The sequence below is a fragment of the Halomonas borealis genome, from assembly GCF_004798905.1.
GTDB lineage: Bacteria > Pseudomonadota > Gammaproteobacteria > Pseudomonadales > Halomonadaceae > Halomonas > Halomonas borealis.
Window position 1 is genome coordinate 56666 of record NZ_SDMO01000001.1, and the last position, 56040, is coordinate 112705.

Below are 56040 nucleotides of genomic sequence, written 5' to 3' on the forward strand. Positions count from 1 at the left end.
CCCCAGGCACACCTGGCCCGGGGCGTCGCGATGGATACGCTGATGGAAGGCCTGGAGCGCGCCCGGCGCCGCGCGGCCAGTGAGTTGGACCTGTCCACGGCGCTGATCCTCGCCTTCTTGCGCGACCGGCCTGCCGAGGAGGCGCTGGAGGCGTTGGAGCAGGCCGTGCCCCATCTCGAGCGGCTGGATGCCGTGGGGCTCGACAGTGCCGAGGTCGGCCATCCGCCCGGCAAGTTCGCCGTGGTGTTCCGCCGCGCGGCGGAGCTGGGGCTGGCGCGGGTCGCCCACGCCGGCGAGGAGGGGCCGCCGGCCTACATCCGCGAGGCGCTGGACAGGCTCGACGTCTGCCGCGTCGATCATGGCGTGCGTTGCCTGGAAGACGAGGCGCTGGTCGAGCGGTTGCGTGCCGAGGCCAGGGTGTTGACCGTCTGCCCGCTGTCTAACCTGCGCCTCAAGGTGGTCGAGCGCCTCGAGGCGCATCCGCTGCCGGCGATGCTCGAGGCCGGGCTCACGCTGACCCTCAATTCCGATGACCCCGCCTACTTCGGCGGCGGTATGCTGGACAACTTCCTGGCCTGCGAGCGTGCCTTCGGCTGGTCCCGCGAGACGTTCACCCGGCTTGCCGGTAACGCCATCGAGGCCGGTTTCATGAGCGAGACGCGGCGTGATGCCTTGCGCGAGAGGCTGGCGGCGATGCAAGTGCCTCCCGGTGGCTAGAGCTCCCGCATCCAGTGCCGAATACGATGGCGATGACGCCGGCTGGTGAGGCGCTGGGTGTCGAGCCCGTCCGGGGTGAGCAGGCAGTCGTGACCGTCGTCGGTGAGGCAGAAGCGCCGTCGTGCCCCGATGGGGGCGTCTTCAGAGCCGTAGATGGCGATCACGCGGATCTCGATCGCGCGAGGCGTCGCGTTCTGCCCCCAGTCCTGGCCGGGCCGATGGTCCGGCGGCATGACGCCATGATGATGGGCCACTCGATCGAGGATGCCGCGAAAGGCGCCAACATGCAGGTAGGCGCCGGAGGGGAGTGGGCCCTGGTAGGTGCGAGTGCTGCGGTCTTCTTCCCCGGGCTGCTGATAGTCGGTGATATCGAGCTGCCGCTCGCCCGAGTCGGTATCGAGAACGGCGATGATATGTTCCACGAAGATCGCCTCGGCGCTCATGTTGCTGATCAGGCACAGTGAGTCGAGGTCCTTGCCGTGACCCCGGTTGATGATGATGCGTGGGCGGCGTTGCCGAATATAGCCGTTGTACAGTAGCTGGGCATAGAACAGCCAGATCAGCAGGGTCAGGGTGCTGGTGATCGCGCCGATCGCGCTGGCGTTCTGGTTGAGCCACTGCATGAAGTCGAACCCTGCTTTGCGTTTCCGCCACGCTAGGGCAGGGTGGCGAGGCGCGCAACCTCCGGCCGGTTCGGCGGCGACGTGCCCGGTGGATCATGCCGGGCCTCGATCACCATCGGGAAGGGCTCGCCGGACCGGCGAGCCCACACGCACGGCGGGTCGAGTGCCCTGGGCTGTCAGGCCTCGGGCCGTAGCGCTGCCTGGGCATCGCGGTGGTGCACGCACCGGCCGTTGGCCCAGGTGGCATGAACCGCACGATCGTCGCCCAGCATCATCAGCGCGAACAGCGTCTCGGCGAGCGTGCGGCAGCGTGCGGTGCGCCGGGCCAGCAGCGGCGTGGCCTGGGGGTCGAGGACCACGAGGTCGGCTTCGCCGCCTTCCCGCAGGCGACCGATGCGGTCGTCCAGGTGCAGGGCCCGGGCGTTGCCCAGCGTCAGCCGGTAGAAGCCCTGCCAGGCGGTGAGCGGCTGGCCGAGCAACTGGCCGACCTGGTAGGCGGCCTTGAGGGTCGCTAGCCCCGAGAGGTCGGTGCCGGCGCCCACGTCGCTGGCCAGGCTGGTGGCGAGCCCCGCCTCGCGGCAGGCCTGGCGGTCGAACAGCCCGCTGCCGAGGAACAGGTTGGAGGTAGGGCAGAAGGCGACGCTGGCGCCGGCCTCGGCCAGCCGATGGCGCATGCCCTGATCCAGATGAATGCCGTGGGCGAAGGTGCTGCGTGGCCCGACCAGCCCGAAGCGCTCGTAGACCCCCAGGTAGTCCCGGCATTCCGGGAACAGTTCAGCGACCCAGGTGATCTCGCCCTCGTTCTCCGAGAGGTGAGTCTGCAGGTGCAGGTCCGGCGCATTGCGCAGCACCGCGCCGGTGGCCTCGAGCTGCTCGCGGCTCGAGGTGGGCGCGAAGCGCGGTGTCAGGCTGTAGCCGAGCCGATCCCGGCCGTGCCAGTCGCCGATCAGTCGTTCGCTGTCGGCAAGCCCGCCGAACGGATCGTCGACCAGGGCGTCCGGGGCGTGGCGATCCATCAGCACCTTGCCGGCCAGCATGCGCAGGCCCCGCGCCTTGGCGGCACTGAAAAACGCGTCTACCGAGCCGGGGTGAGAGGTGCAGAAGACCTGGGCGGTGGTGGTGCCGGCGCGCAGGGTCTCGTCGAGGAAGGCCTCGGCCACGGTCTCGGCGTGGGCGCGCTGGGCGAAGCGGCACTCCTCGGGGAAGGTGTAGTCGTTCAGCCAGTCGAGCAGCTGGCGGCCATAGGAGGCCATGATGTCGAGCTGGGCGTAGTGGACGTGGCTATCGATGAAGCCCGGCATCATCAGCTTGCCGCTGTAGTCCACCACCTCGATGTCCGGCGGCAGGTGCGGGGCCAGCTCGGCGTAGTCGGCCACGGCGTGGAGGTGGCCGTCGACCAGCCACACGGCGCCGTCTTCCAGGTGGCGCACGCTGCCAGGCGCCGGGGCGTCTCCGTCACCCGGGTCGGCATCGAAGCTCAGCAGCGGGCCGCGCAGCACGCGCATGGGGGGGCGGGGGTCGTTCATGAATCTCTCCATTGAACACCGGTCGCGACCGGTGCTTGAGACAATACGGGCTGGGTCTGTTTATCGTTATCTGACAGACGATGAGCGTTTCCGTCGACAAGCCTCCGCGAGGCCCTGTAAACCCGTCCGTGGTCGCTACTTTTGCCCTGCTGCGGTGCTAATGCATCCTGCGCCGCTGGCAGGGCCTGGGCTGGCCATCCATGGTCAACCCGCTCGGCGGGAAGAACATTCACGGGATGTGCTTCTCGTTCCGCCTCGCCCCTGGGCCAAAAACCCTCGCTTCGCTTGTATCGCTGGCGCTCATTCGTGGAGCGCTCAGCGGTGTGACGGGAAGGCCTCGCGCAGGCTCTCCGGGGCGACGCCTCGCCGGTCGTCGCGCGTGGCCTCGGGTTTGAGCGTCAGTAGTTCGGCGGCCACCGCCAGGGCGATCTCGTAGGGCCGCTTGCCGTGGGCGCCGGGCACGCCGATCGGGCAGCGCACCGTGTCGAGCGCCGCCGCGTCATGGCCGGCGTCACCCAGTCGGCTCTGGAAGCTCGCCCACTTGCTGTGCGATCCGATCAGCCCGATCGAGGCGCAGTCGCCGCGCCGCAGCAGGGCATCTACCAGGGCGCGGTCTTCGGCGTGGTCATGGGTCATCACCAGCGCGTGGCAGCCGGCGGGCAGCGAGGCCACGGCGCCTGCCGTGTCCACGCCGTCGGCGCCGGTCGCCAGGCGATGATGGTGCAGGCGATCGCCATCGGCAATGTTCTCGGGGAAGGCGTGCTCGCGGCTGTCGAACCACCACACCCGCCAGGGCAGCGGGGCCAGCACCTCGACCAGGGCCTGGCCGACGTGTCCGGCGCCGAACAGCGCCACACCCATCTCGGCGTCGGCGAACGGTTCGATCAGCACATGGACGTAACCGCCGCAGCACTGCCCGGAGCGACCGCCCAGCGCGAAGGCTTCCAGCCGGGCGTCGGTGTGGCCGTCGGCCAGCGCCTCGCGGGCGGCCTCGATCACCTGTTGCTCGAAGGTGCCGCCGCCCAGGGTGTCATGGGTGGTATCTGCGGCGATCACCATCTTGGCGCCGGGCTCGCGCGGGGTGGAGCCGGCCACGCCCACCACGCTGGCCAAGGCGTGAGGGCGCGCCTGTCGCTGTAGGCGTTCGAGCGCCGCGTACCAGGGCTCAGGCCGGTGCATGGTCGGGGCTCTCGTCATGCTCGGCATCGGCGGTGGTCCTTTCCCGACGCAGCGCCTCGGCGGCCATCAGTACCCGCTCCGGGGTGGCCGGCGTGTCGAGCGCCGGGCTGACGCGGTAGTCGGTGAGGCTCGCCAGGGCGTCGCGCAGCGCCGACCACACCGAGATGGCCAGCATGAAGGGCGGCTCGCCCACGGCCTTGGAACGGTAGATGCTGGCCTGGGAGTTGGGGTGGCCCTGCAGCAGCTCGACGTTGAAGGTCTCGGGCAGGTCGCCGAAGGCCGGGATCTTGTAGGTGGCCGGGCCGTCGGAGACCAGCCGGCCGGCCTCGTTCCAGACCAGCTCCTCGCTGGTCAGCCAGCCCATGCCCTGGATGAAGCCGCCCTCGATCTGGCCGATGTCGATGGCCGGGTTCAGCGAGTCGCCGACATCGTGGAGGATATCGGCGCGGCTGACGCGATACTCGCCGGACAGGGTGTCGACCTCCACCTCGCTGACGGCGGCGCCGAAGGCGTAGTAATAGAAAGGCCGTCCACGGCCGGTGGCACGGTCGTAGTGGATCAGCGGGGTGGCATAGAAGCCCTTCTCGGAGAGCGAGATTCGGCCGATATAGGCGGCCTGGACTAGCTCGCCCCAGGGCAGGCGCGTCTCGGCCTCGCCTAGGCCGGCGATCAGCTCACCGCCTTCCAGGCGCATGGTCTCGCGGTCGAGCCCGCCGGCATCGCGCTCGAAGTGCTCGGCGGCGAAGTCGAACAGCCGCTCGCGCAGCTTGCTCGCCGCGTCGCGGGCCGCCTGGCCGTTGAGATCGGCGCCGCTGGAGGCGGCGGTGGGGGAAGTATTGGGCACCTTGTCGGTGCGCGTGGCGCTGATGCGCACCCGCTCCAGGTCGAGCCCCAGCTCCCGGGCCACCACCTGGCAGACCTTGGTGTGCAGGCCCTGGCCCATCTCGGTGCCGCCGTGGTTGATCAGCACGCTGCCGTCGGTATAGACGTGCAGCAGCGCGCCGGCCTGGTTGAGATGCTGGGCGGTGAAGGAGATACCGAACTTCACCGGGGTCAGCGCCAGGCCTTTCTTGATGATCGGGCTCTGGGCATTGAACGCCGTGATCTCGCGACGGCGTGTCCAGTAGTCGCTGCTTTGCTCGAGCCGGGCGATCAGCTCATGGAGCAGGGTGAGCTGCTCGACGCGTTGGCCGTAGTGGGTGATATCGCGTGGCGCGGCGTCCGGGCGCTGGGCGCGATAGAGGTTACGTCGGCGAATGGTCAACGGGTCCTCGCCGAGATGACGGGCGATGTCATCCATGGCGCGTTCGATGATCATCATGCCCTGGGGGCCACCGAAGCCGCGAAAGGCGGTGTTAGAGGCGGTGTGGGTGCGGGCGCGTTGGCCGGTTACCCGGGCGTCGCCCAGGGAGTAGGCATTGTCGGCGTGGAACATGGCGCGGTCGACGATGGCCTCGGAGAGGTCCGGCGAGTAGCCGCAGTCGCCGATCAGCCTGATATCGCCGCCGGCCAGCACGCCTTGGTCGTCGAAGCCCAGGCGGTAGCGGTTATGGAAGGGATGGCGTTTGCCGGTGGCCCGCGAATCCTCGGCACGCGGCAGGCGGACCTTGGCGGCGCGGCCGGTGCGCCGGGCGATGAGCGCGGCGATGCACGCCCAGGGGGAGGCCTGGGTCTCCTTGCCGCCGAAGCCGCCACCCATGCGGCGCATCTCCATGGTCACCGCGTGGAAGGGGATGCCGAGCACCTCGGCGACCAGTTTCTGGGTCTCGCTGGGGTGCTGGTTGGAGGTGTAGACCATCACGCCTTCATCCTCGCTGGGCACCGCCAGGCAGGCCTGGCCTTCCAGGTAGAAGTGTTCCTGGCCGCCGACGAACTGGGTGCCCTCGAGCACGTGGGGGGCCGCCTCGAGGGCGCCTTGCCAGTCGCCGCGTTCGTGGACGTGGGTGGGGCGTACGAATTCCTCGCGCTCGGCGGCGGCCACCGGGTCCAGCGAGGCCGGCCGCTCGTCGATCTCGACCGTCGCCTGCTTGACCGCCAGGCGGGCGGCGCGGTGGCTCTCCGCCGCCACCGCGAACAGGCACTGGCCGAGATAGCTGATCGTCTCATCGACGAAGATCGGGTCGCCCGGGAACACCGGTCCGATGTCGGTGTGCCCCGGCACGTCGGCCAGGCAGATGACGTCGACCACGCCAGGGGCACGTCGCACCTCGTCCAGGTCCAGCCGGGTCAGCCGACCGTAGGCCACCGGCGACAGACCCACCGCCACGTGCACGACGCCGGTCGGGGGGGCGATATCGTCGATATAGGCGGCGCGGCCGGTCACATGTTTGGTGGCGCTCTCGTGGGCGCGGGCGTTGTTGGCGCCTCCTTGGGGAGCGACGGTCTCGCGGGCCAGCGGCGCGTCGCCCTGATTGCGCTGGTTGGGGCGCTGGTCGGCGGCGGACTCGCCGCCACGAGCGGTGTCGGGCGAGTGAGAAAGCCTAGTGAGCGTGCGCATCGAGGGTCACCTGGGTCGTGGAATGGACGGCGTCGGTGGTCGTCGCGTCGGCGGCGATCATCAGGCGCAGGCGTTCGAGCAGGTTGCCGGCGGCGATACGGCGGTATTCGGCGCTGCCGCGGACATCACCCATCGGGCTCAATTCCTCGGCCAGGGCGGTGCGGGCAGCGGCGAAGGCCTCGCCGTCCGGGGCATGGCCTTCCAGCGCAGCCTCGGCCCCCGGCGCGCGGCGGGGAATCGCCGCCATGCCACCGAAGGCCAGGCGGACATCGCGCAGCACGCCCTTGTCGAGCGTCCAGGCGAAGGCGCCGAGCACCGCGGAGATATCATCCTCGCGTCGTTTTGACAGTTTCCAGACCTTGAGATTCGCTCCGCTGGCAGGCCGCGGCAGGAAGATGGCGGCGATGAATTCGTCCTCGGCCAGCGCCGTCTTGCGGTAGTCCAGGAAGAAATCGGACAGCGCCAGCTCGCGGGCGCCACGCGGGCCATCCAGGCGCAGTCGGGCATCCAGGGCCAGCAGCACCGGCGGGGTGTCGCCGATCGGCGAGGCGTTGGCGATGTTGCCGCCCAGCGTCGCGCGGTGTCGGATCTGCGAGGAGGCGAAGCGATGCATCAGGTGCTCGAAGGCCGGGTAGGGCTCGGCGAGTAGCGGCGTCAGTCGGGCGAGCGTGACGGCGCCGCCGATCCACCAGCCGGCGTCGGTCTCCTCGATGACGTTCAACTCGGCGACCCGACGCACGTCGATGAGGTCGTCCAGCGCCTTGAGCTGCTGGGTGGTCTCGAGCCACAGGTCGGTGGCGCCCGCCACCAGCCGGGCTTGGGGGCGTTCGGCCTTGAGGGCGCGCAGGGCGGCGAGATGGCGGGGCACCGCGTAGTGGGCAGCCGTGGCATCGTCCGACGCGTCGTCGAGCACCACGTGCTCGCTCGGGATGGCCGCGACCGCGGGGTAATCGGCCATGCTCAGGGCGGCGTCGCGGATCGGCCGGTAGCCGGTGCAGCGACACAGGTTGCCACCCAACGCGCTCTCCAGGCGTTGCTGGGTCAACGGGGGCGCTTGATCACGGCGCTGCTGCTCGTAGAGGGTGAACAACGACATCACGATGCCCGGGGTGCAGAAGCCGCACTGGCTGGCATGGCAATCGACCATCGCCGCCTGGGCGGGGTGGAGCGTCTTGCCATCGGCCAGCCCCTCGACGGTGATCAGGTGGCAGCCGTCGAGCTGGTGGGCCGGGGTGAGGCAGGCGTTGACGTTGTGATAGTCGGGCCCGGCATCGTCGCCGGGCTCGCCGATCGCCACGGTGCAGGCGCCGCAGTCGCCGGAGGCGCAGCCTTCCTTGGTGCCGGTCTGGCCGAGCCGGTCGCGCAGCAGTTCGAGTACGCTGGTATCGGCGCTGACGTCGCCACAGCGCTGCCGCCTGCCGTTGAGAGAGAAATCGATCATGGTCGGCTCCGATTGTGGTTGTGTAGGCCGGTGATCAGGGGGTGTGTTAATACTTGACCATATGGTCAGTTATGGCAAGTTCCCGAAGGGATTTTTTTCGAGATCGGTGCGCCGAATTGCCTTGTCACCGGCCCGTCAGGCAATCTCTTCGCCCAAGATCGTCGTCGGGAGCAGCGAGGGCCCATGGCCAAGGCAAAGACGCAACACAGCGGTGAGCAAGAGGGAGGCGCCATTCGGCGCCGCAACGAGGAGGCGATCCTGGCGGCGGCGGAGCGGGTCTTCGCCCGCCATGGCTATCGCGGGGCCAGCGTGCAGGAGATCGCCGAGCAGGCGGGGCTGCCGAAGTCCAATGTCCTCTATTACATGGGCAGCAAGCGCAAGCTCTATGTGCGCCTGCTGGAACGGATGATGGCGCGCTGGAACGCCATGCTCGACGACATCTCGGCGGAAGACGACCCGGCCGAGGTATTGTCGGCCTTCATTCGCTCCAAGATGCTCATGTCGCGTCGCCACCCCGAGGGCTCGCGGCTGTTCGCCAGCGAGATCCTCGGCGGCGCGCCCTTCCTGCAGGAGTACCTGAGCGGCGAGTTGCGGGACTGGGTGCAGAGCCGCGCGGCGGTGTTCCGCGAGTGGGCCGAGCGCGGGCTGATGGACCCGGTCGACCCGGTATGGCTGATCTTTTTGATCTGGTCGTCCACCCAGCACTACGCCGACTTCGAGGCCCAGGTGCTGGGCATCACCGGGCGCGAGACGCTCAGCGACGAGGACCTGGAGCGGATCACCGAGTTCCTGACCCGGGTGGTGATCAAGGGCTGTGGCGTTCGTCATCCCACGAAGGCGGGGGCGACGAGCGTGGGTCATGACCCTGCATGATCCGATTCGGGCGGGAGCCAGGGCCGCGGGTGAAGCACCCCGCGGCGCCCCATGTCGTCGAGGTGGGCACGGCTCACTGCGCGGTGATCAGCAGTAGTACCGACAGCGCCGCGCTGACCCACATGGCCGGCTTGATCTCCGTGAGGCGGCCGGTGGCGAGCTTGATCAGCACGAAGCTCATGAAGCCGAAGGCGATGCCCAGGGTGATCGAGTAGGTCAGCGGCATCAGGATGATCGCCAGGAAGGCCGGGAAGGCTTGATCGAAGCGTTGCCAGTCGATCTTGCCGATCGGCGCCATCATGAACAGCCCGACCAGCACTAGCGCCGGGGCGGTGGCGATGCCGGGCACCAACGAGAGCAGCGGCGAGAGGAACAGGAAGGGCAGGAACAGCAGCGCGACGACCACCGCCACCAGACCGGTGCGGCCGCCTTGGGCGACGCCGGCGCCGGACTCGATGAAGGTCTGGGCCGCGCTGGTGCCGAGCGGCGCGGCGATCATCGAGGCGAAGGCATCCACGGTCATCGAACGCTTGAGGTTGCGTGGGTTGCCGTGTTCGTCCTTCAGATCGGCCGCCTCCGACAGCGCCATGAAGCAGGACAGGGCATCGAAGAAGTTGGTGAACAGCATCACGAAGATGAACGGCAGGTAGGCCACCTCGAGGGCGCCCAGGATGTCGACCCGCATGACGGCGCTGAAGTCCGGCCAGGCGGCCAGGCCGCTCCAGGCCACCATCACCTCGTCGCCCCACAGACGACCCATGGGGATCGCCAGCAGGGTGGTCAGGGCGATGCCCATGATCAGCGCGCCGTTGAAACGCAGGATCACGAATACCGCCGTGGCCACCAGGCCGAGGAAGAAGGTCGCCAGATGGGCATCCATGGTGCCCAGCGACACCAGGGTGGCGTCGCTTGCGACGATGAAGCCGGCGTTCTGCAACCCGATGAAGGTGATGAACAACCCGATGCCGCAGGTGATGGCGTAGCGCAGCGACGTCGGGATGGCATCGATGATGGCGCGGCGCACGTTGAACATCGCGAGCACCGCGAACATCACCCCCGACCAGAAGACGCAGCCCAGCGCCACCTCCCAGCTCAGACCCGCGCCGAGCACCAGGGTATAGGTGAACAACGCATTCATGCCCATGCCCGGGGCGACCAGGATCGGATTGCGGGCATAGAGGCCCATGGCCAGGCTGCTCATGAAACTGATCAGCACGGTGGCCGACAGCGCCGCGGAGAAGGGGATGCCGGCGTCGGAGAGCACCGCCGGATTGACCACGATGATGTACATGCCGGCCAGGAAGGTGGCGATCCCGGCGAGGGTTTCGGTCTTCAGCGTGGAGCCGCGGCGGGTGACGCCGAACCAGCGGTCGAGGCGCGGCGGTGCGGCCTGCCGGGGGGTGTCCGGTTGCGGTTGCCCGGCCAGGCGGGTGGAGGTCTGTGGCATGTCGATACCCGATTGTTGTTGTGGGTGACGGGACGCGTTTTTCCTAACCATATGGTCAAGATATCGAGGGTCAAGGCTAGCCGCCGGTGCGTGGTCGAGCAAGCTGGCCCCTGCATCGGCATTCAACGAAGTGATATGGTTCGGGCGCGACGATTTGAGGCGCCATGTCGGGGCCGGGAGAGACAACCAGCATGACATCAGGCGTTGATCGACTTGCCGAGGGCGAGCTGCCCATCGAGGCGCGACTGGCCGATATCCAGTCGACGCTGGCGACGGAGACACGCGCGCTGCTGGTGGCCGAGCCCGGCGCCGGCAAGACCACCCGGGTGCCGCTGGCACTGCTCGAGGCCGCCTGGTGCCGCGGGCAGCGGCTGCTGTTGCTCGAGCCACGCCGCGTGGCTGCCCGGCTGGCGGCGGGGCACATGGCCCAATCGCTGGGCGAGACGGTCGGGCAGAGCGTGGGTTACCGGATGCGCGGCGAATCGCGCAGCGGGCCCGAGACCCGCCTCGAGGTGGTCACCCAGGGCGTGCTCACGCGCATGCTGCAGGACGACCCGTTGCTCGAGGGCGTGGCCGGAGTGATCTTCGACGAGTTCCACGAGCGCAGCCTGGAGGCCGACCTCGGCCTGGCGCTGACCCTGGATGCGCAATCGGTGCGCGATGACCTTCGCCTGTTGGTGATGTCGGCGACCCTGGACGTGGCGGCCCTGACCGCGGTGCTCGGTGAAACGACCCCGGTGATCGCATGCGAGGGGCGCCAGTTCCCGGTCACGACCCGGCATCGTCCGCCCCGCAGCCGTGACGATCCCGCGCGCCATCGGGCGGCGGTGGTCGCCGAGGCCCTGGCGGCGGATGACGGCGATGCGTTGGTGATCCTGCCCGGGGTCGGCGAGATTCGTCGCCTGGGACGGGCGCTTGCCGAGCGACTGCCCGCGGTGGCCGTTCACGAGCTGCATGGCCGGCTGCCGCTGGAGGCCCAGCGCCAGGCGCTGACGCCCGACCCCGAGGGCCGGCGCCGGGTGGTGTTGGCCACCGCCATCGCCGAGTCCAGCGTCACCGTGCCGGGGGTGTGCATCGTGATCGATGCCGGCCAGGAACGGCTGCCGGTGTTCCAGCCGCGCACCGGGCTGACACGCCTCGAGACCCGACGGGTCAATCGGGCCAGCGCCGACCAGCGTCGCGGGCGTGCCGGCCGGCAGGGGCCGGGCGTCTGTTACCGGCTGTGGGCCGAGGAGCAGCCGCTGGTGCCGGACCGTGAACCGGAGATTCGCCAGGCCGACCTGACGCCGCTGGCCTTCGAGCTGGCGCGCTGGGGCATCACCGAGCCGCAGTCGCTGACCTGGATCACGTCGCCGCCGTCCGGGGCCTTCGCCGCCGGTCGAGAGCGGTTGCGTGTCCTCGGGGTACTGGATGACGCCCATCGACTCACCGCGTTGGGCCGCGCCTGCGCGCGCTGGCCGACCCATCCGCGCCTGGCGGTGATGCTGGAGCGTGCCGCCGAGTTTCGCGCCGAAAGCCTGGCCTGCGGGCTGGCGGCGCTGCTCGAGGGTCGCGACGGCGATGACGAACGCGACCTGGCCGCCGCGCTCGAGACGCGTTTCGCCGCCCCCGGTGAAGATCGTGCCTGGCGACGCGATGCCAAACGCCTGGCGAGCCTCATGGGCTGCCGGCTTTCGACACCGCGAATGGACGCGCTCGGCGAACTGCTGGCGCTGGCCTGGCCCGAGCGCATCGCCCAGCGCCTCGCGCCGGGGCGTTTCCGCCTGGCCGGCGGTGGGCAGGCCACGCTGCCCGAGTCGCATGCGCTGGCCCACACCGGGCTATTGGTGGCGGTGGCCCTGGACGGCGAGGCCGGCGGCGGGCGCATCTTTCGCGCCGCGGCCCTCGATGAGGCCGGGCTGATGGCGCTGTATCCGCAGGCCGGGGAATGGCGAGACCATCTGGAGTGGTCCGACGAACGGGGTCGCCTGATCGGCGAGCGGCGGCGCGGGTTCGGGGCCTTGATCCTCGAGCGTCGACCGCTGGAAACGCTGCCGCCGGAGGCGGTTCAGCGGGCGCTGCTCGAGGCCGTGCGCCGGCGCGGGCTGGCCTTCGATGAGGCCACGGAGCAGCTACGCGCCCGGGTCGCCTTGCTGCGCCGTGAGCTGGGCGATGCTTGGCCGGATTGGTCCGACGAGGCGCTGCTCGACGCTCTGGACGCCTGGCTCGGCCCCTACCTGGCGGGGCTTACCCGCCTCGATCAGGTCGAGGCGCTGCCGTTCGCGCGCATCCTTGAGGATGGCCTGGCCGGCGACCTGCGTGGCCGCCTCGATGCGCTGGCGCCGACCCACCTGACGGTGCCAAGCGGCTCCCGCGTGCGGCTGGACTATCGCGGAGAGACGCCGGTGCTGGCGGTCAAGCTCCAGGAAGTCTTCGGCTGGCAGGCCGCGCCGCGGCTGGTCGATGGGCGGGTCGCGCCGCTGCTGCATCTGCTTTCGCCGGCGCGGCGTCCGCTGCAGGTCACGGCGGACCTGACGAGTTTCTGGGCCAATGGCTACCCCGAGGTGCGCAAGGACATGCGCGGTCGCTACCCCCGGCACCCCTGGCCGGAAGACCCCTGGTCGGCCGAGGCCACGGCACGCACCAAGCGGCGCTAGTCCATGTCCAGAAGTGTCCGTGCTCGGCGATACGGTGTTGAACATCCGCTCGAAATACGCATTTACACCCCGGTAAACTGCGTACTCTCGCTGAGGCTTGCCTGGCGCCTCACAGGGCGATGGGAAGTGCGTCGGCTCGTAGGGAACGGGCCCGGATCTCGCCTTCGTTCGCCGACTGTTGGGACAAGGCCGGCAAGCCGACACGCAGGTTTCTTCAAGATGGATACGAGAGTTCGATGACGACGACACCCCCTTGCCCCTGTGGCAGCGGTCAGCCGCTCGCCGCGTGCTGCGGGCCTTACCACCGCGGCGAGCCGGCACCGACCCCCGAGGCGCTGATGCGCTCGCGCTTCAGCGCCTTCGCCCTGGGCCTGTCCGACTATCTGCGGGAAAGCTGGGCCGCCGAGACCCGGCCGGCGTCGCTGCCGGTCGATGACCCGACCCAGTGGGTGCGCCTCGAGATCCTCGACCATGGCGAGTCGGGCGAGAGAGGCACGGTGCATTTCCGCGCCACCTTCCGCGAGGGGCGCCGCTGGGGCGCGCTGGAGGAGCAGTCGCGCTTCCGCCGCGAGGCGGGGCGCTGGCTTTATGTGGACGGCGAGCCCACGGTCACGCGTCTCAAGCCGGGCCGTAACGCCCCCTGTCCGTGCGGCAGCGGCAGGAAGGGCAAGGCGTGTTGCCTGCGCCACTGAGGCCTTCATCGGCCCGACAGTGAAAAGCCCCGCCGGGGACGGCCGACGGGGCTTTTCGCATTGCGCCTCGGGGTGCCTGACTTACAGCGTCATGGCGGCGATCCAGCCGAAGGCGATCAGCGGGATGTTGTAGTGCAGGAAGGTGGGCACCACGCTGTCCCAGATATGGTCGTGCTGGCCGTCGGCGTTGAGGCCGGCGGTGGGGCCGAGGGTGGAGTCCGAGGCCGGTGAGCCGGCATCGCCCAACGCCGCCGCGGCGCCGACCAGGGCGATGGTGGCCATCGGCGAGAAGCCGAAGTTGATGGCCAGCGGCACGTAGAGCGAGGCGATGATCGGGATGGTCGAGAACGACGAGCCGATGCCCATGGTGATGAACAGGCCGACCAGCAGCATGATCAACGCCGCCAGGCCCTTGTTGTCGCCGATCAGTTCGGTGGAGCTGGTGACCAGGGTTTCGACCTGACCGCTTGCCTGCATGACGCTGGCGAAGCCGGCCGCGGCGATCATGATGAAGCCGACCAACGCCATCATGCGCATGCCCTCGGTGAAGATATCGTCCTGTTCGTGCCAGCGGAACACGCCGCTCACCGAGAGCACGGCGAAGCCGAACAGGCCGCCAAGCACCATGGAGCCGCTCATCAACTGGGCCACCACGGTGCCGACCAGGGCCAGGCCGAGCACGGCGATCTGCCAGGGCTTGAGGTGGCTGGCGGCCTCGGCGGGCGTCTCGTCGCCGTGGGCCAGGTCATGGTCCTGATACTCACGCTTGCGACGGTAGCTGAACAGGAGCGCGACCACGAGCCCGAGTGCCATGCCGCCGATCGGTACCATCATCGCCATGGGTACCATGGCGGCGGTGACATCCAGGCCGTTGTCATTGAGGTTGGTCAGCAGGATGTCGTGCAGGAAGATCGAACCGAAGCCCACCGGTAGCAGCATGTAGGGGGCGGTGATGCCGAAGGTGATCACGCAGGCCACCGCACGACGGTCGAGCTGAAGATGGTTCATCAGCTTGAGCAGGGGCGGCACCAGCACCGGGATGAAGGCGATATGCACCGGGATCAGGTTCTGGGAGCTGACCGAGAAGGCCAGCAGCACGCCGAGCAGTACATAGACGATGGTCCGGCGGCGGGGGATGCCCTGGTCGAGGTGAAGCCCGGCGATGGCCTTCCTGGAGAGCAGCTGGGTGATCCCCGAGCGTGACAGGGCGACGGCGAAGGCGCCGAGCACGGCATAGGAAATGGCCACGGTGGCGCCGTTACCCAGGCCGTCATTGAAGGCGTTCATGATCTCGCCGATCGGCATGCCGGCATAGAGGCCGCCGACCAGCGCGGCCGTGATCAGCGCGAAGACCACGGAGACCCGCATCAGGCTCAGGGTGACCATGACCAGGATGGCAAGCACGATGGCGTTCATGAGGTTTCCTTGCGGGGTGTCGAGGGAATGGGCGCAAAAGCGAAGCGCCCATTGTAGCCATCTCGGCCCATGATGCCAGGCAGGCCCGGGGGAAGAGGTGAGTCACGACGCCGCGAAGGCGGTATAGGCAGGAAGGTAAAGATTAAGGTCAAACCTTATAGCAGGCTAAAAGATTTGGTACCATCTCATCTTTTGCGTGCTGCCACCCTCTGGCGGCACCGAATGCCTGCGTCAGGAAAGCATCGATGTCTCCAGATCAGAGTTTTGCGCGCTGGGTTCGGGTCGCGTTGGCGGCCTTTGGCGTGCTGTTTGTCTATTTCGTGGTCGCCGATACCTATATGCCGATGACTCCCCAGGCCCGCGTGTTGCGGCCCGTGGTACGGGTGACGCCGGAGGTTTCCGGGCGTGTCGAGGCCGTCGCCGTGACCAACAATCAGCGGGTCGAGCGCGGCGATGCGTTGTTCTCGCTGGACCGCGACCCCTTCGAGCTGGCGCTGCATCAGGCGCGCCTGGCCCGGGAGGCCGTGGAGCGTGATAACGCCTTGCTCGAGGCCGACCTCGACGAGGCCCGGGCCGATCTCGACGCGGCGCGGGCCTCCGCCGATGAGCTGGCCGGCGAGCGCGATCGGGCCGAGACGCTGTTGGCCCGCCGCGGCATTGCCAAGCAACGGGTCGACAGCATCGTGGCCGAGGAGCGCCAAGCGCGGTCGTCGGTGGCGGCGGCACAGGCCCGCATTCGTCAGCTGGAGGTGAAGCTCGGCGAGCGTGGCGGCGGCAACTTGCAGCTTCGCCAGGCGGACAACGCCATCGATCAGGCCGAGCTCGACCTCGAGCATACCCTGGTGCGTGCCGATCGCGACGGCGTGGTGACCAACCTGCAGCTGCGCGAGGGAGACTATGTGTCCCGGGGGCAGGCGAGCCTGGCGGTGGTCGGCGACGGCCTCGACCTGATCGCCGACCTGCGCGAGAAGAGCCTGCGCCACGTGCGTGAGGGAGAGCCGGCCCGGGTGGTGTTCGACGCGCTGCCGGGCCGGGTATTCGAGGCGCGCGTCGCCTCGCGAGATGCCGGGGTGCGTGCCGGGCAACTACCGGCGAATGGCCAGCTGGCGAGCATTCCGACCACCGATCGCTGGGTGCGCGATGCCCAGCGCGTGCGCCTGCATCTGGTGGTGGAAGAGCCCCCCGAGGTGCTGCCCGTCAGCGGCGCGCGCGCCACGGTTCAGCTGTTGCCGGCGTCGAACCCGTTGGCGGCGTTGTTCGGTGGCATGCAGATCCGGCTGATGTCATGGCTTCACTATGTCTACTGAGCGTCTCCCCGAAGACGCCGAGCGACCGATTGAGGCGGGGGACGACAGCACCGAGCGGGCGCCGGCAGCAGGTTCGATGGCCGGCTTGCTGCATGGGTTGAGGCGGCTACTGCTGCGCTCGGTGGGGCAGGTGCTGCCGCACGGCGCCCAGGCCACGGAGGCGCGAGAGACCGGTGAGTCACGCTTCTCGATCAACGACATGCGCCAGTGCCTGCGCGTGGCCTTCGCCGGGGTGATCGGTTTTGCCATCAGCCATCTGATGGACTGGAACTATGGTGTCTTCTACACCGTCTATCCGATGTTCCTGCTGGGCATGGTGCCGGTCTTCACCCCGCATGTGGTGCGCCAGTTTCTGGGTAATGTCTGCCTCAACGTGGTCGAGGTGTCGCTGGTGGTCGGGCTCACCCAGCACATGCCGGTGGTGATGACGGGGCTTGCGTTTCTGCTGTTCTATTCGCGTTTCCGGTTGATGGCGAAGGGGCCGCTGTTCCTGTTCGGCGCCAATGGCGTGCTGACGCTGAGCGTGCTGCTGCACTTCGCCAGCTATCCGACCCGGGACCTGTTCGATCTGTTGACCAACAACGTGGTGGCCAGCGTGCTGGCGGTGTGTATCGCGGCGTTGATGCATCTGTTGTTTCCTGACGTCGAAGGCCGCCGGCCGCCGCCGGCCGCCGACAAGCCCGCCGCCTTGGTGCGTCATCAAACGCTGATCGGTGCGATCACCGCCACGCTTTCCTTCGCGGTGTTCCAGAGCCTGGATCTACAGGATTCCCTGTCGGCGCAGATGGCGACCATCCTGATTCTCTTCTCGCTGGGTTATCCCAATGCCAAGGTGTCGGCGGTCAAGCGGGCGATCGGCGCGCTGCTCGGCTGCAACCTGGCGATCCTGATGCAGTTGCTGTTATTCACCCAGAGCGATCACCTGCTGCTGGTGATGCTCAGCTACTGGATCGGCCTGATGCTCTTCGCGCGCATTCATCTGCTCGAGGGCGCGGGTTCGGGGGTCGGCTTCGGCGCCCTGACCACCCTCGGCATTCTCTACGGGCAGTACCTGGGGCCGAACCAGGATGTCGTCTATGCCGCCCTGTACCGGTTCAGCTCCATGAGCGTGGCCATGGTCGGCGCGCTGGTGGTGATGGCGGTGCTGCACCGCCTGCTCAATGCTTTCCCGATGACGCGTGACACCGCGCATTGAGTCTTGAAGCCCCCGGTGAGTCGGAACGCCATGGCGCCATCATCGGCGCCCCTCGCTCCTTCATGGTGCTCGCCCGAGGCCGATCATGACCGATGTTCGTCGGCACTGCCTCGCCGCGCCCTACAACCGCCAGTCGATGCTGGAGGTGCTGCCCGGGCGGGGAGGGGGCAGCCCAGCGACCCGAGCCAGCAGGCCAGGGCCTTTCCCACTACGCCAGGAAACCGGGGCTGCCGGTCTGTTGAGACCGGCAGCGGGGCTTACAGGGTCATGGCGGCGAGCCAGCCGAAGGCGATCAGCGGGATGTTGTAGTGCAGGAAGGTGGGCACCACGCTGTCCCAGATATGGTCGTGCTGGCCGTCGGCGTTGAGGCCGGCGGTGGGGCCGAGGGTGGAGTCCGAGGCCGGTGAGCCGGCATCGCCCAGCGCGGCGGCGGTGCCGACCAGGGCGATGGTGGCCATCGGCGAGAAGCCGAAGTTGAGCGCCAGCGGCACGTAGAGCGAGGCGATGATCGGGATGGTCGAGAACGATGAGCCGATGCCCATGGTGATGAACAGCCCGACCAGCAGCATGATCAGCGCGGCCAGACCCTTGTTGTCGCCGATCAGCTCGGTGGAGCTGGTGACCAGGGTCTCGACCTCACCGCTTGCCTGCATGACGCTGGCGAAGCCCGATGCCGAGATCATGATGAAGCCGACCAGCGCCATCATGCGCATGCCTTCGGTGAAGATGCCGTCCTGCTCGTGCCAGCGAAACACGCCGCTCACCGAGAGCACGGCGAAGCCGAAGATGCCGCCGAGTACCATGGAGCCGGTGACCAGCTGGGTGGCCACGGTGCCGCCCAGGGCGATGGCCAGCACGCCGAGCTGCCAGGGCTTGAGCCGGCCGGCGGCCTGGGCCTGGCTCGCGTCGCCGTGGGCCAGGTCGAGGTCCTGGTACTCGCGCTTGCCGCGATAGCTCAGTAGCACCGCGACCGCGAGGCCCAGCGCCATGCCGCCGATCGGCACGATCATCGCCGTGGGCACCATGCCCGGTGTCACCGACAGGCCCAGCGAGGCGCCGGCCTCGTTGAGGTTGGCCAGCAGGATGTCGTGGAGGAAGATCGAGCCGAAGCCCACCGGCAGCAGCATGTAGGGGGCGGTGATGCCGAAGGTGATCACGCAGGCCACCGCGCGGCGGTCGAGCTTGAGGTGATTCATCAGCTTGAGCAGCGGCGGCACCAGCACCGGGATGAAGGCGATGTGCACCGGGATCAGGTTCTGCGAGCTGATCGCGAAGGCCAGCAGCACCCCAAGCAGGGTGAGGGCGATGGTGCGGCGGTGGGGGATGCCCTCGTCGAGCTTGAGCCGGCCGATGGCCCGGGCGGAGAGCAGTTCGGTGACGCCGGAGCGTGACAGGGCGACGGCGAAGGCGCCGAGCACGGCGTAGGAGATGGCCACGGTGGCGCCGTTGCCGAGGCCGTCATTGAAGGCGTTCATGATCTCGCCGATCGGCATGCCGGCATAGAGACCGCCGGCCAGGGAGGCGGCGATCAACGCGAAGACCACGGAAACGCGGGCGAGACTGAGCACGACCATCACCAGGATGGCCAGGACGACTGCATTCATGGAGGGTCCTTGTGGAGCGGGATTGTTATTGGAGGAGTGACCCGCTCGTCTGCCCTCCGTGGTCGGGAAGACGAGCGGGCGAGAGCCACATCAGTGGCTGGGCAGCAGTTCGGCGGTCACCAGATGGCTCAGGGTGCGAGCCTTCAGCAGTTCGTTGGCGGCGTCGATATCCGGGGCGAAGAAGCGATCCTTATCGTAGTAGGCCACCCGCTCGCGCAGAGACTGGCGCGCCTGTTCCAGCGGTTCGGTGGTTTTTAGACCATGACGGAAGTCCAGCCCCTGGCAGGCGGCCAGCCATTCGATGGCGAGAATGCCGCGCACGTTATCGGCCATCTCCCACAGGCGCTTGCCGGCGGCCGGAGCCATGGAAACGTGGTCTTCCTGGTTGGCCGAGGTGGGCAGGCTGTCGACGCTGTGCGGATGGGCCAGCGCCTTGTTCTCGCTGGCCAGGGCAGCCGCCGTGACCTGCGCGATCATGAACCCTGAATTGACCCCGCCGTTCTCCACCAGGAAGGGCGGTAGCTGGGACATGTTCTTGTCCATCATCAGCGAGATGCGCCGCTCGGTCAGCGAGCCGATCTCGGCGATGGCCAGCGCCAGGTTGTCGGACGCCATGGCCACCGGCTCGGCATGGAAGTTGCCACCGGAGATGATATCGCCCTGCTCGGCGAACACCAGAGGATTGTCGGAGACCGCGTTGACCTCGACGGCCAGTACCTCGGCGGCCTGGCGAAGCTGCGTCAGGGCGGCGCCCATCACCTGGGGCTGGCAACGCAGCGAGTACGGATCCTGGACCTTGCCGCAGTCGGCATGGGAGTCGCTGAGCTGGCTGCGCTCGCCGAGCAGATGGCGATAACCGGCGGCGGCGTCGATCTGGCCGCGCTGGCCACGCACCTCGTGGACGCGGGCATCGAAGGGCGCGCGTGAGCTCAGGGTCGCCTCCACGGTGAGCGCGCCGCATACGGTGGCCGCCGCGAACAGGTCCTCGGCCTCGAACAGCCCCTTGAGAGCGTAGGCGGTGGAGACCTGGGTGCCGTTGAGCAAGGCCAGGCCCTCCTTGGGGGCCAGCGACAGCGGCTCCAGGCCGGCCTTGGCCAGGGCTTCCCGAGCCGGCAGCCATTCGCCGTGGTGGCGGGCCTGGCCCTCGCCGAGCAGCACCACGCTCATATGGGCCAGCGGGGCCAGGTCGCCGGAGGCGCCCACCGAGCCCTTGAGCGGGATATGCGGGTAGACCTCGGCGTTGATCAGCGCCACCAAGGCGTCGAGGACCTCACGGCGGATGCCGGAGAAACCGCGAGCCAGGCTATTGACCTTGAGCACCATGATCAGCCGCACCAGGGCATCATCCATGGCCTCGCCGACGCCGGTGGCATGGGACAGCACCAGCGAACGCTGCAGATCCCCGAGCTGGTCATTCTCGATGCGGGTCTGGGCCAGGAGCCCGAAGCCGGTGTTGATGCCGTAGACGGTGCGGTCCTCGGCGATCACGCGATTGACGCAGTCGACGGCGCGGCCGATGTCGGCGTCGGCGCTGGTGGGCAGCTCGATGGTCATCGGGGCCTGGAAGACCTGGCGAGCCTGGGCCAGGGTCATGTCGCCGGGGGAAATCACGAGATGGTTCATATGGGGTTCCTTGATGTCGCCTGGCCGGAACTCGGCCAGGGGCAGGCTCCTTGCGAAGGCGCTGCGCACCCTTCCCTGGGCGCTACCGATGCCTTCCCTGGCATCGGACCTTCGCTTCGACCTGCCCCCGGCAATCGTCGGCTGGCAGGATGCATGTCCGTGGGTAGAGAGGCGTCTTTACTGATCGAGCATCGGCAGGTCGAGGCCGTTGTCCCGGGCGCACCGCTGGGCGCTGTCGTAGCCGGCATCGGCGTGACGCATCACCCCGCTGGCCGGGTCGTTGCGCAGCACGCGGCCGAGGCGAGCGTGGGCGTCGTCGCTGCCGTCGGCGACGATGACGACGCCGGCGTGCTGGGAGAAGCCCATGCCCACGCCGCCACCGTGATGCAGCGACACCCAGGTGGCGCCGCCGGCGGTGTTGGCCAGGGCGTTGAGCAGCGGCCAGTCGGAGACGGCGTCGGAGCCGTCGAGCATCACCTCGGTCTCGCGGTTGGGGCTCGCCACCGAGCCGGAATCCAGGTGGTCGCGGCCGATCACCACCGGGGCCTTGAGTTCACCATTGGCGACCATCTCGTTGAAGGCCTGGCCGAGGCGCGCACGGTCCTTGAGGCCGACCCAGCAGATCCGCGCCGGCAGCCCCTGGAAGGCGATGCGCTCGCGGGCCATGTCGAGCCAGTTGTGCAGGTGCGGGTCGTCGGGGATCAGCTCCTTGACCTTGGCGTCGGTCTTGTAGATGTCCTCGGGGTCGCCGGACAGCGCCACCCAGCGGAACGGGCCGATGCCCTGGCAGAACAGCGGGCGAATATAGGCGGGCACGAAGCCGGGGAAGTCGAAGGCCTTCTCGACGCCTTCTTCCTGGGCCATCTGACGAATGTTGTTGCCGTAGTCGAAGGTCGGCGCGCCCATCTGCTGGAAGTCGAGCATGGCGCGCACGTGCACCGCCATGGACCGCTTGGCGGCCTTGACCACCGCCTCGGGCTCGGTCTTGCCGCGGGCCACGTACTCGTCCCAGGTCCAGCCGGCCGGCAGGTAGCCGTGCAGCGGGTCGTGGGCGCTGGTCTGGTCGGTGACCATGTCCGGCTTGACACCACGGCGGACCAGCTCGGGCAGCACGTCGGCGGCATTGGCGCACAGCGCGATGGAGATCGCCTGGCCTTCTCGGGTGTACTTCTCGATGCGCGCCAGGGCGTCGTCGAGATCCTCGGCCTGTTCGTCGACGTAGCGGGTCCGCAGGCGGAAGTCGATGCTCGTCTGCTGGCATTCGATGGTCAGCGAGCAGGCGCCGGCCAGGGTCGCCGCCAGCGGCTGGGCGCCGCCCATGCCGCCGAGGCCGGCGGTGAGCACCCAGCGGCCGCGAAGGTCGCCGTCGAAGTGCTGGCGGCCGGCCTCGACGAAGGTCTCGTAGGTGCCCTGGACGATGCCCTGGGAGCCGATGTAGATCCAGGACCCGGCGGTCATCTGGCCATACATCATCAGGCCTTTCCTATCGAGCTCGTTGAAGTGCTCCCAGTTGGCCCAGGCAGGCACCAGGTTGGAGTTGGCGATCAGCACCCGCGGGGCGTCCTTGTGGGTCGGGATCACCGCCACCGGCTTGCCGGACTGGACCAGCAGGGTCTGGTCGTCTTCCAGGCGCTTTAGCACCTCGACGATCTTGTCGAAGCACTGCCAGTCGCGGGCGGCGCGGCCGATGCCGCCGTAGACCACCAGGTCCTCGGGGCGCTCGGCGACGTCCGGGTGCAGGTTGTTCATCAGCATGCGCAGCGGCGCCTCGCTGAGCCAGCTCTTGCAGGAGAGCTCACTGCCGGTGGGGGCGGCGATCTGGCGGCTGGGGTCGTGGCGCTTATCGGTATTAGACATGCTTGGGTCCTCACGGAGAAAGGGGGCTGGCGGCCGAGATGCCGAATCAGCCGTTCAGGGTCAGCAGATGGACGAGCCGGGCCGCGGCGCGGGCGGTGCGTTGGTCGATATCGAGATCGGGGTTGAGCTCGGCGAGGTCGGCGAGGCGTAGCTTGCCGCTGTCGCGGATCGCCTCGATCAGTGGCTCGAGCAGGGCCAGCGGCACGCCGCGGGCGGCCGGGGCGCTGACGCCGGGCGCCTCCGCGGCCGGCAGCACGTCGAGGTCGATGGTCAGGTAGAGGTGGTCGCAGCGCACCATGAAGCGCTGCAGCTCTCGCAGTCGTTCCTCCAGGGTGGTGGCCAGGAAGTCACGATCCTCGCGGACCAGCACCTCGAGCTCGGCGGCGCGATCGAACAGCGCCCGCGTATTGGATGCCCGGCTGACGCCCAGGCAGGCGTAGCGGAACGGCCAGTCATGGGCGTGGCACTGCTCGGCGATCTGGGCGAAGGGTGTCCCCGAGGAATGTCCGTGCCCGGGGTCGCGCAGGTCGAAGTGGGCATCCAGGTTGATGATGCCGAGCCGCGGCGCCCGTTCGCCCTGGGCCTGGAAGTGGCGGGCGAGGCCCGACCAGCTGCCGAAGGCCACCTCGTGGCCGCCGCCTAGCACCACCGGCAGATGGCCGGCCGCCAGCAGGCCGGCGACGCGCTCGCCGAGGCGCTGCTGGGCATCCTCCAGGGCGTCGCCGTCGCACACCACATCGCCGGCGTCGAAGGTCGGGCCTTCGCGGTGCCAGGTCAGCGGTGCCAGGGCGCGGCGGATCGCCAGCGGGCCGGCGGCCGCGCCGGTGCGGCCCTGGTTGCGCGCCACGCCGGCGTCGCTGGCGAAGCCGAGCAGGGCGGTGCCAGGGTCGGCCTCGGCGGCGAGGGGGCGAATCATCTGGTGCCAGCGGGGGCTGTTCGGCTCGGGGTCGGTGCGGCCGCGCCACACCGTCATGTCGATGGCATCAGGCGTCATGGCTGGCCTCCGTGGTGACCTGGCCCTGGAAGATCCGCTGGCGCAGGCGGCCCGGCTGGACGGCGTAGGCCAGCTCCGCCGGTTGATCGATATGCCACAGGCAGACATCGGCGGGGGCGCCCTCGTAGAGGCGACCGCTCTCCTTGAGCCCCAGTGCCTGGGCGCCGTGGGCGGTCATGCCGGCCAGCGCCTCGCGGGGCGTCAGCCGGAACAGCGTGCAGGCGAGGTTCAGCATCAGCGTCGGCATGAACAGCGGCGAGCTGCCGGGATTGGCGTCGGTGGCCACGGCCATCGGTACCCCGGCCTCGCGCAGGGCGGCGATGGGCGGCGCTTGCGTCTCGCGCAGGGTGTGGAAGGCCCCCGGCAGGATCACCGCCACGCTGCCGGCCGCCTGCAGGGCCTCGACGCCGGCCTGGTCCAGGTACTCGATATGGTCGGCCGAGAGGGCGCCATGGCGGGCGGCCAGCGCGCTGCCACCGAGGTTGGAGAGCTGCTCGGCGTGGGCCTTGATCGGCAGGCCGTGCTTCTCGGCGGCCTGGAAGACGCGCTCGCACTGGTCGACGGAGAAGGCGATGGACTCGCAGAACACGTCGACGGCGTCGGCGAGGCCCTCGGCCACGGCGGCGGGGATCATCTCGTCGCAGATCAGGTCGATATAACCGTCGCTGTCGTCCTCGCTTCCTCCCTTGAACTCCGGCGGCAGGGCGTGGGCGCCGAGCAGGGTGGTGACCACGCGCACCGGCAGGTACTCGCCGAGGCGGCGCGCCACCCGCAGCATCTTCAGTTCGTCGGCGACGTTGAGGCCGTAGCCGGACTTGATCTCCACCGTGGTGACGCCGTCGTCGATCAGCGCCTGCAGGCGCGGCAGGGCGGCCTCGAAGAGGGCGTCTTCGCTTGCCTCGCGGGTGGCGCGCACGGTGCTGATGATGCCGCCGCCGGCCTCGGCGATCTCGGCGTAGCTGGCGCCCTCCAGGCGTTGTTCGAACTCGTCGGCGCGGCTGCCGCCGAACACCAGATGGGTATGGCAGTCGACCAGCCCAGGCGTCATCACGCCGCCCCGGGCCATCTCTCGGCATCCTGCGGCGTGGTCGTCATCGAAGTCCCGCATGGGCACCAGGGTGGTGATCCGCGCTTCCTCGACGATCACCGCCATCGGTTCGGGCAGCGTCTGGATGCCGTCGAAGACGGTCACGTGGCGCCATAGCAGGCGCTGCTGGGCGGTCGATGTCATCGTCGTGTTCCTCCCGGGTCGGGGTGTGGATCGGTTTTGTATATACATTTAGAGCAAGCCGGTTTCGGCGTCAAGCTCGGTCGCCTCTCCGGGGCTGGGCAGGCGACGCTGACGAGTGACGCCGAGGCGGGGTGGCTTGTTTTTAGATGTTTAATATCAACAAGATAATATTATTTCTATGGGGTGATAAAGGCCGCTTCCATGGCCCTTTCCGAGGGCATTTAGACTAAAGAACAAGTCCCTCAGAGGGGCATTGGATGGTGTGTGGCCTCTTTGTATTGTATATACATATTCAGCGTCATCGAACCGGCGAGACAACGACAACGGAGGACCCGCCCATGACACGGCCATCCCAGGCATCGGAGACCGTCCGACGCCCCTCGCTCACTACCGTCCTCAAGCTGTTCGTGCCCAGCCTGCTGGGCATCCTGATCTTCTTCGTGCCGATCACCCTGGGTGGCCGCTCCACCATCGCCCTGGACCACATGGTCGGCGGGGTGCGCGCCCTGCTGGGGGATGCCGACGGCCTCTATGCCGTGGCGATGATCGTCGCCGGGGCCGCCTACCCGCTGCTCACCGGGCGCTGGCGGCGTAGCGTCACCGAGCGAGTGTTCAGCGTGCTCAAGGTCGCCGGCGTGGTGGCGGCGTTGATGGCGCTCACCGGCTGGGGGCCGGCCTTCCTCCACGAGCCGGACATGCTGCCGTTCCTGTTCGACAAGCTGGTGATCCCGGTAGGGTTGATCGTGCCCATCGGCGCCATCTTCCTGGCGCTGCTGATCAGCTATGGCCTGCTGGAACTGATCGGGGTGCTGGTGCAGCCGGTCATGCGGCCGATCTGGAGGACGCCGGGTCGCTCGGCCATCGATGCCGTGGCCTCCTTCGTGGGCAGCTACTCGATCGGGCTGCTGATCACCAATCGGGTCTATCAGGCGGGGCAGTACTCGGCGCGGGAGGCGGCGATCATCGCCACCGGCTTCTCCACGGTGTCGGCGACCTTCATGATCATCGTCGCCAAGACCCTGGACCTGATGAGCGTCTGGAACCTGTATTTCTGGCTGACGTTGGCCATCACCTTCCTGGTCACCGCGATCACCGTGCGTCTGCCGCCGCTGTCACGCATGGACGACGGCAAGACCGACGGCGAGCCGGACTCGGTGCCCGGCAAGCGCCTGACCACCGCCTGGCATACCGGCCTCGACGTGGCCGCCAAGGCGCCGAGCCTGCCCCAGAGCGTGGCGCTGAACTTTCGCGAGGGTCTGGTGATGGCGATCAGCATCCTGCCGTCGATCATGTCGGTGGGGCTCGCCGGGCTGCTGATCGCCAAGTACACGCCGCTGTTCGAGTGGCTCGGCTGGGTGTTCTACCCGTTCACCGCGATCTGGGGGCTCGACGACGCCCTGGTGCTCTCCCAGGCGGCGGCTGCCGGGCTCGCCGAGATGTTCCTGCCGGCCCTGCTGATGGGCGATGCCGGTTTCGTGGCGCGTTTCGCCGCCGGGGTGGTTTCGGTGTCGGCGGTGCTGTTCTTCTCGGCCTCGATCCCTTGCATCCTGTCGACCAGCATCCCGTTGTCGGTGGGGCGGATCCTGGTGATTTGGCTGTTGCGCATGGCGCTGAGCCTGTTGCTGGCGGTGCCGGCGGGCTATCTGGCACAGGCGATCATGGGGGGGTGATTCCTCGCCCGCTCAGCTTTCGGCATACACACAGACCCTGACGGGGCCGGGCATTTGCCCGGCCCCGTCGTGTTTTATGAGAGTGAACGGTTGTTGCTGAATGGGCTGGCTCAGCGGGTAACATGCCGGGAGTACACCGTCAGCGGTCCGGGCCGGTCAGCGCCTTGTTCAGCGAGGAGCGCAGCTTGTAGCGATCGCCGGGGTGGGTCAGCCGGGCATAGCTGATCAGGTGATCGTCGGACCAGGTGCGGCGGGTCATGCTCAGGCAGGGGGTGGCGGTGTCGATCTCGAGCCAGGCCGCGACCTGGGGGGCGACCAGCACCGCCTCGACGATATGCTCGACGTCGGAGATCGGGCAGGCGGCCACCAGCACCTCGTTGGGGGTATGGTGGGAGAAGTCGGTACTCAGGTAGTCGGGGACCCAGCGCGGGATCACGTAACGATTCTCGAGCTGGATCGGCACCCCGTTCTCGCGGTGGACCAGCAGGGTATGGAAAACCCGGGTGCCGAGCCGCACGCCCATGCGCAGGGCGACCTCGTCGTCGGCCTCGATGGCCTCGCTGACCAGCAGGTCGTTGCGGTAGGCGTGGCCGCGGCTGACGACCTCGTCGGCGATGTTCTCCACGTCCAGTAGCGAGGACTCGGCCTTGCGGTCGGTGACGAAGGTGCCGAGCCCCGGCTGACGCACCAGGTAGCCTTGTTGCACCAGGTCGCGGATGGCCTTGTTGGCGGTCATGCGACTGACCCCGAAGTCTCGGGCCAGCTGCTCCTCCGGCGGAATTTGATGACGCGGTACCCACTCGCCACCGCGAATCTTCTCCAGTAGGTGCTGTTGGATTCTTAGGTAAAGTGGGAGAGAGCTGGCCATGTTAGCCTTGAATCCTTCACTGGTGAGTCGGTGGTGCGGGGTGCTGGCTGAGGCGTCGACCGACAGTCTACCCGTGTGCGCGCCCCGAGGCATCCGGAGCCTGGCGAAGGCGGCGGTTCGGGCACTATCATCGGTGGCCTTCGTTCCTTCATGTTTCTCGTCCGAGGCCGATCATGACCGATGCCCGACTGTACAGCCCCGCCACGGCCCGCAACCGCCAGCCGATTCTCGAGGTGCTCGATGAGGCGCTGCCCGGGCCCGCACGCGTCCTCGAGCTTGCCTCCGGCAGCGGCGAGCATGCCTGTCATTTCGCCGCCGCCCGGGCGGACTGGGACTGGCAGCCCAGCGATCCGAACCCGCAGGCCAGAGCCTCGATCACGGCCTGGCGCGAGGCGCAGGCATTGCCGAACCTGAGGACGCCGCTGGCGCTGGATGCCACGAGCGACTGGCCGGCGGAAAGCTTCGAGGCGATCGTTGCCATCAACCTGGTGCATATCTCGCCCTGGGCGGTGACCGAGGCCTTGATGGCGCGGGCAGGGGAGCGCCTCGCGCCGGGCGGAATGTTGCTGCTCTATGGTCCCTTCCTGTGCGAGACGCAACCCACGGCCCCCAGCAATCACGCCTTCGACGCCGACCTGCGTGCCCGGGATGCTCGCTGGGGCATTCGTGACCTGGCGGATGTGACGCGTGAGGCGCAACGCCACGGGCTGAGCCTTGAACGGCGGGTGGCAATGCCGGCCAATAACCTCTGCCTGATCTGGCGGCGAGGTGGCCACCTTCGGGGGTGAGGGAAGCGAGAGTACCCTGCAGGGCTGCGTTCAGGTGGAGGTGTCGGCTGGGCAGAACCGCAGTGAGCTCAGCTTCGGCTAAGCCCCGCGGGCGCCGAGAAAGGAGCCCATTGAGGCGCCTTTCTTGTGCGCCCAACCCTCGGGGAGAGACCTCACGTTTTGACAGAGTATTGATATTTTTTTCAGCGCAACGAAAAACGGCCACCGCTCTGATGAGCTAAGTGGCCGTTTCTCTTGATGTTCATGGTCGGAGCGACAGGATTCGAACCTGCGACCTTTGCAACCCCATTGCAACGCGCTACCAAGCTGCGCCACGCTCCGGCGTTCTCTTTCGGCTCATTCGCCGTGGGACGTGCCCCGAGAACGAGGCGTATATTATCGCGGAAGTGGGTAAATGAAAAGCTTCTTTTACGCTTTTTTTCAAAAGGTTGGCCACGAACAAGGAGGTCTGCCCAGCCGCCTCGCGCTTTGTCAGAATATACGGACATGAAGCTGGAGAACGACGATGTCGCTGATTTGGGGGATGAGCATGCTGTTGGCATGCCAGATGCTGGGGGAGTTGTTGGCCAGGGGGCTTGCGTTGCCGATTCCGGGGCCGGTGATCGGCATGGTGATCCTGCTGGTGGCCCTGCTGGTGCGTGGCAAGGTGCCGGATAGCCTGAGGGTCTCTGGTGAGGGCTTGCTGCGTTATCTCACGCTGCTGTTCGTGCCGGCCGGCGTCGGGGTGATGGTGCATGGTGCGCTGATCGGTCGCGATATCCTGCCGATCCTGGTGACGCTGGTCGTCTCCACGGGGCTGACGCTTGGCGTGACGGCTTGGGTGCTCTCGCGGCTTCAGGGCCGCCTTGGCAAGGGAGGGCACCAATGAACGTCGCGCGCCTGGATCAGCTATGGGTCTACCTGTCGGGCAACCCGTTGTTGTCGTTGCTGTTGACGCTGGTGGCCTTTGCGCTGTCGGTGCGGGTCAACAAGGCCCTGGGCGGTACGCCGCTGCTGCATCCGGTGATGCTGGCGATCGCCTTGCTGATCGGTTGTCTGGTGTTGCTCGATATGGATTACGCGACCTACTTCGAGGGCGCCCAGTTCATCCATTTCCTGCTGGGGCCTGCCACGGTAGCGCTGGCGATTCCGCTCTATGATCATCGCGAGCGGGTGCGCCGCTTGCTCGTGCCGCTGCTGTTGGCTTGCGTGACCGGCGTGGTGACCGCCGTGGCCAGCACCCTGGGGCTGGCGCTGTTGCTAGGGGCACGTCACGAGACCCTGATGTCGTTGGCGCCGCGTTCGGTGACGTCACCCATCGCCATGGGCATCGCCGAGCAGATCGGTGGAATCCCGTCCCTGGCGGCGGGGCTGGTTCTGCTGACCGGCGCCATCGGTTGCGCCCTGGGGCCGGCGATCTTCCGGCTGCTGGGTATCCGCGACCCGGCGGTTCAGGGCTTTGCCATGGGGCTTTCGGCACATGGTTTCGGTACCGCTCAAGCGTTTTCGCGGTTGGGGGCGGTGGCCGGCGCCTTCTCGGGGCTGGCCATGGGCATCACCGGGTTGCTGACGGCGTTCCTGCTGCCGCCGCTGGTTCATGTGCTCGGCCTGGGCTAACCGCCGAGGGCGTGTGTCCGCTTTACGATGATGGTCGCTTCGCCTCGGTTATGGCGGGCAGGGCAACATGCCCTGGGCTAAGGTCCAGGCGTGAGGCGGCCGAAAGGAGTATGCCCATGTGGCGGGTCATCGCGTCGGTATTGGCGGCCTTCTTCGGGGTCCAGAAGGAGTCGCGTCGCCGGGAGGACTTCTCCCGGCGCGGGGCGGGTGCCTTCATCGTGGTGGGCGTGTTGCTGGCGCTCGTGCTGGTCTGTCTGATCGCACTGGTGGCGACGCTGGCGGCTCGCTGAGGTGGCGACAGCGTTGAAGAATCCGTTGGGGGAGGCGTCCGACGCTCGCCGGTGATCCGGTCATGGCGTCCTATACTCGTGTCAGGCGTGATGGATGCACGTGGACGTTCAGGAGGGGGCGATGCGGATGCGCAAGCGGCTCGTTTGGACGGCGAGCGGCGTGGCCCTGGCCGGCTCGGCGGTGGCTCGGGCCAGCGGCTGGAACATGCCGGTCGGTGTCACCGATCTGAGCCAGGATATCTATGGCCTGCACATGACGATCTTCTGGATCTGTGTGGTCATCGGCATCGTCGTCTTCGGTGCCTTCTTCTTCTCTCTCTTTCGCTATCGCCGCTCGCGCGGTGCCAAGCCTTCGCGTTTCCACGAGCACACCACGACGGAGGTGCTCTGGACCCTCGTGCCGCTGCTGATCCTGGTGGTGATGGCGGTGCCTGCCACGGCGACGCTCAAGGCGATGTACGACACCTCCGAGGCCGACATGGAGGTGATGATCACCGGTCAGCAATGGCGCTGGCGCTACGAATATCGCGGCGAAGACGTGTCCTTCACATCCAACCTGGCCACGCCGCGTGAGCAGATTGATGGCCAGTCCGCCAAGGGCGAACATTACCTGCGCGAGGTCGATGAGCCGTTGGTGCTGCCGGTCGATCGTAAGGTGCGTCTGCTGATGACCTCCGATGACGTCATTCATTCCTGGTGGGTCCCGGAACTCGGCGTCAAGCAAGATACCATGCCGGGTTTCGTCAACGAGAATTGGGTGCGCATCAATGAGCCGGGCACCTACCGCGGGCAGTGTGCCGAGCTCTGCGGTCGTGACCATGCCTTCATGCCGATCGTCGTCGAGGCGGTAACGCCGGAGCGGTTCGCAAGCTGGCTGGATGAACGCAGGTCGGCCGCGGCCGAGGCCGCCATGGGGCTCGATCGTGAGTGGGGCATGGATGAGCTGATGGAACGGGGGCAGGAGGTCTACGCCACGAGCTGTGCTTCTTGTCACCAGCCCGATGGTAGCGGTAGTCCGCCGGCGTTCCCCGCCCTGGCAGGCAATCAGGCGCTGATGGATGACCGGGAGCGGCATGTCGAGACCGTGGTCAACGGCGTCGCGGGTTCCTCCATGGCGGCTTTCCGCAACATCCTCAATCCGGTGGATATCGCCGCCGTGATCACCTATGAGCGCAATGCCTGGGGCAGCGAGACCGGGGAGCGTGTCCAGCCTTCGGCGATCGCCGAACGGCTCGCCGACTAGGCTATTAGGCAACGACATCGCGCGTGAACGATACGCCAATCAAGGGGACGAACATGGCTTCGCACTTGCCGCCCAAGTCCACGACCCAGCATGAACAGCCGGCCTCCGCCGGCATGGCGGCCGAGCCGCATGCGCCGCCGCGGGGCCTCAAGCGCTGGTTGCTGACCACCAATCACAAGGAGATCGGCACCCTCTACCTACTGCTGTCGTTGACGATGTTCTTCGTGGGTGGGCTGTTCGCGATGGTCGTGCGTGCCGAGCTCTTCCAGCCGGGGCTGCAGCTGATCGAGCCCGAATTCTTCAACCAGATGACCACCATGCATGGCCTGATCATGATCTTCGGGGCGGTGATGCCGGCCTTCGTGGGGCTCGCCAACTGGATGGTTCCGTTACAGGTCGGGGCGCCGGACATGGCCTTGCCGCGGCTCAACAATTTCAGCTTCTGGCTGCTGCCGGTGGCCTTCACGCTGCTGCTGTCGACCTTCTTGATGCCGGGCGGGGCGCCTAACTTCGGCTGGACATCCTATGCACCGTTGTCCACCACCTACGCGCCGCCTTCCACGACCTTCTTCATCCTCTCGTTGCACCTGGCCGGCATCAGCTCGATTCTCGGCGCCATCAATATCATCGCGACCATCCTCAACCTGCGGGCGCCGGGCATGCGGCTGATGGACATGTCGCTGTTCGTCTGGACCTGGCTGATCACCGCCTTCCTGCTGATCGCGGTGATGCCGGTGCTCGCCGGAGTGATCACCATGATGTTGATGGACATCAACTTCGGCACCAGTTTCTTCAATGCCGCCGGCGGCGGGGACCCGGTGATGTTCCAGCACCTGTTCTGGTTCTTCGGCCATCCGGAGGTCTACATCATGATCCTTCCGGCCTTCGGTATCGTGTCGGTGATCATCCCGACCTTCGCGCGCAAGCCGCTGTTCGGTTATGCCTCCATGGTTTATGCCACGGCCTCCATCGCCCTCCTGTCGTTTCTGGTCTGGGCGCATCACATGTTCACGGTGGGACTGCCGCTGGTGGCCGAGCTGTTCTTCATGTACAGCACCATGCTGATCGCGGTGCCGACGGGGGTCAAAGTCTTCAATTGGGTGACCACGCTGTTCCGTGGCTCGATCACCTTCGAGCCACCGATGCTGTTCGCCCTGGCCTTCGTGGTGCTGTTCACCATCGGCGGTTTCTCGGGGCTGATGCTGGCCATCGCCCCGGCCGACTTCCAGTATCACGATACCTACTTCGTGGTCGCCCACTTCCACTATGTGCTGGTGCCCGGCGCGGTGTTCGCCATCATGGCGGGCGTCTACTACTGGCTGCCCAAGTGGACCGGTCATTACCCGCATCCACAGCTCTCTCGCTGGCACTTCTGGCTGTCGGTGATCGGCGCCAACCTGACCTTCTTTCCGATGCATTTCGCCGGGCTCGCCGGCATGCCGCGCCGGATTCCTGACTACGCGCTGCAGTTCGCCGACTTCAACATGGTGACGAGCCTGGGGGCCTTCCTGTTCGGGGCCTCACAGCTGCTGTTCGTGGTGGTCGTGGTGATGTGCGTGCGCGGTGGGCAGCAGGCGCCGGCCAAGGCCTGGGATGGTGGCGTGGATCTGGAGTGGACGGTGCCAAGCCCTGCGCCGCTGCACACCTTCGAGACGCCACCCGATTTTCGGCCCCCGCAGCATTGAGCCGCCCCTCGGCGGAGGAGAACCAAGATGAGCGGTGGAAGCTATTACGTTCCCGTTTCCAGCAAGTGGCCGGTGCTGGCCTCGTTGGCGCTGGGCGCGATGATGGTCGGTCTCGGCACCCTGCTGGTCTTCGGGGGGGCGGGGTTGCCGGTGATGGTGGCCGGTCTGCTGACGGTACTGGCGGTGATGACGCTGTGGTTCCGCGATGTCATTCACGAGTCTCGCAGCGGGCTCTATGACGAGCAGATGGATCGCTCCTTCCGCTGGGGAATGGGCTGGTTCATCTTCTCGGAGGTGATGTTCTTCGCGGCCTTCTTCGGCACCCTGTTCTACGTGCGGACCTTCGCACTGCCGTGGCTGGACGGAGAGGGTGCCAAGGGCGTGGCCGCACTGCTGTGGCCTGACTTCACCGCCTCCTGGCCGTTGCTGGAGCCCCCGGGCGAGGCCGTATCGGGCCCCCACGCGACGCTGTCACCCTGGCAGCTTCCCCTGGTCAACACGCTGATCCTGGTCGGCTCGAGCATCACCCTGACGGTGGCGCACGAGGCGCTCAAGGAGGGCCGACGCGACACGGCATGGCATTGGCTCGCCGGCACCGTGCTGCTCGGCCTTTGCTTCATCGGCATTCAGGGCGTCGAGTACTACGAGGCCTATCGCCACTATGGCCTGACCCTGCAGGCGGGCATCTACGGCGGCACCTTCTTCTTGATGACCGGCTTCCATGGCCTGCACGTGATCATCGGCACGCTGATCCTGATCGCCATCCTGGCGCGGGTGATGCGCGGCCATTTCACGCGCGACGATCACTTCGCCTTCGAAGCCGCGGCCTGGTATTGGCACTTCGTCGACGTGGTGTGGATCGGGCTTTTCGCCTTCGTCTATGTGTTCTGAGGGTGTCAGGTGCCCAGGTGGCCGGCGTAGAACCCGTAGCAGAGCAGGGCCAGCAGCAATGCCGCCAGGGCGACACGTAGCTTGAGGGAGACGAGGACGCGCCGCGAGCGGCCGCCGTCCTTGATCAAGAAACCGGCGCCGGCGACGAGGCTCGCCACCATGGCCAGGAACACGAGGGCGATCAGGGGCTTGAGTAGCATGTCTCACTCCGTTAAAGGCACCGCCACGAAGGTCGCCGGCAGGCGCGGACGCCGCCTGGGAGCCTGGGTGCTGTGTTGGAGCCTGGTGGTGGCACTCGGGCTGGGACTGGGACTATGGCAGTGGCAGCGGGCCGCCGACAAGCGCGAGCTGCTGGCGCGTCATGAGTCGGCGCCACGCCTCGAGGCCCCTGCGGCCTCGCCGCCGGATGGCGCGCGCTTGACCCTGCATGGCGAGTATCTCGCCGCCGAGACGCTGTTTCTCGACAACCGTACTCATCAAGGGCGCCTCGGGGTGGCCGCCCTGACGCCGTTGCGGGGGCGCGATGGTCGTCTGTGGCTGGTGGAGCGTGGCTTCCTGGCGACCGGCCCTAGCCGGGAAACGCCGAGCGTGGCCACGCCGGAGGGCGCGGTGACGCTCTCCGGGCGTTGGCAGGCCGCGGGCGACGGCACACCGCTGTTCGGCCCGAATCGCGAAGGGCGGCGCCTGCAGCGGATGTCGCTCGAGGCCTGGCCCGGGCTCGAGGCGTTCGAGCACGCCGGCTGGTTGCATCTCGAGGCCGGCCCCGGGCATCTCAGGTCCTGGTGGACACCGGCGGTGATGCCACCGGCCCGGCACAAGGCCTATGCCTTTCAGTGGTGGGGGCTGTCCCTCGCCGCACTGGTGGTGATGCTGTTGGGCGGTCGTCGCCTGGTGCACGATCACCGTTCGTCGTTTGCAAAGCCCGATCTCAAGGAGTGAGCCGATGCCTGCCGACTCTCCCGTTTCGCCTCTCGCGTCGCGTCTCAAGTTGCTGGCGCTGTTCGCGGTGTTCCTGCTGCCCATGGCGGTGGCCTGGGGCATGGTCGAATGGCGGCTGGGTATTCCCGAGGGACGCACCGCCCATGGTCAGCTGACGCCGGACCTGCCGCCGCTTTCGGAATGGCCGCTCGACGGCGTGACCAAGCAAGGGGCCGACGATTGGGTGATGGCCTTCGACTGTTCGGTGTCGTGTGCTGAGCAGGCCGATCGCTGGTGGCGCCTGCATCGGGCGTTGGGGCGGGATGCCCAGCGGATCAGCCGGCTGCGCCTCGGGAGTCGTGGCGAGGCCTTGCCCGGCGCCGCGTCGGTCGCCTGGACGGATGCGGCGGCCTGGCGGTCGCCGGGCCGGCTGTGGATGTTCGATCCCGACGGGCGGGTGGTGCTCGCCTACGCCCCGGACGTCGAGACGGCGCGGGTGCTCGAGGACGTCGAGCGGCTGCTCGAACGCAATCCCGCCCCTCCCATGGCGCGCCTTGAGGCGGAGTGAAGAGGGCGTTCGAGGAGCGCGTGAGAGTTCAGTAGAGGAGGGTGGCGATGCAACATTCTCAGGCATCTTCGGCTTGGCGCACCGTCCAGCGCCTTAGCCTGGCCGGGTTCGGGCTCTGTGCGGTGGTGGTGCTGGCCGGGGCGGCGACCCGTTTGATGGACGCCGGGCTTGGCTGTCCCGACTGGCCGGGTTGCTATGGTGCGCCGCTGGTACCCGATGCCGACCGGGCGCAGGCCCATAGCCCCGGCGTGCCACTCGAGGCGACCAAGGCCTGGATGGAGATGCTGCATCGCTACCTGGCGGCGGCGTTGATCGCCGTGGCACTGCTGTTGGCCATGCACGGCGCGCGACTGCGGCATCGCCACCCTGATTATCCCTGGCGCCTGACGCTGGGCCTGCTGGCGGCCCTGATGCTGCAGGGCGCCTTCGGGGCGTTCACCGTGACCTTCAAGCTATGGCCCCAGGTGGTGACCCTGCACCTGTTGGGTGGGCTCTCGGTGATGGCGATGTTCTTGTGGTTGCATCTGTGCCTGCGGCGCCTGGCGGTCGGCACCTCGGCAAGTGTGCGTCCGCGTCGCCTGACGTCGTTATGGCGGCTGACGCTGCTGTCGCTGGTGCTCCAACTGGCGTTGGGCGGCTGGACATCGAGCAACTATGCCGGCATCGCCTGCCAGGGGTTCCCTACCTGTAACGGTCACTGGGTCGAGGCGTTGGACTGGGGGGAGGGCTTTCATCTGACCCAGGCGGTGGGACCCAGCTACCTCTATGGCCAACTGCATGCCGAGGCACGCAGTGCCATTCAGGTCGGGCATCGGCTGGGCGCCGGAGCGTTGCTGGCCTGCCTGTTGATGCTGGCATGGCGCCATGGTCGCGAACGCGTGGTGCGGCCCTGGTTGGTGTTGGCGGTCGGCGTTGGCCTCGCCCAGGCGGCGCTGGGCGTGGCCAACGTGTTGTTGTGGCTCCCACTGTGGCTGGCGTTGCTGCACACGGCGGGAGCGGTCTGTCTGGTGGCAAGCCTGGCCCTGGCGGCCTGGCACTGGCGCTGGTCGTCGCGGGAGGCGGCGCCGCGTTCGTTCGAGCGGCTTACCAGAATAGCGTCACCAGTGGGTAGGCCAGCAGGCCGACCAGCAGGGTGCCGATCAGGTTGAGTGCGAAGCCGGCACGGATCATCGACTGAATGCGCATATGCCCGGTGGCGAAGACGATGGCGTTGGGCGGTGTGGCCACCGGCATCATGAAGGCGCAGCTGGCGGCGATGGCGGCGGGGACCGTGATCAGCAGTGGTGAGATGTCCAGCGATACGGCCAGGGCGCCGAGCAATGGCAGGAAGGCCGCCGCGGTGGCGGTATTGGAGGTCACCTCGGTCAGGAAGATGATCACCAGTACCACCACGCCGATCAGTGCCAACAGCGGGAAGGTGCCGAAGATCTCGAGGCGCTGGGCGATCCATTCGGCGAGCCCCGAGCGAGTGATCGCGCCGGCCAGGGTCAGCCCGCCACCGAACAGCAGCAGGATGCCCCAGGGCAAGGACTGAGCCGCCTCCCAGGTCATCAGCCGTTCGCCCTGGTCATTGCCGGCGGGGATCAGGAATAGCGCGATCCCGGCGGCGATGGCGATACCGGTATCCGACAGCCAGTCGAGACCGGCCTGGTTGAGTAGCGGACGGCTCACCCAGGCGATGGCGGCCAACAGGAAGATGGCGCCGACACGGCGTTCGGCGGCGCTGGTGCGTCCGAGCTTCGCGAGCTCGCGGTGCACCAGCTCGCCACTGTCGCCGCTGCCGGCCAGCGAGAACTGACGACGCGTCAGCCACCACCAGGCACAGCCCATCATCGCCAGGCTGATGGGCAGGCCGACCATCATCCACTGGGCGAAGCCCAGGTCGATGCCGCGACTATCGGCCAGGTAGCCGGCCAGCAGTGCGTTGGGCGGGGTGCCGATCAGGGTGGCGATGCCGCCGATGCTGGCCGAGTAGGCGATGGCCAGCAATAGAGCATTGGAATAGCGCGTCAGCTCCGCGGGGTCGCTGTCGTCGAGCAGGCTGATCACCGACATGCCGATGGGCAACATCATGATCGCGGTGGCGGTGTTGGAGACCCACATGCTGAGAAAGCCGGTGGCGAGCATGAAGCCGCCGATCTGACGACGCGGCTCGTGGCCGACCACGCGTAGCACATGCAGGGCGATGCGCCGATGCAGCTGCCAGCGTTGCATGGCGATGCCGAGCAGAAAGCCGCCCAGGAACAGATAGATGATCGGGTTGGCGTAGCTCGCGGCGGTTTGCTTGATGTCGCCGATGCCCAGCGCCGGCACCAGCACCAGTGGCAGCAGCGACGTGGCGGGGATCGGAATCGCCTCGGTCGACCACCAGGTCGCCATCAGCAGGGCCAGCCCGGCGCAGGCCCAGGCGCCTTCGCTCATGCCGGCTGGCGGCGGTAGGAGAAGTGTCATCAACAGCCAGAGCGGGCCGAGCATCAGCCCGATACGGGTGGCGGTGAACGGTGAAGATTCGGGGTGGCTCATCCTGGCTCCTTGCCGTAAAGGTCCGGGGGGATTGGGACCGTGCGGAGCACAGTATAAAATGTCTGTCTTTACCCTTCGATGCTTCCGGAGCCTGCATGTCCCTCATTACCGCGTTGATCCTGCTGGGCATCGCCCTGGCCGTTGTCGCTGGCCTCGGTGCCTATGCCGTCACCCTGTGGCGCGAGGTCCGTCGTCGCCGATCCTCTCGCGAGGAGGAAGAGCGCCGTGCGCATGACAATTGCTTAGACAACCTGGAACTGGTGGCGGCGGCCCTTCAGCAACGCCAGGTCGACGTCACCGAGGGGGCATGGCGCTGTAAGACACTGCTCGATATCCTCGATCCGGGCCTGGTCGAGCGCCCCGAATTTCGCGCCATCGGTGAGGTGCATGGGCGCACCCGCCACCTGCATACGCACTCCGCGCGCCAGGCGCTGACGCCGAAGGCGCGTTTCGAGGAAGATCGCGAGCGTCTGGCGGTCGAGGACGAGATGGGCGAGGCGGTGATCGAGGCGTCGGGCGCCGTGCTGCGGTGGTGCCGTGACCGCTCGACGTCGTCGCAGTGACGCCTCCGCGGGCGCTCGCTGGCAACGCACGGTTTGCATCCTGCGGTCAGCTTGGGCAAGCTTACGCTTGCACCGTGAATGGCTTATGTGCGGAAGAATACCGGCGCCATCTTGCGGTATCTGCTGGCTTAAACCCCATTTTCGTGCTTTCTTGATGGTGTAGGCGAACGCTGTTCGTCACCGCTGGCTATGAACCACGGGAACATCCTGGATGGCGTCACCCGTGAGCGTCATGCAGATTTGTGTGAAGAAGGAGTCTTACATGAAAAAATCTACGACTGGCTTGCTGCTCGGTTCCGCTCTCGTTGTCGGCCTCTCCGGCTGTGCGAGCTCGGCTTCTCAATCCTCCAGCATGGGCGACAGCGCTTCGTCCGATCGTGCCTGGTACCAGCACCCGGCGGTCTGCGGCCTGGCCGGTGGCCTGATCGGCGGCGGCATCGGCTATGCTTCCTCCAGCGATTCCGATGAAGACACCGGTGCGGCCGTGGGTGGCACCGCCGGCGCTACCATCGGTGCCCTGCTGTGCGCCGAGCCCAACAAGGCGGCTCCCGCACCCAAGGACACCGATGGCGATGGCGTGAACGACGCCAACGACCAGTGCCCGGGTACCCCGGCCGGCGTGGCCGTGGATGCCGTGGGCTGCCCGCTGGATTCCGACGGTGATGGCGTGCCGGACTACCAGGACCAGTGCCCGGGTACCCCGGCCGGTGCCGAGGTCAATGCCCTGGGCTGCGTGGAAGACCTGGTGCTGCAGGATGTCAACTTCGAGTTCGACTCCGCCAAGCTGACCATGGGTGCCGAGCAGATCCTCGGTGGCGTGGCCGATAAGCTGAAGGCCAACGACAACGTCCGCGTGCGCATCGAAGGTCACACCGATGCCGTGGGTGATGAGTCCTACAACAAGGACCTGTCCCAGGATCGCGCCGATTCCGTGGCGACGTACCTGTCTTCTCAGGGTGTCGACAGCAATCGCATGCGCACCATCGGTTATGGTGAGGCCCAGCCGGTCGCCACCAACGAGACCGATGCCGGCCGTGCCGAAAACCGTCGCGTCGAGCTGGGCGAGTGGGAGTGATCTCCGACTGAGCCCTTGCCCCGGCTCACCGGGGCATCGCGAGAGTGAAAGAGGCGCCTTCGGGCGCCTCTTTTCGTGTTGGCGGCATGGCCTCGTGAGGTTGCCGTCTGCTAGGCTAGGCGGCGCTTTCGCAAGCGCTTCCGACGACCATTCTTTTTCTGGCGGCATGTGATCCTTGGTGTGGATCACCACTGCGCACAAGGAAACCCTTCATCATGCCCATCGTGACCCTGCCGGACGGCAGCCAGAGACCCTACGACGAACCGCTCACCGTGATGCAGGTGGCCGAGAGCATCGGCACCGGCCTGGCCAAGGCCTGTGTGGCCGGCCGCATCGACGGCGAGCTGGTGGACGCCGCGGACGTCATCGACCGTGACGCCGAGGTGGCCATCATCACCGCCCGTGACGAGGCCGGCCTGGAGATCATTCGCCACTCCTGTGCTCACCTGATTGGCCATGCGGTTAAGCAGCTCTATCCCGATGCCAAGATGGCCATCGGCCCGGTGATCGACGACGGCTTCTACTACGATATCGACTTCGGCCGAGCGGCGACGCCCGAGGACCTCGAGGCCATCGAGCAGCGCATGCAGGCGCTGATCGACACCGGCTACGACGTGGTCCGCGAGTATGTCGATCGCGATAGTGCCATGTTGACCTTCCTGCATCGCGACGAACCCTACAAGCAGGAGATCGTCCGCGAGATTCCCGATGGCGAGACCATCCGTCTTTACCATCACCAGGAATACACCGACATGTGCCGCGGGCCGCACGTGCCGAACACCCGTCACCTCAAGGCCTTCAAGATCACCAAGCTGGCCGGTGCCTACTGGCGTGGCGATGCCGAGCGTCCGATGCTGACCCGCATCTACGGCACCGCCTGGGGTGACAAGAAGCAGCTCAAGGCGTATCTCAAGCGCCTCGAGGAGGCCGAGAAGCGCGATCACCGCAAGCTGGCCAAGAAGATGGACCTCTTCCATCTGCAAGAAGAAGCGCCGGGCATGGTGTTCTGGCATCCCAACGGCTGGACCATGTATCAGGCCCTCGAGCAGTACATGCGCCGGGTTCAGATCGAGCACGGCTACCAGGAGATCAAGACGCCGCAGGTGGTCGATCTCTCGTTGTGGAAGGCGTCCGGCCACTGGGGCCACTACAACGAGCTGATGTTCACCACCGAGTCGGAGAAGCGTGAATACGCGGTCAAGCCGATGAACTGTCCCTGCCATGTGCAGGTGTTCAACCAGGGCCTGAAGAGCTACCGCGACCTGCCGCTGCGGTTGGCCGAGTTCGGCAGCTGCCACCGTAACGAGCCCTCCGGTTCGCTGCACGGCCTGATGCGCGTGCGCGGCTTCACCCAGGACGATGCGCACATCTTCTGCAGCGAGGGGCAGATCCAGTCCGAGGCCGAGGCCTTCATCGCGCAGACGTTGCAGGTCTACAAGGAGCTGGGCTTCGAGGATGTCGAACTCAAGCTGTCTACCCGTCCCGAAGGTTTTATGGGCGAACCCGAGCTGTGGGACCGCGCCGAGGCTGGTCTCGAGGCCGCGCTGAATGCGACCGGCCAGGACTGGGACCTGCAGCCGGGCGAGGGCGCCTTCTATGGGCCCAAGATCGAGTTCTCGCTGCGCGACTGCCTGAATCGCGTGTGGCAGTGCGGTACCCTGCAGCTCGATTTCAATCTGCCGGGACGCCTGGGCGCACAGTTCGTCGACGAGGACGGCGAGCGCAAGACGCCGGTCATGCTGCACCGTGCTATCCTGGGCTCCTTCGAGCGCTTCCTCGGTATCCTCATCGAGCACTACGCCGGGGCCATGCCGTTATGGCTCGCGCCGCAACAGGCGGTGATCCTCAACATCACCGATTCGCAGCGTGATTTCGTGCAAAATATCGAGCAGCGCTTGCAGAAAGTCGGCATGCGCGTCAAGGCGGACTTGAGGAACGAGAAGATCGGCTTTAAAATTCGCGAGCACACTTTGCAGAAGGTCCCCTATCTCCTGGTGGTGGGAGATAAGGAAGTCGAAGCCGGCTCGGTCGCCGTGCGAACGCGCACGGGAGAAGATCTCGGAACCATGACGGTGGAGACTTTCATCGACAAGGTGCAGGCCGAACGGTTATAACGACATCTTCCAAGACTACAGTGGAGACGCAACCATCAAGCGAAGCAGCCCCAGAGGGCGCCCTCAGGAAAAGCGGCCCCCGATGAACGAGCGGATTACCGTGGAAGAAGTTCGTCTGATCGACAGTGAAGGCGAACAGCTAGGCATCGTGCCGACCAGTGATGCGCTGGAGCGAGCCGAAGCCGCCGGTATGGACCTCGTGCAGATTTCCAATGCCGATCCGATCGTCTGCAAGATCATGGATTACGGCAAGTTCGTCTTCGAGCAGAAGAAGCAGAAAGCGGCTCAGAAGAAGAAGCAGAAGCAAATCCAGGTCAAGGAAGTCAAATTCCGGCCTGGCACCGACGAGGGCGACTATCAGGTCAAGATGAAGAACCTGACGCGCTTCCTCGAAAGTGGCGACAAGGGCAAGGTCACGCTGCGTTTCCGCGGACGCGAGATGGCCCATCAGGACCTCGGTCGTAAGCTGATGGAGCGCATCGCCGCCGATCTCGAAGAGATCGGTGCCGTGGAGTCCTTCCCGAAGATGGAAGGGCGGCAGATGATCATGATCATTGCCCCCAAGAAGAAGTGATTCGACGGCCCGTTAAACGGGTGGCCGGCGCCTAGTCGGCCATTGGCCCCGAATTTTCTCAAAAACCTCGAGCGGAGAGTATTCTCATGCCGAAAATCAAGAGCAACAGCGGCGCTGGCAAGCGCTTCAAGAAGACGGCCAACGGCTTCAAGCACAAGCAGTCGTTCCGTAGCCACATCCTGACCAAGAAGTCCACCAAGCGGAAGCGTCAGCTGCGTGGTATGCAGCAGGTCCACGACGCCGACAAGCAGCTCGTGCAGCGCATGCTGCCGAACCTGTAACCCTTGGTTGTTCATTTTTAATCGTCAGGAGTAAGCCATGACTCGCGTCAAGCGTGGTGTCGTCGCACGTCGTCGTCACAAGAAGATTCTCAGTCAGGCCAAGGGTTACTACGGTGCCCGTTCGCGCGTCTTCCGCGTTGCCAAGCAGGCCGTCATCAAAGCCGGTCAGTATGCCTACCGTGACCGTCGCCAGCGTAAGCGCCAGTTCCGCGCCCTGTGGATCCAGCGCATCAACGCCGGTGCCCGTCAGCACGGCATGTCCTACAGCCGCTTCGTCGGTGGGCTGAAGAAGACCGGCATCGAGATCGACCGCAAGGTGCTGGCCGATCTGGCCGTCAACGAGAAGGCCGCCTTTGCCGCCATCGTCGAGAAGGCCAAGGCTGCCCAGTAAGTGATCTCGCTTACGGCATGGCGTGCCATCGCGGTGCGCCATGTCGCGGATCGTCGCAGGGGAAGAGCAGCCGCTCTTCCCCTGTTTTTTTCGCATGTGACCCCCTGATCAAGACATCGGAGCACAACGGATGGACCACCTTCCCACTCTGGTCGCCGAGGCCCGCGACGCCGTTCAGGCCGCCGAGAGCATGGCCGCCCTGGATGAGCTGCGCGTGCGCTACCTTGGCAAGAAGGGCGAGATCACCGCGCTGCTCAAGGGCCTCGGCAAGTTGCCCGCCGAGGAACGCCCGGCCGCCGGCGAGCGCATCAACGAGGCCAAGCAGGCGCTGGCGAGCGAGATCGATACCCGCCGCCAGGCCCTGGAGAAGGCCGACCTGGAGGCGAGGCTGGCCGCCGAACGCCTCGACGTGACCCTTCCCGGACGTGGCCAGCCCAGCGGTGGCCTACACCCGGTGACCCGCACCCTGGAGCGTATCGAGGGGCTGTTCACCCGCATCGGCTTCGACGTGGCGGTCGGTCCCGAGATCGAGGACGACTACCACAACTTCGAGGCCCTCAATATTCCCGCCCATCACCCGGCGCGGGGCATGGCCGATACCTTCTACTTCGATGCCACCCGGTTGCTGCGTACCCACACCTCGCCGGTCCAGGTGCGCACCATGAAGGAAGAGCAGCCGCCGATTCGCATCGTCTGCCCCGGGCGCGTCTATCGCAGCGACTCGGACCTGACCCATACGCCCATGTTCCACCAGGTGGAGGGGCTGTTGGTCGACGAGGACGTGCGCTTCTCCGATCTCAAGGGCACCGTCGAGGACTTCCTGCACGCTTTCTTCGAGCGCGACGATCTTTCGGTACGTTTCCGCCCGTCCTACTTCCCGTTCACCGAACCTTCCGCCGAGGTCGATATCGAGTGCGTGATGTGCGCAGGCGACGGCTGTCGCGTCTGTTCGCACAGCGGCTGGCTCGAGGTGATGGGTTGCGGCATGGTGCACCCCGAGGTGTTCCGTCACGCCGGCATCGACAGCGAACGCTACAAGGGCTTCGCCTTCGGCATGGGCGCCGAGCGCCTGGCGATGCTGCGCTATGGCGTCAACGACCTGCGGCTGTTCTTCGACAACGACCTGCGCTTCCTCAAGCAGTTCGCCTGAACGTCTCCAGAACACAGCCAGGGTCATCGTCGTGGGTCATGACGAGGCGCATCGGGGACGGGTCCAAGAGGAGGTCCCACGCCAGGGATGGCGTCGGCACCGCCCAGAGAAGGGGTCACAGCGCCCCCTCACAGACCTGTCGCCGGATCAGCCTTAACCTTCATTCGACGACGATAGCCCTGAGACCACAGCGATAGGATTTGTCATGAAATTTTCCGAACAGTGGCTGCGTGAATGGGTCTCCCCGGCGCTGGCGACCCAGGCACTGGCCGATCAGATCACCATGGCCGGTCTCGAGGTCGATGCCATCGAGCCGGTAGCGGCCGAGTTCAGTGACGTGGTGGTGGCCGAGGTCGTCGCCAAGCAGCCGCATCCCGATGCCGACAAGCTCAACGTCTGCCAGGTCGAGGATGGCAGCGGCGAGCGCGTCCAGGTCGTCTGCGGCGCGCCCAACGTCGCCGAAGGCCAGAAGGTGCCCTTCGCGCGGGTAGGTGGCGTGCTCCCGGGCGACTTCAAGATCAAGAAGGCCAAGCTGCGCGGCGTCGAATCCCGCGGGATGATCTGCGCCGCCTCCGAGCTCGGCCTGGCAGAAGAGGCCTCGCCCGGCATCCTGGTGCTGCCCGCATCGGCACCGGTCGGCGAGGGCGTTCGTGGCTACCTGGGGCTCGATGATCACACCATCGAGGTCGACCTGACCCCCAATCGTGGCGACTGCCTGAGCGTCAAGGGCATGGCTCGCGAGGTCGGCGTGCTCAATCGTCTGCCGCTCGATGCACCCAGCATCGTGCCGGCGGTGGCGAGCCATGACACGACCTTCCCGGTGCGCATCGAGGATGCCGACGGCTGTCCGCGTTACCTGGGTCGGGTGATCCAGGGCATCGATCCGAGCGCAGAGACCCCGTTGTGGATGGTCGAGCGGTTGCGTCGCAGCGGTGTCCGCGCCATCGATCCGGTGGTCGATGTCACCAATTACGTGATGCTCGAACTCGGCCAGCCGCTGCACGCCTTCGATCTCGCCAACCTGAGCGAGGCGGTGGTCGTGCGCCAGGCACGGGAAGGCGAGCGCCTGGTGCTGCTCGACGGCCAGACGATCACCCTGGCCGACGGCACCCTGATCATCGCCGATGAGCGTGGCCCCCTGGCCGTCGCCGGCGTGATGGGTGGTGAGCAGTCCGGCGTCAGCGCCGAGACCCGGGATATCTTCCTCGAGGCCGCCCACTTCTCACCGCTGGCCGTGGCCGGGCAGGCGCGCTCCTATGGCCTGCATACCGATGCCTCCCACCGTTTCGAGCGTGGCGTGGACCCGCTGCTGCCCCGCGAGGCCGCCGAGCGTGCCACCGCTCTGTTGCTCGAGATCGTCGGCGGCGAGCCCGGCCCGCTGGTCGAGGTGGCCGACGCCGAGCGCCTGCCCGGCGAGCGCCAGACTCTACTGCGTCGCGCGCGCCTGGATCAGGCGCTGGACAAGGCGCTGCCCGGCGACGAGGTCGGCGAGATCCTCGAGCGCCTCGGCCTCACGGTCGAGACCGAGGAAGCCGGCTGGCGGATCGAGGTGCCGAGTTGGCGCTTCGACCTGGCCATCGAGGAGGACCTGATCGAGGAAGTGGCCCGTATCCATGGCTACAATCGCCTTCCGGTGCGTCGTCCTCAGGCGAGCCTGGGGCTCAAGCCCGACCAGGAGGCACGCACACCGCTGGCCGGCCTGCGCAACCAGATGGTGGCGCGGGGCTACTTCGAGGCGGTGACCTACAGTTTCGTCGCCCCCGAGTTGCAGTCCACGCTGCTCCCCGAGGCGGTGTCGCCGGCGCTGGCCAATCCCATCTCCAGCGATCTGTCGGTGATGCGGGCCAGCCTGTTCCCGGGCCTGGTGCGGGCGCTCCAGCATAATCTCAATCGCCAGCAGAATCGGGTACGGCTGTTCGAGACCGGTCTGGTGTTCCGTGGTGAACTGGATGGCCTGCATCAGGTGCCGATGCTCGGTGCCCTGGTCTGCGGCGCTCGCGAGCCGGAAGGCTGGAGCGGCGGCAAGGACAAGGTCGGCTTCTTCGACCTGAAGGGGGATCTGGAGAGCCTGCTGGCGATGGGCGGAGAGCCCGACGCCTGGCGCTTCGAGCCCGCCGAGCATCCGGCCCTGCATCCCGGCCAGTGTGCGCGGGTCCTGTACCGCGGCGAAGAGGCCGGCTGGATCGGCACCCTGCATCCCGCGGTGCGCGCCGAGTTGGGCCTCAAGGTCGATGCGGTGTTGTTCGAGGTGCGCCTCGAGGCGCTGACCCGGGGCCAGGTGCCGGCCTTCGCACCGTTGTCCCGCTACCCCGAGGTGCGTCGCGATCTGGCCTTCCAGGTCGATGCCGAACGCCCCGTCCAAGCGCTGCTCGATACCGTCCATGCTCAGGCGGGCGAATGGCTGGTGGATGTCCGTCTGTTCGACGTCTATCAGGGCAAGGGCGTGGCCGAAGGGCATAAGAGTATCGCCCTGGGCTTGACCTGGCAGCATCCTTCGCGCACGCTAAATGACGAAGAAATCAACCACTTGGTCGATGCCATCGTCGAGGAGTCGCGCCTGCATCTGGGGGCTGAGCTCCGCGCATGAGGGAGTCGGGGCTCGACCAGCAGCGAGAGGGAAGCGACATGGGGGCGTTGACCAAGGCCGAACTGGCCGAGCATCTGCACGCCGAGCTCGGTCTCTCCAAGCGTGAGGCCAAGTCCATGGTGGAGGCCTTCTTCGAGGAGATCCGCGGCTGTTTGCGTGAAAACGAGCAGGTCAAGCTGTCGGGCTTCGGGAACTTCGACCTTCGCGACAAGAGCGAACGGCCGGGCCGCAACCCCAAGACAGGAGAGGAGATTCCGATCTCCGCCCGACGGGTGGTGACCTTCCGGCCGGGCCAGAAGCTCAAGACCCAGGTCGAGGCCTATCATCCCGAACGGGGCTGATGACGCCCCTGCCGGACGACTCGCCGACGCCACCCTCCGGGGTGGCGTCGGCGTTTGGGCGAGGGCCTAGAGCGTGCCGTGTGCCAGCGTCCAGGTGATGACCACCTTGAGCAGATAGCCGAACATCCCCGCGCCGAGCCCCACGCATAGCATCAGGGTACCGAAGCGGCCGGCCTTCGACTGTCGGGCCAGATCCCAGATGATGAAGCCCATGAACAGCATCAGGCCACCGATCATCAGCGGGGTGATCCAAGCGTCGAAGGTCTGTACCATGCCGGACTCCAGAAGAGTGGAAAATGATTCCACAATACATGCTCGTGGTAGGCTGGGTACAGGGCGGCAGGTGCGGCCATGGCCGCGGGCATGTTAGTATTGCCGCGAATTTTTCTGGAAAATCCACGTTATTCTCATGCCCAAGCTCAAGATACTGGTCGGCACCATGTACGGCGGCGCCCTGGATGTCGCCGAGCAGGTTCAGCCGCTGTTCGAGGAGGCCGGCTACACGGTCGAGATCTTCGACCAGCCGACCCTGGCGGACCTCGTCGATACGCCCACCGACCTGGCGTTGTTTTGCGTCTCGACCACCGGGAGTGGTGACGTGCCCGGCAACATGACGCCCTTCGTGCGTGATCTGGAGGCCCAGAGCCCCGGGCTCACCGAGCTGCGCTACGGCATGATCGCGCTGGGCGACGGCTCCTATGTCGACTCCTTCTGCGGCGCCGGTCGCTCGCTCGACGAGCAGCTGCAGGGGCAGGGTGCCACGCGTCTGGGCGAGCGCCTGGAGATCGATGCCATGGAGACCTTCATGGCCGATGATGCCGCCATGCCCTGGGTCGAGGAATGGATCGCCACGCAACGGCTCAAGGTGGCCTGAGATGGGCGCGACCTCGACCCCTGAGCGACTCAGCCTGTTGCTGGGGCTGGCGGCGATGATGGCGGCCAGCCTGCCGCGCTACCTGATCGATGGCCATTCGACGCGGCTGACCCTGATGGTGGCCGCGATCGTGGCGGTGCTGGTCGTGGTGCTGGTGCAATGGCGGCTGCTGGCCGCCGAGGCCCGGGCGAAGCTGCCGGCGCTATGGCGTCGCCTGTTGGCCTGCCTGGCGCTCGGGGTGGTGGCCATGGCGGCCTGGCAAGGGATCGTGGCCGGCTGGCAGGGCGGGGCGCTGCTGGCCTCCCACGGCATGACCCTGGGGGTGTTGCTGCATGCGCTCGGCATATGGCTGAAGCCCGTGCATCACTAGTTCGTCGTCATGCGGTCATGCAAAGGCCCCGCCGGCTCGCGCCGGCGGGGCCTTTTGTCGTGGGGGAAGGGGTTAGCCGAGCGTGTAGCAGGGCTTGTATTCGCCGGCCAGCTTCATGCGTCCCTGGGCGACGAAGGAGCTCAGCAGTTCGTCGAGCCTGGCCATTAATTCGGGTTCGGCATTGAGACGGAAGGGGCCATGGGCCTCGATCAGGCGGATGCCACGTTCCTTGACGTTGCCGGCGACGATGCCCGAGAAGGCGCGGCGCAGGTTGGCGGCCAGCTCATGCACCGGCTGTTCGTGGTGAAGGGCCAGGTTCGCCATGGCCTCATGGGTCGGATCGAAGGTCGCCTGGAAACCGCGTGCCACGGTGAGGCGCCAGTTGTAGTAGAAGGCGTCCTGGCGCTGGCGGCGGTATTCGGTGACGCCATCGATGCCCTTGCGCATGCTGCGGGCCACTTCGACGGGGTCGTCGATGATGATCTCATAGAGCCGCCTGACCGATTCACCGAGGGTATAGACCAGGAATTCGTCGATGCGCTTGAAGTAGTCGGCGGACGTGGCGGGGCCGGTGAGGATCACCGGGAGCTCCATGTCGGCGTTGTCCGGGTGCAGCAGGATGCCGAGCAGGTAGAGAATCTCTTCGGCGGTGCCGACCCCACCGGGGAAGACGATGATGCCGTGGCCCAGGCGCACGAAGGCTTCGAGGCGTTTCTCGATGTCGGGCATCACCACCAATTCGTTGACGATGGGATTGGGGGCTTCGGCGGCGATGATGCCCGGCTCGGAGACGCCCAGGTAGCGGCCCTCGAAGCGGCGTTGCTTGGCGTGGGCCACGTTGGCCCCCTTCATCGGCCCCTTCATGGCGCCCGGGCCGCAGCCGGTGCAGATGTCTAGCTCGCGTAGCCCAAGGTGGTAGCCGACATGCTTGGTGTAGTCGTACTCCTCGCGGGAGATCGAGTGCCCGCCCCAGCAGACCACCATGCTCGGGTCGCGGCTCGGGGTCAGGGTGCCGGCCTTGCGCAGGATGTGGAAGACGGCGTTGGTGGTGCCTTCGCCGGTGGTCAGGTCGAAGCGGTCGCGGGTCTGGATCTCGTTGTAGACATAGACGATGTCGCGCAGTACCGAGGACAGATGCTCGCGGATGCCGCGGATCATCTTGCCGTCGACGAAGGCTTCGGCCGGGGCGTGGGTCAGCTTGAGGCGTACGCCGCGATCCTGCTGGAGAATCTCGATATCGAAGTCGGGATAGGTCTCCATCAGCGCCAGGCCGTCGTCGGTCGGGTTGCCGGAGTTGAGCACCGCGAGCGCACAGCTGCGCAGCAGCTCATGGAGCCCGCTGCGGGAGGTGTCGTGCAGCCGGTTGACCTCGTGCTGGGAGAGAATCTCGAGGCTGCCTTCCGGGGAGATGGTGCTGGAAAGGGTATTGGCCATGCAGCGCGTCCGTGTCACTGGAAAGGGAGCGGCGTGTCCGAGCGTGCCTGGCCTTCGCGTGCCGGCGCGTCGGACCGCGCCTGGATGATGGCGTGGAACCATCGGCTTCGATGCTATCACGCTCCCGCCGTCGCCGGGCTATCGTGGTGATAGATAACGAACGGGCGGGCCGTCGCTGGTCCCCGCTCCGAGCGCTATCGTTATCCAGGCTTTCCTCGGCCGACGTGGCGCTGCGCGTATCGGGGCGAGCTGATAGAATGGCCAGGCCCGGTCCTTCTGGTCAGATGCCCCGCCATGTTCAACGCCCAGTATTTCCGTACCTTCATCACGCTCGTCGAGACCGGTAGTTTCACCCGGACCGCCCAGCGCCTGGAGATGACTCAGCCCGGTGTCAGCCAGCATATCCGCAAGCTGGAACGTTACCTGGACAAGTCGTTGCTCGATCGCCAGGGGCGTCGCTTCGTGCTCACCGAGGCCGGCCGGCGCGCCTACGATTACGCCCTCAAGCTGTTCGCCGAGCATGAGCAGTTTCGCCATTCGCTGGACGACGAGAGCCTGGATAGTGGCGAATGCCGCATCGCCTCGCCGGGCAGCGTGGGGCTGATGTTCTATCCCTTCATCCTCGGCCAGCAGCAGATGCATACCGGCCTGACGGTGAGCTACAGCTTCGCCTTCAATCACGAGATCGTCACCGACGTGCTGGCCGGACGCCATGATCTGGGCATCGTCAACGAGGCCGTTCGGCATCCGGAGATCGATTGCGAGGCCTGGCATCAGGAACCACTGTGCCTGGTGGTGCCGGCGGACTTCACCGGCACCTGCCTGGCCGACCTGATGGCACTGGGCTTCATCGGCTACGCGGACGGGATCAATCGGGTCGGCGGGGTGCTGCGCCAGAACTTCCCCGGCGAGTTTCGCTCGATGAGCCACTTCCCGCGGCAGGGGTTCACCAACGAGGTGAGCATGGTGCTCGATGCCGTGGCCCGCGGGTTGGGCTTTACCGTGGTGTCGCGGCTGGTGCTCGAGACCTCGCCCTGGCAACGCCAGGTCCGCGAGCTGTCGTTGCCTCATCCGGTCCAGGAAACGCTGTACCTGGTCACGCGTCGTGGTATGCGCATGCCACGGCGCTATACTCGGCTGCTCGAGGCCTTCCGCGAGCATCGCCACCACGAGCGCTATGGCCATGGTGACCCTGCCCTTGCCGACCTGGGGGAGGTGACGGGCGACGACCATGGCGAGCGCCTGGGCTGACATGGCCGCCTGCCGGGCGCGCCTTCCCGACGCCTGGCCCATCCAGATACGACGACGCCCCGCCGATAGGCGGGGCGCGTCATGCTACATCAGGCGCTCGGGTTATTCCCGATAGGCATCGATGCTCGGGCAGGAACAGATCAGCTGGCGGTCGCCGGCCACGTTGTCGACCCGATTGACCGACGGCCAGTACTTGGCCGCCTTGACCGCCTCGGTGGGGAAGGCGCCGAGTTCGCGTGAGTAGGGGCGCTCCCAGCCAGCATCCATCAGATCGGCCATGGTGTGCGGCGCGTTGACCAGCGGATTGTTATCGGCCGGCCATTCGCCGGCCTCGACCCGGGCGACTTCCTCACGGATCGCGATCATGGCGTCGCAGAAGCGATCCAGTTCGAAGCGCGACTCCGATTCCGTGGGCTCGATCATCAGGGTGCCGGGCACCGGGAAGGACATGGTCGGCGCATGGAAGCCGTAATCCATCAGGCGCTTGGCGACGTCTTCCTCGCTGATGCCGGAGGAGGCCTTGAGCGGGCGCACATCGATGATGCATTCGTGGGCCACGGTGCCGTTCTGGCCCTTGTAGAGCACCGGGTAGTGCTCGCCGAGCCGCTTGGCGATGTAGTTGGCGCCGAGGATGGCCAGCTCGGTGGCCTCGCGCAGGCCGCGGGCACCCATCATCTTGATGTAGGCCCAGGAGATCGGCAGGATCGAGGCGCTGCCGAAAGGCGCCGCCGCCACCGCGCCACTGTCGGCCTCGACGCCGTCCAGCGGGCGGACCACGTGGTTGGAGACATAGGGCACCAGGTGCGCCTTGACGCCGATCGGGCCCATGCCCGGGCCGCCACCGCCGTGGGGGATGCAGAAGGTCTTGTGCAGGTTGAGGTGGCTGACGTCGCCGCCGAAGTCGCCGGGGCGGGCCAGGCCGACCTGGGCATTCATGTTGGCGCCGTCGATATACACCTGGCCGCCGTGGTCGTGGACGATGTCGCAGGCCTCGCGCACGCCTTCCTCGAACACGCCGTGGGTGGACGGATAGGTGAGCATGATCGCCGACAGTGCCTCGGCATGTTGTCCGGCCTTGTCGCGTAGATCGGCGAGGTCGATGTTGCCGTCCTCGTCGCATTCCACCACCACGACCTTCATGTGGGCCATGGCCGCCGAGGCCGGGTTGGTGCCGTGGGCAGAGCTCGGGATCAGGCAGACATCACGATGTCCCTGGCCCTCGGCCTGCTGATAGCGGCGGATCGCCACCAGGCCGGCGTACTCACCCTGGGCGCCTGAGTTGGGCTGCATGGAGAGGTGGTCGTAGCCGGTGATCTCGACCAGGAAGTCGGCCAGTTCGTCGATGATCTGCTGGTAGCCGGCCACCTGGTCCTTGGGCGCGAAGGGGTGAATACGCGCCAGTTCCGGCCAGGTGATGGGGATCATCTCGCTGGTCGCGTTGAGCTTCATGGTGCACGAGCCGAGCGGGATCATCGCGTGTGCCAGCGACAGATCCTTGTTCTCCAGCCGCTTGAGGTAGCGCAGCATCTCCGTCTCGCTGTGGTAGCGGCGGAAGGTGGGGTGTGTCAGGAAGTCGGATTCACGCCGGCTGCCGGTCGGGATGCCGCTCTTGCCGGCCGTGACGATCTCGGCGTCGAGTGCCGCCACCGACTGGCCGTGTTCGGCGTCGAGCAGCACGTCGAACAACAGGTCCAGGTCGTGGGCGGTGGTGGTCTCGTCGAGGCTGACCCCGATGTCGCCACCCTCGAAGTAGCGCAGGTTGACGTCATGGGCCATGGCGCGACCATGAACCTTGCGGGCATCGACGCCGCTCAGGCGCAGGGTATCGAACCAGCTGTCGTGGACCAGGTTGACGCCACAACGGGTCAGGCCCTCGGCGAGGATGGTGGTCAGCCGGTGGATGCGTCCGGCGATGGTGCGCAGGCCTTCGGCGCCGTGATAGACGGCGTAGAAGCCGGCGATGTTGGCCAGCAGCGCCTGGGCGGTGCAGATGTTGGAGGTGGCCTTCTCGCGGCGGATGTGCTGCTCGCGGGTCTGCATGGCCATGCGCAGCGCGGTCTGGCCGCGATTGTCCTGGGAGACGCCGATGATGCGCCCGGGGATCGAACGCTTGAGCTTGTCGGTGGTGGCGAAGAAGGCGGCATGCGGGCCGCCGAAGCCCATCGGCACGCCGAAGCGCTGGGCACAACCGACCACCATGTCGGCGCCCATCGCGCCCGGCTCGTGGAGCAGCACCAACGACATGATGTCGGCGGCCACGCAGGTCATGATGCCGCGTTCCTTGGCGCTCGACAGCAGCGGCGCCAGGTCGTGGACGCGGCCGCCGTCGCCCGGATACTGCAGCAGGGCGCCGAACACATCGTGGTCGGCCACCTCGGCGGCCGGGGCGACGATCAGCTCGAAGCCGAAATAGTGGGCGCGGGTGCGGACCACATCCAGCGTCTGCGGGAAGACGTCGTCGGCGACGAAGAAGGCATCGCTCTTGGCCTTCTTGTTGGCGCGACGGCACAGCGCCATGGCCTCGGCGGCGGCGGTGGCCTCGTCGAGCAGCGAGGCGTTGGCCAAGCTCATGCCGGTGAGGTCCATGACCATCTGCTGGAAGTTCAGCAGCCCCTCGAGGCGCCCCTGGGAGATCTCCGGCTGGTAGGGGGTATAGGCGGTGTACCAGCCCGGATTCTCCAGCACGTTGCGCTGGATGACCGCCGGCAGATGGGTGTCGTAGTAACCCTGTCCGATGTAGCTCTTGGCGACGCGGTTCTGGCGGGCCAGGCGGTGAAGGTAGTCCAGGGCCTCGGCCTCGCTACGCGGTGGATCGAGATCCAGCTCGCGTCCCAGGCGTATGCCGGCCGGCACCGTGCGCTCCAGCAGGCTGTTCAGGCTGTCCATGCCCAGCGTATCCAGCATGCTGGCCACGTCGGAGGATTCCGGGCCGTTATGGCGGCGGAGGAAGGCGTCATGGTTGGCCAGATCGGCCAGGCGGCGTTGTTCGAAAACCATGGAATACCCTATTGCGGTCGCGCCCGAGGGGGCAGGGAAAGGGGAAAGGGGGGGGCGGGGCATGAGCGGAGGGCGGCTCCGTCTTCATGCCCCGCCACCGGAGCCGAGGGAGTGAATCAGCCTTCGGCGTCGGCCAGGGCCTGATAGGCGTCGGCGTCGAGCAGCTCGTCGAGGGCGTTGGCTTCCTCGAGACGCAGCTTGAGGATCCAGCCGTCTTCGTAGGGAGACTCGTTCAGGGTCTCGGGGGCGTCCTCGAGATCCTCATTGATCGCGACCACCTCGCCGGACAGCGGGGCGTAAAGGTCGGAGGCGGCCTTGACCGACTCGACCACGCCGATTTCGTCGCCCTTGGCCAGGGCGGTGCCCACCTCGGGCAGCTCGACGAAGACCACGTCGCCGAGGGACTGCTGGGCATGATCGGTGATGCCGAGGGTCACCGTGCCGTCGCCGTTGTCCAGGATCCATTCATGGCTTTCGGCGTAACGCAGATTGGCTGGGATAGCACTCATGACGTTTTCCTATACGAAAAAGGTTTCTGACGCAGGGGCATCCTAACGCCCCCGCTCACGTTTGGCGAGCCCCGAGGGACATGGGCGTCGTGAGGTGAATCACGATACCCACTCAAGCGTAGGCCGCCCGGTGGGTTTCTGCCTGCTCGACGCGGCTCGGCAGCAGGTCACGAGGGTGAGCCGCCGGCCATGTACCAGCGGGAGCCGCGCAGCGACGGCCTTGTCTCTTCCGGGGCAGGCGGCTAGAGTAGCCGAAGTTTCTTATAGGAAACGTTTTTCCGGGAGTGCCGGCCCTTCGTCCTGCCTGCGCTTGGCCGCGTCATAGGTGATGATGGCTATGCTTCATGCTGTGAGGCGAGGAGATGGCCGTATTTTCTTGCAGGAGACTAGAGCGCCAACGGAATGATCCGCTATGGTACGCGAGTTCGTATCATCGTGGGTATCGCTCTCGCGCCGGACCATGCACGTTGGTGCATAACAATAAACTTTAGGGAGAACGAGACGTGGAAACCTTGACCAATATCTTATCGGCCATCGAGGGGGTCGTGTGGGGCCCGCTGATGCTGGTGCTGTTGCTGGGGGTCGGCCTCTACCTGCAGATCGGCCTGAAGGTCATGCCCATTCGCAAGCTGGGTACGGGCTTCAAGCTGCTGTGGAAGGGGCGCAATACCGAGAAGGGCTCGGAAGACGAGGGTGAGGTCTCGCCGTTCAATGCGCTGATGACCTCGCTGTCGGCCACCATCGGCACCGGTAACATCGCCGGCGTGGCAACGGCCATCGTGCTTGGCGGCCCGGGCGCGGTGTTCTGGATGTGGATCACCGCTCTGGTGGGCATGGCCACCAAGTTCTCGGAGGCCGTGCTGGCCGTGCGTTATCGCCAGGTCGACGATGCCGGCGACCACGTCGGTGGCCCGATGTACTACATCCGTAATGGCCTGGGCAAGAAATGGGGCTGGATGGGCGGCGCCTTCGCCCTGTTCGGTGCCGTGGCCGCCTTCGGCATCGGCAACACCGTGCAGTCCAACTCCGTGGCCGATGGCCTGGGAGAGTCCCTCGGCCTGCCGCACTGGGTCACCGGCCTGGTGATCATGGTGCTGGCCGGTGCGGTCATCCTCGGCGGCATCAAGCGCATCGCCAAGGTGGCGGGCAAGCTGGTGCCGGTCATGGCGGTGGCCTACATCGTCTGTGGCCTGCTGGTGCTGATCATCAACGCCGATCAGGTCGGCCAGGCCCTGGGCCTGATCTTCGGCCATGCCTTCACGCCGATCTCGGCGGCGGGCGGCTTCGCCGGTGCGGCGGTGGCCAAGGCGATCCAGTTCGGCGTCGCCCGTGGCGTGTTCTCCAACGAGGCGGGCCTCGGCAGCGCGCCGATCGCGCACGCGGCGGCACAGACCAAGAACCCGGTCCGCCAGGGTCTGATCGCCATGCTCGGTACCTTCATCGACACCATCGTGGTGTGTTCGATCACCGCGCTGGCGATCCTCACCACCGCTTGGACCTCCGGCGAAACCGGTGCGGCCCTGACCACGCTGTCGTTCAACGAGGCGCTGCCGGGCATCGGTCAATACGTGGTGTCCTTCGCGCTGGCGGTGTTCGCCTTCACCACCATCCTGGGTTGGGCCTTCTACGGC

The 56040-nt window shown here is 66.9% G+C and carries 49 protein-coding genes and 1 tRNA gene (2 of these 50 only partly in view); 30 read left to right on the forward strand and 20 right to left on the reverse strand.

Annotated elements, in window-relative coordinates; translation table 11 throughout:
• A protein-coding gene (locus ETC07_RS00260; RefSeq protein ID WP_136246544.1) for an adenosine deaminase crosses the window boundary here: on the forward strand, positions 1-717 show its 3' portion. Its footprint begins 294 nt before the window's first position; 717 of the gene's 1011 nt are visible here — the last part of the coding sequence; its start codon lies off the left edge, out of view; its stop codon occupies positions 715-717.
• Here the strand turns inward: ETC07_RS00260 and ETC07_RS00265 are convergent.
• The 5 genes from ETC07_RS00265 to xdhA all read right to left on the reverse strand — a co-directional run bounded on the left by ETC07_RS00265 (position 714) and on the right by xdhA (position 7983).
• Positions 714-1340, reverse strand: coding sequence for a hypothetical protein (locus ETC07_RS00265; RefSeq protein ID WP_136246545.1), 627 nt, complete (start codon positions 1338-1340; stop codon positions 714-716). The genes ETC07_RS00260 and ETC07_RS00265 overlap by 4 nt on opposite strands.
• A 176-nt stretch (positions 1341-1516) precedes the next feature.
• On the reverse strand, positions 1517-2866 hold the full coding sequence (gene guaD / locus ETC07_RS00270) for a guanine deaminase (protein ID WP_136246546.1): 1350 nt from the start codon (positions 2864-2866) through the stop codon (positions 1517-1519).
• A gap of 315 nt (positions 2867-3181) precedes the next feature.
• Positions 3182-4045 carry a xanthine dehydrogenase accessory protein XdhC gene (gene xdhC, locus ETC07_RS00275; protein WP_136247000.1) on the reverse strand — a complete coding sequence of 288 codons (864 nt, stop codon included), beginning with the start codon at positions 4043-4045 and terminating at the stop codon, positions 3182-3184.
• Positions 4032-6542 carry a xanthine dehydrogenase molybdopterin binding subunit gene (gene xdhB / locus ETC07_RS00280; protein WP_136246547.1) on the reverse strand — a complete coding sequence of 837 codons (2511 nt, stop codon included), beginning with the start codon at positions 6540-6542 and terminating at the stop codon, positions 4032-4034. Before xdhB ends, xdhC begins: the two co-directional genes overlap by 14 nt.
• Positions 6526-7983 (reverse strand): xanthine dehydrogenase small subunit, encoded by a 1458-nt coding sequence (gene xdhA / locus ETC07_RS00285; RefSeq protein WP_136246548.1) that lies wholly within the window; start codon positions 7981-7983, stop codon positions 6526-6528. The genes xdhB and xdhA overlap by 17 nt, the downstream gene beginning before the upstream one ends.
• 183 nt (positions 7984-8166) lie before the next feature.
• Here xdhA and ETC07_RS00290 point away from each other — a divergent pair, with 183 nt between their 5' ends.
• Positions 8167-8856: a TetR/AcrR family transcriptional regulator gene (locus ETC07_RS00290; RefSeq protein ID WP_136246549.1), complete on the forward strand. Its 690-nt coding sequence runs from the start codon at positions 8167-8169 to the stop codon at positions 8854-8856.
• Between the two features lie 73 nt (positions 8857-8929).
• Here the strand turns inward: ETC07_RS00290 and ETC07_RS00295 are convergent, their stop codons facing one another.
• Positions 8930-10303 (reverse strand): NCS2 family permease, encoded by a 1374-nt coding sequence (locus ETC07_RS00295; protein ID WP_136246550.1) that lies wholly within the window; start codon positions 10301-10303, stop codon positions 8930-8932.
• A 191-nt stretch (positions 10304-10494) separates the two neighbouring features.
• On the opposite strand from ETC07_RS00295, the gene hrpB reads away from it, so the two are divergent.
• Positions 10495-12939, forward strand: coding sequence for an ATP-dependent helicase HrpB (gene hrpB, locus ETC07_RS00300; protein WP_136246551.1), 2445 nt, complete (start codon positions 10495-10497; stop codon positions 12937-12939).
• Between the two features lie 236 nt (positions 12940-13175).
• Positions 13176-13631 carry a YchJ family protein gene (locus tag ETC07_RS00305; protein WP_136246552.1) on the forward strand — a complete coding sequence of 152 codons (456 nt, stop codon included), beginning with the start codon at positions 13176-13178 and terminating at the stop codon, positions 13629-13631.
• Between the two features lie 81 nt (positions 13632-13712).
• Here ETC07_RS00305 and ETC07_RS00310 read toward each other — a convergent pair whose 3' ends face one another.
• Positions 13713-15047 (reverse strand): Na+/H+ antiporter family protein, encoded by a 1335-nt coding sequence (locus ETC07_RS00310; protein ID WP_136246553.1) that lies wholly within the window; start codon positions 15045-15047, stop codon positions 13713-13715.
• Between the two features lie 245 nt (positions 15048-15292).
• Here ETC07_RS00310 and ETC07_RS00315 point away from each other — a divergent pair, with 245 nt between their 5' ends.
• Both ETC07_RS00315 and ETC07_RS00320 read left to right on the forward strand, forming a co-directional pair.
• Positions 15293-16354, forward strand: a complete 1062-nt coding sequence (locus ETC07_RS00315; protein WP_136246554.1) for an HlyD family secretion protein — start codon at positions 15293-15295, stop codon at positions 16352-16354.
• A 76-nt stretch (positions 16355-16430) separates the two neighbouring features.
• Positions 16431-17549: a DUF2955 domain-containing protein gene (locus ETC07_RS00320; RefSeq protein WP_136246555.1), complete on the forward strand. Its 1119-nt coding sequence runs from the start codon at positions 16431-16433 to the stop codon at positions 17547-17549.
• Positions 17550-17806: 257 nt separating this feature from the next.
• Here the strand turns inward: ETC07_RS00320 and ETC07_RS00325 are convergent, their stop codons facing one another.
• The 5 genes from ETC07_RS00325 to hutI form a co-directional block, all read right to left on the reverse strand.
• Positions 17807-19153 carry a Na+/H+ antiporter family protein gene (locus ETC07_RS00325; protein ID WP_136246556.1) on the reverse strand — a complete coding sequence of 449 codons (1347 nt, stop codon included), beginning with the start codon at positions 19151-19153 and terminating at the stop codon, positions 17807-17809.
• A gap of 90 nt (positions 19154-19243) precedes the next feature.
• The gene (gene hutH, locus ETC07_RS00330; protein WP_136246557.1) at positions 19244-20776 is read right to left on the reverse strand and encodes a histidine ammonia-lyase; all 1533 of its coding nucleotides are present in this window, start codon (positions 20774-20776) and stop codon (positions 19244-19246) included.
• A 177-nt stretch (positions 20777-20953) separates the two neighbouring features.
• Positions 20954-22633 carry a urocanate hydratase gene (gene hutU, locus ETC07_RS00335; RefSeq protein WP_136246558.1) on the reverse strand — a complete coding sequence of 560 codons (1680 nt, stop codon included), beginning with the start codon at positions 22631-22633 and terminating at the stop codon, positions 20954-20956.
• 46 nt (positions 22634-22679) lie between these two features.
• Positions 22680-23627 (reverse strand): formimidoylglutamase, encoded by a 948-nt coding sequence (hutG, locus tag ETC07_RS00340; RefSeq protein WP_136246559.1) that lies wholly within the window; start codon positions 23625-23627, stop codon positions 22680-22682.
• Positions 23617-24858 carry an imidazolonepropionase gene (gene hutI / locus ETC07_RS00345; RefSeq protein ID WP_136246560.1) on the reverse strand — a complete coding sequence of 414 codons (1242 nt, stop codon included), beginning with the start codon at positions 24856-24858 and terminating at the stop codon, positions 23617-23619. Before hutI ends, hutG begins: the two co-directional genes overlap by 11 nt.
• Positions 24859-25196: 338 nt before the next feature.
• Between hutI and ETC07_RS00350 the strand changes: the two genes are divergently transcribed.
• Positions 25197-26528 (forward strand): YjiH family protein, encoded by a 1332-nt coding sequence (locus ETC07_RS00350; RefSeq protein WP_136246561.1) that lies wholly within the window; start codon positions 25197-25199, stop codon positions 26526-26528.
• Between the two features lie 139 nt (positions 26529-26667).
• Here the strand turns inward: ETC07_RS00350 and hutC are convergent, their stop codons facing one another.
• On the reverse strand, positions 26668-27396 hold the full coding sequence (gene hutC / locus ETC07_RS00355) for a histidine utilization transcriptional repressor HutC (RefSeq protein WP_136246562.1): 729 nt from the start codon (positions 27394-27396) through the stop codon (positions 26668-26670).
• 173 nt (positions 27397-27569) lie between these two features.
• Between hutC and ETC07_RS00360 the strand changes: the two genes are divergently transcribed.
• Positions 27570-28184 carry a DUF938 domain-containing protein gene (locus tag ETC07_RS00360; protein ID WP_136246563.1) on the forward strand — a complete coding sequence of 205 codons (615 nt, stop codon included), beginning with the start codon at positions 27570-27572 and terminating at the stop codon, positions 28182-28184.
• Positions 28185-28428: 244 nt separating this feature from the next.
• Here ETC07_RS00360 and ETC07_RS00365 read toward each other — a convergent pair.
• Positions 28429-28505, reverse strand: a tRNA-Pro gene (locus ETC07_RS00365).
• Between the two features lie 184 nt (positions 28506-28689).
• Here ETC07_RS00365 and ETC07_RS00370 point away from each other — a divergent pair.
• From ETC07_RS00370 to ETC07_RS00395, 6 genes are all read left to right on the forward strand, one after another.
• A complete protein-coding gene (locus ETC07_RS00370; protein WP_136246564.1) occupies positions 28690-29052 on the forward strand; it encodes a CidA/LrgA family protein in 363 nt (120 codons plus the stop codon).
• Entirely contained in the window at positions 29049-29780 is a 732-nt protein-coding gene (locus ETC07_RS00375) for an LrgB family protein (protein WP_136246565.1), read from the forward strand. Before ETC07_RS00370 ends, ETC07_RS00375 begins: the two co-directional genes overlap by 4 nt.
• Before the next feature lie 116 nt (positions 29781-29896).
• The gene (locus tag ETC07_RS00380) at positions 29897-30070 is read left to right on the forward strand and encodes a DUF2970 domain-containing protein (RefSeq protein WP_136246566.1); all 174 of its coding nucleotides are present in this window, start codon (positions 29897-29899) and stop codon (positions 30068-30070) included.
• Positions 30071-30197: 127 nt separating this feature from the next.
• Positions 30198-31313, forward strand: coding sequence for a cytochrome c oxidase subunit II (gene coxB / locus ETC07_RS00385; RefSeq protein ID WP_240724536.1), 1116 nt, complete (start codon positions 30198-30200; stop codon positions 31311-31313).
• Positions 31314-31366: 53 nt separating this feature from the next.
• A complete protein-coding gene (gene ctaD / locus ETC07_RS00390) occupies positions 31367-32998 on the forward strand; it encodes a cytochrome c oxidase subunit I (protein ID WP_136246568.1) in 1632 nt (543 codons plus the stop codon).
• A 27-nt stretch (positions 32999-33025) separates the two neighbouring features.
• On the forward strand, positions 33026-33889 hold the full coding sequence (locus tag ETC07_RS00395) for a cytochrome c oxidase subunit 3 (protein ID WP_136246569.1): 864 nt from the start codon (positions 33026-33028) through the stop codon (positions 33887-33889).
• A 5-nt stretch (positions 33890-33894) separates the two neighbouring features.
• On the opposite strand, the gene ETC07_RS00400 is transcribed toward ETC07_RS00395, so the two are convergent.
• Positions 33895-34089 carry a DUF2909 family protein gene (locus ETC07_RS00400; protein WP_136246570.1) on the reverse strand — a complete coding sequence of 65 codons (195 nt, stop codon included), beginning with the start codon at positions 34087-34089 and terminating at the stop codon, positions 33895-33897.
• Between ETC07_RS00400 and ETC07_RS00405 the strand changes: the two genes are divergently transcribed.
• From ETC07_RS00405 to ETC07_RS00415, 3 genes are read left to right on the forward strand one after another with little or no spacing between them, the layout of a single operon-like run.
• Positions 34088-34828 (forward strand): SURF1 family protein, encoded by a 741-nt coding sequence (locus ETC07_RS00405; RefSeq protein ID WP_136246571.1) that lies wholly within the window; start codon positions 34088-34090, stop codon positions 34826-34828. The two genes, ETC07_RS00400 and ETC07_RS00405, sit on opposite strands and share 2 nt — an antisense overlap.
• 4 nt (positions 34829-34832) lie before the next feature.
• Entirely contained in the window at positions 34833-35375 is a 543-nt protein-coding gene (locus tag ETC07_RS00410) for a redox-active disulfide-containing membrane protein (protein WP_136246572.1), read from the forward strand.
• 47 nt (positions 35376-35422) lie between these two features.
• Entirely contained in the window at positions 35423-36523 is a 1101-nt protein-coding gene (locus ETC07_RS00415) for a COX15/CtaA family protein (RefSeq protein ID WP_136246573.1), read from the forward strand.
• Here ETC07_RS00415 and ETC07_RS00420 read toward each other — a convergent pair.
• Positions 36459-37898 carry an SLC13 family permease gene (locus ETC07_RS00420; RefSeq protein ID WP_136246574.1) on the reverse strand — a complete coding sequence of 480 codons (1440 nt, stop codon included), beginning with the start codon at positions 37896-37898 and terminating at the stop codon, positions 36459-36461. The two genes, ETC07_RS00415 and ETC07_RS00420, sit on opposite strands and share 65 nt — an antisense overlap.
• Before the next feature lie 95 nt (positions 37899-37993).
• Here ETC07_RS00420 and ETC07_RS00425 point away from each other — a divergent pair, with 95 nt between their 5' ends.
• The 9 genes from ETC07_RS00425 to ETC07_RS00465 all read left to right on the forward strand — a co-directional run bounded on the left by ETC07_RS00425 (position 37994) and on the right by ETC07_RS00465 (position 46974).
• Positions 37994-38461 (forward strand): DUF2489 domain-containing protein, encoded by a 468-nt coding sequence (locus tag ETC07_RS00425; protein WP_136246575.1) that lies wholly within the window; start codon positions 37994-37996, stop codon positions 38459-38461.
• A 262-nt stretch (positions 38462-38723) separates the two neighbouring features.
• Positions 38724-39536, forward strand: a complete 813-nt coding sequence (locus ETC07_RS00430) for an OmpA family protein (RefSeq protein WP_136246576.1) — start codon at positions 38724-38726, stop codon at positions 39534-39536.
• A gap of 215 nt (positions 39537-39751) precedes the next feature.
• Positions 39752-41650: a threonine--tRNA ligase gene (thrS, locus tag ETC07_RS00435; RefSeq protein WP_136246577.1), complete on the forward strand. Its 1899-nt coding sequence runs from the start codon at positions 39752-39754 to the stop codon at positions 41648-41650.
• A gap of 34 nt (positions 41651-41684) precedes the next feature.
• Complete coding sequence (infC, locus tag ETC07_RS00440) at positions 41685-42224, forward strand: translation initiation factor IF-3 (RefSeq protein WP_276605472.1); 540 nt, start codon at positions 41685-41687, stop codon at positions 42222-42224.
• Positions 42225-42310: 86 nt separating this feature from the next.
• Positions 42311-42505 (forward strand): 50S ribosomal protein L35, encoded by a 195-nt coding sequence (gene rpmI, locus ETC07_RS00445; RefSeq protein WP_136246579.1) that lies wholly within the window; start codon positions 42311-42313, stop codon positions 42503-42505.
• A 37-nt stretch (positions 42506-42542) separates the two neighbouring features.
• A complete protein-coding gene (gene rplT / locus ETC07_RS00450) occupies positions 42543-42896 on the forward strand; it encodes a 50S ribosomal protein L20 (RefSeq protein WP_136246580.1) in 354 nt (117 codons plus the stop codon).
• Between the two features lie 130 nt (positions 42897-43026).
• Positions 43027-44046: a phenylalanine--tRNA ligase subunit alpha gene (gene pheS, locus ETC07_RS00455; protein WP_136246581.1), complete on the forward strand. Its 1020-nt coding sequence runs from the start codon at positions 43027-43029 to the stop codon at positions 44044-44046.
• Positions 44047-44251: 205 nt separating this feature from the next.
• Positions 44252-46633 carry a phenylalanine--tRNA ligase subunit beta gene (gene pheT, locus ETC07_RS00460; RefSeq protein ID WP_136246582.1) on the forward strand — a complete coding sequence of 794 codons (2382 nt, stop codon included), beginning with the start codon at positions 44252-44254 and terminating at the stop codon, positions 46631-46633.
• Between the two features lie 38 nt (positions 46634-46671).
• On the forward strand, positions 46672-46974 hold the full coding sequence (locus ETC07_RS00465; RefSeq protein WP_136247001.1) for an integration host factor subunit alpha: 303 nt from the start codon (positions 46672-46674) through the stop codon (positions 46972-46974).
• A 66-nt stretch (positions 46975-47040) separates the two neighbouring features.
• Here the strand turns inward: ETC07_RS00465 and ETC07_RS00470 are convergent, their stop codons facing one another.
• Complete coding sequence (locus ETC07_RS00470; RefSeq protein ID WP_136246583.1) at positions 47041-47247, reverse strand: DUF2788 domain-containing protein; 207 nt, start codon at positions 47245-47247, stop codon at positions 47041-47043.
• A 136-nt stretch (positions 47248-47383) separates the two neighbouring features.
• Here ETC07_RS00470 and ETC07_RS00475 point away from each other — a divergent pair, with 136 nt between their 5' ends.
• A complete protein-coding gene (locus tag ETC07_RS00475) occupies positions 47384-47848 on the forward strand; it encodes a flavodoxin domain-containing protein (protein WP_136246584.1) in 465 nt (154 codons plus the stop codon).
• A 1-nt stretch (position 47849) separates the two neighbouring features.
• On the forward strand, positions 47850-48218 hold the full coding sequence (locus tag ETC07_RS00480) for a hypothetical protein (protein WP_136246585.1): 369 nt from the start codon (positions 47850-47852) through the stop codon (positions 48216-48218).
• A gap of 72 nt (positions 48219-48290) precedes the next feature.
• Here the strand turns inward: ETC07_RS00480 and ppnN are convergent, their stop codons facing one another.
• Positions 48291-49652 carry a nucleotide 5'-monophosphate nucleosidase PpnN gene (gene ppnN / locus ETC07_RS00485; protein WP_136246586.1) on the reverse strand — a complete coding sequence of 454 codons (1362 nt, stop codon included), beginning with the start codon at positions 49650-49652 and terminating at the stop codon, positions 48291-48293.
• A gap of 294 nt (positions 49653-49946) precedes the next feature.
• Here ppnN and ETC07_RS00490 point away from each other — a divergent pair, with 294 nt between their 5' ends.
• Positions 49947-50903 (forward strand): LysR family transcriptional regulator, encoded by a 957-nt coding sequence (locus ETC07_RS00490; protein ID WP_136246587.1) that lies wholly within the window; start codon positions 49947-49949, stop codon positions 50901-50903.
• A gap of 102 nt (positions 50904-51005) precedes the next feature.
• Here the strand turns inward: ETC07_RS00490 and gcvP are convergent, their stop codons facing one another.
• Both gcvP and gcvH read right to left on the reverse strand, forming a co-directional pair.
• Positions 51006-53900 carry an aminomethyl-transferring glycine dehydrogenase gene (gene gcvP, locus ETC07_RS00495; RefSeq protein ID WP_136246588.1) on the reverse strand — a complete coding sequence of 965 codons (2895 nt, stop codon included), beginning with the start codon at positions 53898-53900 and terminating at the stop codon, positions 51006-51008.
• A 116-nt stretch (positions 53901-54016) separates the two neighbouring features.
• A complete protein-coding gene (gene gcvH, locus ETC07_RS00500; RefSeq protein WP_136246589.1) occupies positions 54017-54409 on the reverse strand; it encodes a glycine cleavage system protein GcvH in 393 nt (130 codons plus the stop codon).
• A 503-nt stretch (positions 54410-54912) separates the two neighbouring features.
• On the opposite strand from gcvH, the gene ETC07_RS00505 reads away from it, so the two are divergent.
• On the forward strand, positions 54913-56040 hold the 5' portion of the coding sequence (locus tag ETC07_RS00505; protein ID WP_136246590.1) for an alanine/glycine:cation symporter family protein. 249 nt of this gene lie beyond the right edge of the window; 1128 of the gene's 1377 nt are visible here — the first part of the coding sequence; it begins with the start codon at positions 54913-54915; its stop codon lies off the right edge, out of view.

Excerpts from the sequence above, each read along its gene's own strand:
- ETC07_RS00265 (WP_136246545.1), bottom strand. The coding sequence starts at position 1,340 with ATGCAGTGGCTCAACCAGAACGCCAGCGCGATCGGCGCGATCACCAGC.
- guaD (WP_136246546.1), bottom strand. The coding sequence starts at position 2,866 with ATGAACGACCCCCGCCCCCCCATGCGCGTGCTGCGCGGCCCGCTGCTG.
- xdhC (WP_136247000.1), bottom strand. The coding sequence starts at position 4,045 with ATGCACCGGCCTGAGCCCTGGTACGCGGCGCTCGAACGCCTACAGCGA.
- xdhB (WP_136246547.1), bottom strand. The coding sequence starts at position 6,542 with ATGCGCACGCTCACTAGGCTTTCTCACTCGCCCGACACCGCTCGTGGC.
- xdhA (WP_136246548.1), bottom strand. The coding sequence starts at position 7,983 with ATGATCGATTTCTCTCTCAACGGCAGGCGGCAGCGCTGTGGCGACGTC.
- ETC07_RS00290 (WP_136246549.1), top strand. The coding sequence starts at position 8,167 with ATGGCCAAGGCAAAGACGCAACACAGCGGTGAGCAAGAGGGAGGCGCC.
- ETC07_RS00295 (WP_136246550.1), bottom strand. The coding sequence starts at position 10,303 with ATGCCACAGACCTCCACCCGCCTGGCCGGGCAACCGCAACCGGACACC.
- hrpB (WP_136246551.1), top strand. The coding sequence starts at position 10,495 with ATGACATCAGGCGTTGATCGACTTGCCGAGGGCGAGCTGCCCATCGAG.
- ETC07_RS00305 (WP_136246552.1), top strand. The coding sequence starts at position 13,176 with ATGACGACGACACCCCCTTGCCCCTGTGGCAGCGGTCAGCCGCTCGCC.
- ETC07_RS00310 (WP_136246553.1), bottom strand. The coding sequence starts at position 15,047 with ATGAACGCCATCGTGCTTGCCATCCTGGTCATGGTCACCCTGAGCCTG.
- ETC07_RS00315 (WP_136246554.1), top strand. The coding sequence starts at position 15,293 with ATGTCTCCAGATCAGAGTTTTGCGCGCTGGGTTCGGGTCGCGTTGGCG.
- ETC07_RS00320 (WP_136246555.1), top strand. The coding sequence starts at position 16,431 with ATGGCCGGCTTGCTGCATGGGTTGAGGCGGCTACTGCTGCGCTCGGTG.
- ETC07_RS00325 (WP_136246556.1), bottom strand. The coding sequence starts at position 19,153 with ATGAATGCAGTCGTCCTGGCCATCCTGGTGATGGTCGTGCTCAGTCTC.
- hutH (WP_136246557.1), bottom strand. The coding sequence starts at position 20,776 with ATGAACCATCTCGTGATTTCCCCCGGCGACATGACCCTGGCCCAGGCT.
- hutU (WP_136246558.1), bottom strand. The coding sequence starts at position 22,633 with ATGTCTAATACCGATAAGCGCCACGACCCCAGCCGCCAGATCGCCGCC.
- hutG (WP_136246559.1), bottom strand. The coding sequence starts at position 23,627 with ATGACGCCTGATGCCATCGACATGACGGTGTGGCGCGGCCGCACCGAC.
- hutI (WP_136246560.1), bottom strand. The coding sequence starts at position 24,858 with ATGACATCGACCGCCCAGCAGCGCCTGCTATGGCGCCACGTGACCGTC.
- ETC07_RS00350 (WP_136246561.1), top strand. The coding sequence starts at position 25,197 with ATGACACGGCCATCCCAGGCATCGGAGACCGTCCGACGCCCCTCGCTC.
- hutC (WP_136246562.1), bottom strand. The coding sequence starts at position 27,396 with ATGGCCAGCTCTCTCCCACTTTACCTAAGAATCCAACAGCACCTACTG.
- ETC07_RS00360 (WP_136246563.1), top strand. The coding sequence starts at position 27,570 with ATGACCGATGCCCGACTGTACAGCCCCGCCACGGCCCGCAACCGCCAG.
- ETC07_RS00370 (WP_136246564.1), top strand. The coding sequence starts at position 28,690 with ATGTCGCTGATTTGGGGGATGAGCATGCTGTTGGCATGCCAGATGCTG.
- ETC07_RS00375 (WP_136246565.1), top strand. The coding sequence starts at position 29,049 with ATGAACGTCGCGCGCCTGGATCAGCTATGGGTCTACCTGTCGGGCAAC.
- ETC07_RS00380 (WP_136246566.1), top strand. The coding sequence starts at position 29,897 with ATGTGGCGGGTCATCGCGTCGGTATTGGCGGCCTTCTTCGGGGTCCAG.
- coxB (WP_240724536.1), top strand. The coding sequence starts at position 30,198 with ATGCGCAAGCGGCTCGTTTGGACGGCGAGCGGCGTGGCCCTGGCCGGC.
- ctaD (WP_136246568.1), top strand. The coding sequence starts at position 31,367 with ATGGCTTCGCACTTGCCGCCCAAGTCCACGACCCAGCATGAACAGCCG.
- ETC07_RS00395 (WP_136246569.1), top strand. The coding sequence starts at position 33,026 with ATGAGCGGTGGAAGCTATTACGTTCCCGTTTCCAGCAAGTGGCCGGTG.
- ETC07_RS00405 (WP_136246571.1), top strand. The coding sequence starts at position 34,088 with ATGTCTCACTCCGTTAAAGGCACCGCCACGAAGGTCGCCGGCAGGCGC.
- ETC07_RS00400 (WP_136246570.1), bottom strand. The coding sequence starts at position 34,089 with ATGCTACTCAAGCCCCTGATCGCCCTCGTGTTCCTGGCCATGGTGGCG.
- ETC07_RS00410 (WP_136246572.1), top strand. The coding sequence starts at position 34,833 with ATGCCTGCCGACTCTCCCGTTTCGCCTCTCGCGTCGCGTCTCAAGTTG.
- ETC07_RS00415 (WP_136246573.1), top strand. The coding sequence starts at position 35,423 with ATGCAACATTCTCAGGCATCTTCGGCTTGGCGCACCGTCCAGCGCCTT.
- ETC07_RS00420 (WP_136246574.1), bottom strand. The coding sequence starts at position 37,898 with ATGAGCCACCCCGAATCTTCACCGTTCACCGCCACCCGTATCGGGCTG.
- ETC07_RS00425 (WP_136246575.1), top strand. The coding sequence starts at position 37,994 with ATGTCCCTCATTACCGCGTTGATCCTGCTGGGCATCGCCCTGGCCGTT.
- ETC07_RS00430 (WP_136246576.1), top strand. The coding sequence starts at position 38,724 with ATGAAAAAATCTACGACTGGCTTGCTGCTCGGTTCCGCTCTCGTTGTC.
- thrS (WP_136246577.1), top strand. The coding sequence starts at position 39,752 with ATGCCCATCGTGACCCTGCCGGACGGCAGCCAGAGACCCTACGACGAA.
- rpmI (WP_136246579.1), top strand. The coding sequence starts at position 42,311 with ATGCCGAAAATCAAGAGCAACAGCGGCGCTGGCAAGCGCTTCAAGAAG.
- rplT (WP_136246580.1), top strand. The coding sequence starts at position 42,543 with ATGACTCGCGTCAAGCGTGGTGTCGTCGCACGTCGTCGTCACAAGAAG.
- pheS (WP_136246581.1), top strand. The coding sequence starts at position 43,027 with ATGGACCACCTTCCCACTCTGGTCGCCGAGGCCCGCGACGCCGTTCAG.
- pheT (WP_136246582.1), top strand. The coding sequence starts at position 44,252 with ATGAAATTTTCCGAACAGTGGCTGCGTGAATGGGTCTCCCCGGCGCTG.
- ETC07_RS00465 (WP_136247001.1), top strand. The coding sequence starts at position 46,672 with ATGGGGGCGTTGACCAAGGCCGAACTGGCCGAGCATCTGCACGCCGAG.
- ETC07_RS00470 (WP_136246583.1), bottom strand. The coding sequence starts at position 47,247 with ATGGTACAGACCTTCGACGCTTGGATCACCCCGCTGATGATCGGTGGC.
- ETC07_RS00475 (WP_136246584.1), top strand. The coding sequence starts at position 47,384 with ATGCCCAAGCTCAAGATACTGGTCGGCACCATGTACGGCGGCGCCCTG.
- ETC07_RS00480 (WP_136246585.1), top strand. The coding sequence starts at position 47,850 with ATGGGCGCGACCTCGACCCCTGAGCGACTCAGCCTGTTGCTGGGGCTG.
- ppnN (WP_136246586.1), bottom strand. The coding sequence starts at position 49,652 with ATGGCCAATACCCTTTCCAGCACCATCTCCCCGGAAGGCAGCCTCGAG.
- ETC07_RS00490 (WP_136246587.1), top strand. The coding sequence starts at position 49,947 with ATGTTCAACGCCCAGTATTTCCGTACCTTCATCACGCTCGTCGAGACC.
- gcvP (WP_136246588.1), bottom strand. The coding sequence starts at position 53,900 with ATGGTTTTCGAACAACGCCGCCTGGCCGATCTGGCCAACCATGACGCC.
- gcvH (WP_136246589.1), bottom strand. The coding sequence starts at position 54,409 with ATGAGTGCTATCCCAGCCAATCTGCGTTACGCCGAAAGCCATGAATGG.